The sequence below is a fragment of the Streptomyces sp. Tu6071 genome (assembly GCF_000213055.1).
Lineage (GTDB): Bacteria > Actinomycetota > Actinomycetes > Streptomycetales > Streptomycetaceae > Streptomyces > Streptomyces evansiae.
Genome location: NZ_CM001165.1, coordinates 6608677 through 6663339, shown reverse-complemented (window position 1 = coordinate 6663339; position 54663 = coordinate 6608677). Strand labels below are relative to the sequence as shown.

General features: G+C 74.4%; 53 protein-coding genes, 5 tRNA genes and 1 pseudogene (2 of these 59 cut by a window edge). 23 read left to right on the top strand and 36 right to left on the bottom strand.

Going from position 1 to position 54663, the window contains the following annotated elements; genetic code table 11:
- Together STTU_RS28265 and STTU_RS28260 are read right to left on the bottom strand one after the other, a co-directional pair.
- Positions 1-293: the beginning of an aminotransferase class IV gene (locus STTU_RS28265; RefSeq protein ID WP_010263594.1), read on the bottom strand. Its footprint begins 541 nt before the window's first position; the window shows 293 of its 834 coding nt (coding positions 1-293); its start codon is at positions 291-293; its stop codon lies beyond the left edge, outside the window.
- Entirely contained in the window at positions 290-1414 is a 1125-nt protein-coding gene (locus STTU_RS28260) for a chorismate-binding protein (protein WP_007829203.1), read from the bottom strand. The genes STTU_RS28265 and STTU_RS28260 overlap by 4 nt, the downstream gene beginning before the upstream one ends.
- A 180-nt stretch (positions 1415-1594) precedes the next feature.
- Here STTU_RS28260 and STTU_RS28255 point away from each other — a divergent pair.
- From STTU_RS28255 to STTU_RS28235, 5 genes are all read left to right on the top strand, one after another.
- Positions 1595-1667, top strand: a tRNA-Gly gene (locus STTU_RS28255).
- Between the two features lie 35 nt (positions 1668-1702).
- Positions 1703-1776, top strand: a tRNA-Cys gene (locus STTU_RS28250).
- 1 nt (position 1777) lies between these two features.
- A tRNA-Val gene (locus tag STTU_RS28245) sits at positions 1778-1849 on the top strand.
- A 35-nt stretch (positions 1850-1884) separates the two neighbouring features.
- A tRNA-Val gene (locus STTU_RS28240) sits at positions 1885-1956 on the top strand.
- A gap of 44 nt (positions 1957-2000) precedes the next feature.
- Positions 2001-2072 (top strand) — tRNA-Val (locus STTU_RS28235).
- Positions 2073-2208: 136 nt separating this feature from the next.
- Here STTU_RS28235 and STTU_RS28230 read toward each other — a convergent pair.
- The 3 genes from STTU_RS28230 to STTU_RS35085 form a co-directional block, all read right to left on the bottom strand.
- Positions 2209-2481: a zf-TFIIB domain-containing protein gene (locus STTU_RS28230; protein ID WP_010263596.1), complete on the bottom strand. Its 273-nt coding sequence runs from the start codon at positions 2479-2481 to the stop codon at positions 2209-2211.
- A gap of 85 nt (positions 2482-2566) precedes the next feature.
- Positions 2567-3520 carry a phosphotransferase family protein gene (locus STTU_RS28225; protein WP_420713576.1) on the bottom strand — a complete coding sequence of 318 codons (954 nt, stop codon included), beginning with the start codon at positions 3518-3520 and terminating at the stop codon, positions 2567-2569.
- A 1080-nt stretch (positions 3521-4600) separates the two neighbouring features.
- On the bottom strand, positions 4601-4768 hold the full coding sequence (locus STTU_RS35085; RefSeq protein WP_010263598.1) for a hypothetical protein: 168 nt from the start codon (positions 4766-4768) through the stop codon (positions 4601-4603).
- Positions 4769-5297: 529 nt separating this feature from the next.
- Between STTU_RS35085 and STTU_RS28220 the strand changes: the two genes are divergently transcribed.
- Positions 5298-6638, top strand: coding sequence for a serine/threonine protein kinase (locus STTU_RS28220; RefSeq protein ID WP_007829196.1), 1341 nt, complete (start codon positions 5298-5300; stop codon positions 6636-6638).
- A gap of 116 nt (positions 6639-6754) precedes the next feature.
- Here the strand turns inward: STTU_RS28220 and STTU_RS28215 are convergent, their stop codons facing one another.
- The 9 genes from STTU_RS28215 to STTU_RS28175 all read right to left on the bottom strand — a co-directional run bounded on the left by STTU_RS28215 (position 6755) and on the right by STTU_RS28175 (position 19085).
- On the bottom strand, positions 6755-7576 hold the full coding sequence (locus tag STTU_RS28215) for a TrmH family RNA methyltransferase (RefSeq protein ID WP_007829194.1): 822 nt from the start codon (positions 7574-7576) through the stop codon (positions 6755-6757).
- A gap of 47 nt (positions 7577-7623) precedes the next feature.
- Positions 7624-8856 carry a uroporphyrinogen-III C-methyltransferase gene (gene cobA / locus STTU_RS28210; RefSeq protein WP_007829192.1) on the bottom strand — a complete coding sequence of 411 codons (1233 nt, stop codon included), beginning with the start codon at positions 8854-8856 and terminating at the stop codon, positions 7624-7626.
- A gap of 126 nt (positions 8857-8982) precedes the next feature.
- Positions 8983-12630 (bottom strand): nicotinate-nucleotide--dimethylbenzimidazole phosphoribosyltransferase, encoded by a 3648-nt coding sequence (gene cobT / locus STTU_RS28205; RefSeq protein ID WP_007829190.1) that lies wholly within the window; start codon positions 12628-12630, stop codon positions 8983-8985.
- 393 nt (positions 12631-13023) lie between these two features.
- Positions 13024-14241, bottom strand: a complete 1218-nt coding sequence (gene cbiE, locus STTU_RS28200; protein WP_007829185.1) for a precorrin-6y C5,15-methyltransferase (decarboxylating) subunit CbiE — start codon at positions 14239-14241, stop codon at positions 13024-13026.
- 173 nt (positions 14242-14414) lie between these two features.
- A complete protein-coding gene (locus STTU_RS28195; RefSeq protein ID WP_007829175.1) occupies positions 14415-15074 on the bottom strand; it encodes a GNAT family N-acetyltransferase in 660 nt (219 codons plus the stop codon).
- 185 nt (positions 15075-15259) lie between these two features.
- Positions 15260-16111 (bottom strand): MetQ/NlpA family ABC transporter substrate-binding protein, encoded by an 852-nt coding sequence (locus tag STTU_RS28190; protein ID WP_007829174.1) that lies wholly within the window; start codon positions 16109-16111, stop codon positions 15260-15262.
- A gap of 88 nt (positions 16112-16199) precedes the next feature.
- Positions 16200-16949, bottom strand: a complete 750-nt coding sequence (locus STTU_RS28185) for a methionine ABC transporter permease (protein ID WP_043256560.1) — start codon at positions 16947-16949, stop codon at positions 16200-16202.
- Positions 16946-18028, bottom strand: coding sequence for a methionine ABC transporter ATP-binding protein (locus tag STTU_RS28180; protein WP_007829172.1), 1083 nt, complete (start codon positions 18026-18028; stop codon positions 16946-16948). The genes STTU_RS28185 and STTU_RS28180 overlap by 4 nt, the downstream gene beginning before the upstream one ends.
- 412 nt (positions 18029-18440) lie before the next feature.
- Complete coding sequence (locus STTU_RS28175) at positions 18441-19085, bottom strand: HAD family hydrolase (RefSeq protein ID WP_007829171.1); 645 nt, start codon at positions 19083-19085, stop codon at positions 18441-18443.
- A 276-nt stretch (positions 19086-19361) separates the two neighbouring features.
- Here STTU_RS28175 and STTU_RS28170 point away from each other — a divergent pair, with 276 nt between their 5' ends.
- The 3 genes from STTU_RS28170 (at position 19362) to STTU_RS28160 (ending at position 21310) form a co-directional block, all read left to right on the top strand.
- A complete protein-coding gene (locus tag STTU_RS28170; protein WP_007829170.1) occupies positions 19362-19721 on the top strand; it encodes a hypothetical protein in 360 nt (119 codons plus the stop codon).
- A gap of 3 nt (positions 19722-19724) precedes the next feature.
- Positions 19725-20189, top strand: coding sequence for a hypothetical protein (locus STTU_RS28165; protein ID WP_007829169.1), 465 nt, complete (start codon positions 19725-19727; stop codon positions 20187-20189).
- A 374-nt stretch (positions 20190-20563) separates the two neighbouring features.
- Positions 20564-21310: an SAM-dependent methyltransferase gene (locus STTU_RS28160; RefSeq protein ID WP_043257807.1), complete on the top strand. Its 747-nt coding sequence runs from the start codon at positions 20564-20566 to the stop codon at positions 21308-21310.
- Between the two features lie 86 nt (positions 21311-21396).
- Here STTU_RS28160 and STTU_RS28155 read toward each other — a convergent pair whose 3' ends face one another.
- The 3 genes from STTU_RS28155 to STTU_RS28145 all read right to left on the bottom strand — a co-directional run bounded on the left by STTU_RS28155 (position 21397) and on the right by STTU_RS28145 (position 23786).
- On the bottom strand, positions 21397-21894 hold the full coding sequence (locus STTU_RS28155) for a GNAT family N-acetyltransferase (RefSeq protein ID WP_007829167.1): 498 nt from the start codon (positions 21892-21894) through the stop codon (positions 21397-21399).
- A gap of 25 nt (positions 21895-21919) precedes the next feature.
- Entirely contained in the window at positions 21920-22504 is a 585-nt protein-coding gene (locus STTU_RS28150; RefSeq protein WP_007829166.1) for a sigma-70 family RNA polymerase sigma factor, read from the bottom strand.
- A 97-nt stretch (positions 22505-22601) separates the two neighbouring features.
- Positions 22602-23786, bottom strand: a complete 1185-nt coding sequence (locus STTU_RS28145) for a glycerophosphodiester phosphodiesterase (protein ID WP_007829165.1) — start codon at positions 23784-23786, stop codon at positions 22602-22604.
- A gap of 315 nt (positions 23787-24101) precedes the next feature.
- Here STTU_RS28145 and STTU_RS28140 point away from each other — a divergent pair, with 315 nt between their 5' ends.
- Positions 24102-24773, top strand: a complete 672-nt coding sequence (locus STTU_RS28140; protein WP_007829164.1) for a lysophospholipid acyltransferase family protein — start codon at positions 24102-24104, stop codon at positions 24771-24773.
- Between the two features lie 267 nt (positions 24774-25040).
- On the opposite strand, the gene STTU_RS28135 is transcribed toward STTU_RS28140, so the two are convergent.
- Together STTU_RS28135 and STTU_RS28130 are read right to left on the bottom strand one after the other, a co-directional pair.
- Positions 25041-26615, bottom strand: coding sequence for an MFS transporter (locus STTU_RS28135; RefSeq protein WP_007829162.1), 1575 nt, complete (start codon positions 26613-26615; stop codon positions 25041-25043).
- Between the two features lie 2 nt (positions 26616-26617).
- Complete coding sequence (locus STTU_RS28130; protein ID WP_010273074.1) at positions 26618-27166, bottom strand: TetR/AcrR family transcriptional regulator; 549 nt, start codon at positions 27164-27166, stop codon at positions 26618-26620.
- A gap of 188 nt (positions 27167-27354) precedes the next feature.
- Between STTU_RS28130 and STTU_RS28125 the strand changes: the two genes are divergently transcribed.
- Positions 27355-27855: an HAD domain-containing protein gene (locus STTU_RS28125; RefSeq protein ID WP_007829158.1), complete on the top strand. Its 501-nt coding sequence runs from the start codon at positions 27355-27357 to the stop codon at positions 27853-27855.
- Between the two features lie 169 nt (positions 27856-28024).
- Here STTU_RS28125 and STTU_RS28120 read toward each other — a convergent pair whose 3' ends face one another.
- From STTU_RS28120 to STTU_RS28110, 3 genes are all read right to left on the bottom strand, one after another.
- Entirely contained in the window at positions 28025-28996 is a 972-nt protein-coding gene (locus tag STTU_RS28120; RefSeq protein ID WP_007829155.1) for an aldo/keto reductase, read from the bottom strand.
- Between the two features lie 142 nt (positions 28997-29138).
- On the bottom strand, positions 29139-30575 hold the full coding sequence (gene argH, locus STTU_RS28115; protein WP_007829153.1) for an argininosuccinate lyase: 1437 nt from the start codon (positions 30573-30575) through the stop codon (positions 29139-29141).
- 67 nt (positions 30576-30642) lie between these two features.
- Positions 30643-31026 carry a DUF488 domain-containing protein gene (locus STTU_RS28110; RefSeq protein ID WP_043256558.1) on the bottom strand — a complete coding sequence of 128 codons (384 nt, stop codon included), beginning with the start codon at positions 31024-31026 and terminating at the stop codon, positions 30643-30645.
- 131 nt (positions 31027-31157) lie between these two features.
- Here STTU_RS28110 and STTU_RS28105 point away from each other — a divergent pair, with 131 nt between their 5' ends.
- Positions 31158-31748 carry a pyridoxamine 5'-phosphate oxidase family protein gene (locus STTU_RS28105; RefSeq protein WP_007829151.1) on the top strand — a complete coding sequence of 197 codons (591 nt, stop codon included), beginning with the start codon at positions 31158-31160 and terminating at the stop codon, positions 31746-31748.
- Between the two features lie 57 nt (positions 31749-31805).
- Here STTU_RS28105 and STTU_RS28100 read toward each other — a convergent pair whose 3' ends face one another.
- Complete coding sequence (locus STTU_RS28100; RefSeq protein ID WP_007829149.1) at positions 31806-32174, bottom strand: DUF805 domain-containing protein; 369 nt, start codon at positions 32172-32174, stop codon at positions 31806-31808.
- A 420-nt stretch (positions 32175-32594) separates the two neighbouring features.
- Here STTU_RS28100 and STTU_RS28095 point away from each other — a divergent pair, with 420 nt between their 5' ends.
- Both STTU_RS28095 and STTU_RS28090 read left to right on the top strand, forming a co-directional pair.
- Positions 32595-33350: a L,D-transpeptidase family protein gene (locus STTU_RS28095; protein ID WP_007829146.1), complete on the top strand. Its 756-nt coding sequence runs from the start codon at positions 32595-32597 to the stop codon at positions 33348-33350.
- Positions 33351-33439: 89 nt separating this feature from the next.
- Positions 33440-34480: a bile acid:sodium symporter family protein gene (locus STTU_RS28090; protein WP_007829144.1), complete on the top strand. Its 1041-nt coding sequence runs from the start codon at positions 33440-33442 to the stop codon at positions 34478-34480.
- A 61-nt stretch (positions 34481-34541) separates the two neighbouring features.
- Here STTU_RS28090 and STTU_RS28085 read toward each other — a convergent pair whose 3' ends face one another.
- The 7 genes from STTU_RS28085 to argC form a co-directional block, all read right to left on the bottom strand.
- Entirely contained in the window at positions 34542-35264 is a 723-nt protein-coding gene (locus tag STTU_RS28085; RefSeq protein WP_007829141.1) for a restriction endonuclease, read from the bottom strand.
- Positions 35265-35360: 96 nt separating this feature from the next.
- Positions 35361-35906, bottom strand: a complete 546-nt coding sequence (locus tag STTU_RS28080) for an arginine repressor (RefSeq protein ID WP_007829139.1) — start codon at positions 35904-35906, stop codon at positions 35361-35363.
- 16 nt (positions 35907-35922) lie between these two features.
- Entirely contained in the window at positions 35923-37134 is a 1212-nt protein-coding gene (locus STTU_RS28075; RefSeq protein WP_043256557.1) for an acetylornithine transaminase, read from the bottom strand.
- The gene (gene argB / locus STTU_RS28070; RefSeq protein ID WP_052862430.1) at positions 37131-38114 is read right to left on the bottom strand and encodes an acetylglutamate kinase; all 984 of its coding nucleotides are present in this window, start codon (positions 38112-38114) and stop codon (positions 37131-37133) included. The genes STTU_RS28075 and argB overlap by 4 nt, the downstream gene beginning before the upstream one ends.
- Positions 38111-39262 carry a bifunctional glutamate N-acetyltransferase/amino-acid acetyltransferase ArgJ gene (argJ, locus tag STTU_RS28065; RefSeq protein WP_007829133.1) on the bottom strand — a complete coding sequence of 384 codons (1152 nt, stop codon included), beginning with the start codon at positions 39260-39262 and terminating at the stop codon, positions 38111-38113. Before argJ ends, argB begins: the two co-directional genes overlap by 4 nt.
- Before the next feature lie 6 nt (positions 39263-39268).
- Positions 39269-39394 carry a hypothetical protein gene (locus STTU_RS35980; RefSeq protein WP_257790875.1) on the bottom strand — a complete coding sequence of 42 codons (126 nt, stop codon included), beginning with the start codon at positions 39392-39394 and terminating at the stop codon, positions 39269-39271.
- Positions 39391-40419 carry an N-acetyl-gamma-glutamyl-phosphate reductase gene (gene argC, locus STTU_RS28060; RefSeq protein WP_007829131.1) on the bottom strand — a complete coding sequence of 343 codons (1029 nt, stop codon included), beginning with the start codon at positions 40417-40419 and terminating at the stop codon, positions 39391-39393. The genes STTU_RS35980 and argC overlap by 4 nt, the downstream gene beginning before the upstream one ends.
- Before the next feature lie 296 nt (positions 40420-40715).
- On the opposite strand from argC, the gene STTU_RS28055 reads away from it, so the two are divergent.
- Both STTU_RS28055 and STTU_RS28050 read left to right on the top strand, forming a co-directional pair.
- Positions 40716-42089: an SMI1/KNR4 family protein gene (locus tag STTU_RS28055; RefSeq protein ID WP_043256556.1), complete on the top strand. Its 1374-nt coding sequence runs from the start codon at positions 40716-40718 to the stop codon at positions 42087-42089.
- A 404-nt stretch (positions 42090-42493) separates the two neighbouring features.
- Positions 42494-43705 (top strand): alanine--tRNA ligase-related protein, encoded by a 1212-nt coding sequence (locus tag STTU_RS28050; protein ID WP_043256555.1) that lies wholly within the window; start codon positions 42494-42496, stop codon positions 43703-43705.
- Positions 43706-43781: 76 nt separating this feature from the next.
- Here STTU_RS28050 and STTU_RS28045 read toward each other — a convergent pair whose 3' ends face one another.
- Entirely contained in the window at positions 43782-44279 is a 498-nt protein-coding gene (locus tag STTU_RS28045) for a GNAT family N-acetyltransferase (RefSeq protein WP_007829127.1), read from the bottom strand.
- 136 nt (positions 44280-44415) lie between these two features.
- Between STTU_RS28045 and STTU_RS28040 the strand changes: the two are divergent.
- Positions 44416-44935: pseudogene (locus STTU_RS28040) on the top strand (AAA family ATPase).
- Positions 44936-44952: 17 nt separating this feature from the next.
- Here the strand turns inward: STTU_RS28040 and STTU_RS28035 are convergent.
- The gene (locus STTU_RS28035; RefSeq protein WP_043257805.1) at positions 44953-45183 is read right to left on the bottom strand and encodes a hypothetical protein; all 231 of its coding nucleotides are present in this window, start codon (positions 45181-45183) and stop codon (positions 44953-44955) included.
- Positions 45184-45271: 88 nt separating this feature from the next.
- Here STTU_RS28035 and STTU_RS28030 point away from each other — a divergent pair, with 88 nt between their 5' ends.
- Positions 45272-45757 carry a DUF6314 family protein gene (locus STTU_RS28030; protein ID WP_007829123.1) on the top strand — a complete coding sequence of 162 codons (486 nt, stop codon included), beginning with the start codon at positions 45272-45274 and terminating at the stop codon, positions 45755-45757.
- A gap of 43 nt (positions 45758-45800) precedes the next feature.
- Positions 45801-46271, top strand: a complete 471-nt coding sequence (locus STTU_RS28025) for a GNAT family N-acetyltransferase (RefSeq protein ID WP_007829121.1) — start codon at positions 45801-45803, stop codon at positions 46269-46271.
- Positions 46272-46421: 150 nt separating this feature from the next.
- On the opposite strand, the gene STTU_RS28020 is transcribed toward STTU_RS28025, so the two are convergent.
- Positions 46422-47864 carry a PLP-dependent aminotransferase family protein gene (locus tag STTU_RS28020; protein WP_052862429.1) on the bottom strand — a complete coding sequence of 481 codons (1443 nt, stop codon included), beginning with the start codon at positions 47862-47864 and terminating at the stop codon, positions 46422-46424.
- On the opposite strand from STTU_RS28020, the gene STTU_RS28015 reads away from it, so the two are divergent.
- On the top strand, positions 47863-48870 hold the full coding sequence (locus tag STTU_RS28015) for a DMT family transporter (protein WP_007829118.1): 1008 nt from the start codon (positions 47863-47865) through the stop codon (positions 48868-48870). The genes STTU_RS28020 and STTU_RS28015 overlap by 2 nt on opposite strands.
- A 30-nt stretch (positions 48871-48900) precedes the next feature.
- Here the strand turns inward: STTU_RS28015 and STTU_RS28010 are convergent, their stop codons facing one another.
- Complete coding sequence (locus STTU_RS28010; RefSeq protein ID WP_007829116.1) at positions 48901-50157, bottom strand: glycoside hydrolase family 10 protein; 1257 nt, start codon at positions 50155-50157, stop codon at positions 48901-48903.
- A 263-nt stretch (positions 50158-50420) separates the two neighbouring features.
- Between STTU_RS28010 and STTU_RS28005 the strand changes: the two genes are divergently transcribed.
- Positions 50421-51293, top strand: a complete 873-nt coding sequence (locus STTU_RS28005; protein WP_009063581.1) for a 3-hydroxybutyryl-CoA dehydrogenase — start codon at positions 50421-50423, stop codon at positions 51291-51293.
- 176 nt (positions 51294-51469) lie between these two features.
- Entirely contained in the window at positions 51470-52072 is a 603-nt protein-coding gene (locus STTU_RS28000) for a GNAT family N-acetyltransferase (RefSeq protein ID WP_007829112.1), read from the top strand.
- A 99-nt stretch (positions 52073-52171) separates the two neighbouring features.
- Here the strand turns inward: STTU_RS28000 and STTU_RS27995 are convergent, their stop codons facing one another.
- Positions 52172-53131: a PRC and DUF2382 domain-containing protein gene (locus STTU_RS27995; protein WP_007829110.1), complete on the bottom strand. Its 960-nt coding sequence runs from the start codon at positions 53129-53131 to the stop codon at positions 52172-52174.
- Between the two features lie 334 nt (positions 53132-53465).
- On the bottom strand, positions 53466-54044 hold the full coding sequence (locus STTU_RS27990; RefSeq protein ID WP_007829108.1) for a TetR/AcrR family transcriptional regulator: 579 nt from the start codon (positions 54042-54044) through the stop codon (positions 53466-53468).
- A 94-nt stretch (positions 54045-54138) separates the two neighbouring features.
- Here STTU_RS27990 and STTU_RS27985 point away from each other — a divergent pair, with 94 nt between their 5' ends.
- Positions 54139-54663, top strand: partial view of an NAD(P)-dependent alcohol dehydrogenase gene (locus STTU_RS27985; protein WP_007829106.1) — the 5' portion only. The gene runs 540 nt beyond the window's last position; the window shows 525 of its 1065 coding nt (coding positions 1-525); the start codon lies at positions 54139-54141; its stop codon lies off the right edge, out of view.

The window sequence follows — 54663 nt, the reverse complement described above, 5'->3', positions numbered from 1 at the left end:
GAGACCCCGCCCGTGTACGTGATGCGCAGCCGCCCGAGCGCGACGGGCTCGGCCGCGAGCACCTCCGCGCACGCGCGCCGCACCTCGTCGAGGTCGGGCTCGGGGAGGCCGAGTCCGGCGGCGGAACGGGCGAGCCGGTCGAGGTGGCGGCTGAGCGCGAACGGGGCTCCGTCGACGGCCTTGACGGTCTCGAACACGCCGTCGCCCACGGTGATCCCGTGGTCGAGCGCGGAGACGCGCGCGTCCTCGGCGTCACGCAGTCCACCGTTGATCCAGATGGTGCGCACAGTCATCGGAGACTTCCTTCGCTTTCGGCGGGTTCCACGGGGCGGGTCCGGTCGGGGACGGAGCGGGCCGCGCCCGGTACGGGGGCGTGCTCGTCGTCGGGTCCCGACGCTATCGCGAGCAGCCGGGCCGCCTTGAGTTCGGTCTCGCGCCACTCGCGCTCCGGCTCGGAGCCCCACGTGATGCCCGCCCCGGTGCCGAAGCGCACGACGGGCCCGCCCCGCTCCGCGCGGTCGATCCAGAAGGTACGGATGCCCACGGCGAGTTGCCCCGCGCCGCGATCGGCGTCGACCCAGCCGATGCCGCCGCAGTAGGGGCCGCGCGGCGCGGTCTCCAGCGCGGCGATGAGGCGCAGCGCGCTCGACTTCGGCGCGCCCGTGACGGAGCCGGGCGGGAAGCTCGCCGCGAGCAGTCCGGGCCAGCCGACGCCGGGCGCGAGTTCGCCCCGTACGGTCGAGACGAGGTGCACGAGCCCCGGGTGGCGCTCCACGGCGCACAGGGCGGGAACGGTGACGCTGCCCGTCGCGCAGGCGCGGCCGAGGTCGTTGCGGACGAGGTCCACGATCATGACGTTCTCGGCGTGGTCCTTCTCCAGGAGGTCGTCCGGGGTGCGGCCGGTGCCCTTGATGGGGCCCGACTCGACGGTGCGGCCCGCGCGGCGCAGGAAGAGTTCCGGTGAGGCGCTCGCGATCTCGACGCCGTACCCCGGCAGGCGGATCACGGAGGCGTACGGGGCGGGGTTGTCGCGGGCGAGGAGCGCGCCGAGCGCGTCCGGGTCGGCGGCGTCCGGATCGGGCAGCGGGGCGCTCAGGACGCGGCACAGGTTCGCCTGGTAGACCTCGCCGCGCGCGATGCGGGCGCGGATCTCCCGTACCCCCGCCGTGTAGGCGTCGTGGTCGAGCGAGGAGGTCCACGCGTCCGCGCGCGGGCCGCGCCAGGCGCCGGGGCGCACGGGCGGGGCCGGGGCGCGGCGCACGTCGGCGAAGCGGGCGCAGACGAGGGCGCCGTCGAAGTCGGCGGCGACGGCCCAGAAACCGGAGCTGTCGAGCGCGGCCGGGTCGTCCGTGACGTCCCGCAGGCCGGTGGCGAGCAGGTCGCCGAAGCGGGCGAGGGGGGTCGGGGGGTGCACGCGGGGAGTGTAGGCGGGCGCCGGGGAGCGGGCCCCGTGCGGGGCGTGCGCCGTGGCCGTCCGCTCGCTCCCTGTGGCCGCGCACGCGCACGCTGCGCAAACGCGTTTTTGTACTGGCCCGGGAATCCGCTAGAGTTCCACTCGTCGCCGGGACGCGCCAAGCGCCCCGGACACCGACAAGCGGACGTAGCTCAGTTGGTAGAGCGCAACCTTGCCAAGGTTGAGGTCGCCAGTTCGAACCTGGTCGTCCGCTCGATGATGGAGGACTTCCCGAGTTCTTCATTTCGGGGTGGAGTGGCCGAGAGGCGAGGCAACGGCCTGCAAAGCCGTCTACACGGGTTCAAATCCCGTCTCCACCTCCAAGGACGATTAGCTCAGCGGGAGAGCGCTTCCCTGACACGGAAGAGGTCACTGGTTCAATCCCAGTATCGTCCACCGAGACCGGGCCCCCGGGCCGCAGGTCTTGTCCCGCGCGATTAGCTCAGCGGGAGAGCGCTTCCCTGACACGGAAGAGGTCACTGGTTCAATCCCAGTATCGCGCACGTGAGTTCACCTCTCCTGGCCTTCGGGTCGCGGAGGGTCCCGAGGACGATTAGCTCAGCGGGAGAGCGCTTCCCTGACACGGAAGAGGTCACTGGTTCAATCCCAGTATCGTCCACACCTCGAAGCCCCCGGCCCTTGCGGCCGGGGGCTTCTTCGTGCGTGGGGCAGGGGTGGGCGGGGCGGCCCTGCTCACAAGGCCGCCCCGCCCGTGGCTCGGGCCCCGGCCACTCGCCGCCCGGACCCTCGGCCGCTCAGGACGAGAAGAGCATCCGCCCGAAGCCGCGGTGACCGCCCCCGTGGTGCCCGTGGTGGCCGCCGTGGTGCTGGGCGCCCCAGGGCGCGGCGGGGGCCGAGGGGTACTGCTGCGGCGGCGGGGCCGGCTGCGACCACTGCGATTCCATGCGGGTCAGCGACTCCAGCTCGCCGTAGTCCAGGAATATCCCGCGGCAGCCGCTGCACTGCTCGATCTGGACTCCGCTGCGGTTGTACGTGTGCATGGGGGCACCGCACTTCGGACAATGCATCCTGGCTCCAACTCCTCGCCTGACGCGACGGCTTCCCGGGACACCGGGCCGTCCTCGTTCATCCTCTCAGGACGCGCGAGCACGGTCAGGAGTTCCCCCCGGCACCGGCGGGCGGCAGTCCGGCGATGCGGGCGCAGGCGTCGAGGACGGCGGTCTCCGCGTCGTCCAGCGGACGGCCCGCCTCGGTCGCCTTGGCGAGGGCGAGCGCGGCGGTCTGCACCGTGAGCGCGCGGGCCGGGACGTCGAGCCGCACCCAGGGGTCGCCCGCACCCGGCACCGCGGTGCCGCCCGCGGCCCGGTAGGCGCCGAGGAAGGTGGACCAGTCGGCGGCCGAGAGCAGCCCGCAGCCGTGCCAGGCGGCGGGTCTGGCGAGGTCCCAGGCGGGGTCGCCGAGTCCCAGGTCGTCGATGTCGATGAGCCGCCACGCGCCGTGCGGGGCCGGGTGGCGCACGAGCTGCCCCAGGTGGAGGTCCCCGTGGCACAGCGCGCGGGCGGGCCCCGGTACCTCGCCGCGGGCCCAGGGGGGCAGCGTCGCCCAGGCGCGCAGGACGAGGCCGCTGTCGCGCGGGGGCCCCGCCGCGCGCATCCGCGCGACGGCGCGGGCCGCCTTCACCGGGCCGCGCATGGGGGGCAGCGGTCCGGGCAGGGCGAGCGGGTCGACGGTGTGGAGGCGGGCCAGGAGGACGGCGGCGTCCTCCCAGGGGGCCAGTTCGGGTGCGTGCGGGTCCACGGGGGAGCCGTGGGGCCAGCAGCTCATCAGGCGCAGGCCGTGCACGAGAGGGCCGAGCGGGGGCAGCAGGACTCCGGCGAGCGCGGGGTGCGCGGCGACCGCGAGGCGCGCGCCGAGGTCGGCGGGCGGGGTGCCGGGGGCGTGCGCCTTCGCGACGACGTCCCCGTGCCGTACGACGGTGCCGTCCGGGCGGTCGGCGAGCACGGGCTCGGCGACGTCGGGGGAACGCGGGATGCCCGCGCCCGCGCGCCGGGCACAGGAGCAGGGCCGCTCCGCGCGGTGCGCGACGGCACGGGCGTGTCCGCGCAGGGCGGTGACGAGGTCCTCGGCGGTACGGGGAACGGGGGGCGCCCCGGGACCCGGCGGCGCGGGGAACGCGGTGTCCTCGTGCTGCCGCGCGGCGACGACCCCGGCGCGCCCGGCCCCGGGCACGCCCGCTCCGGCCGGGCTCCCCGGCAGGGGCGCACTCCCCTCGCCGCACCGCCCGGCTCCGGCGAGGAGCCCCCCGGCGAGCGGTGTGCCGCCCTCCCCGGTCCCGGCGGCACCGCGCCCCGCGACCGGGGCGGTGTCCGTCCCCGTACCGGCCGCCGGGCCGGCCGACTCGCGGGCGGGCTCCGCCGCTCCTGGAGCGCCCTCACCGACTCGCGCGGAGGCCGGGGCGGGACCTGCGGCGGGTCCCTCGGTCCCCGGCGGCCCGGACTGCCGACCGGGTACCGCCCCGGGGCTCTCGCCCCGCGCGCTCGTGCCGGACGACGAGTCCCCGCGCACCTCTCCGTCGTGCACCGGAGCTGAGAGCGGGCCACTCCGCCGTGCCCGCGTGTCACCGGCCTGGCGCGAGCTCTTGCCGGTGGGCGTCCGCCCGGTCGTCGGCTTCCCCCGCTCGGCGCTCTCGCCGCCCCGGGGCGTCTCCGTACCGGTGCGCTGCCCGCCGTTCCCCGTACGCGGCTCACCCGCGTCGCCGCAGCGTGCGGCCTCCGGGACGTGCGACGTCGTTCCCTCGGCCGATTCCGCTCGCGCGCCGGCCACCTCGCCGCCCTCGCCCGTCTCCTCGGGGTGGGGGCCGTGCGGGGGGCCGGGGGTCGCCGCGTTCCCGGCCTCGCTCTTGCCGTGCGGGACCGGGTGGGCGGGGGGCCGGGGGGCGGTCACGGGGACGGCCGGGTGGTGGTCGGGTACACGTTTGCGAGCCTAGGGACTGTCCGTGGATTCCGCGCGGGCGGGCGGCCGGGGGCACGGGACCACGGGGCAGGGCGCGAAAGAATGATGCCCGCGCGGCTCCCCAGCCGCGCGGGCATCTGTTGCCGTCCGCCGCACCCCCGTCCCCACGGGGTTTCACGGGCATTGATGTCCCCGCCCGGACCGCTCTTCCGGGCCCGTGACGCTAACCGCGCGTCACGGCATCATGCCCACGGACGACGCCTGGAGGACCACTGCTTCCCAGCCGCCGAAGACGACCACGAGCAGGGCTGCCAGGGGAAGGACGATGGCGGCGGCCACCAGGGGGTGGCGGCGCGCGGGGCGCGTGCGTGCACGGGGTGCTTCAGGCACGGTCGTGGCCATCGGTCCTTCTCCTGCCGAAGGTGTCGGTCGAGGGAGCGACGGGCGCGTGACCTCGGGGGGTGGGTGGCGCTCCCGTCGCTGTGCCTCCATCCTCGCCCCCGGGGACAGAGGGGGTCGTCATGCCCTCGTACCGAATGCCTGGCCTCCCCCAGGAGGACGGCGGAGCGGTCCCCTACTCCCCTGGGTGGAGATCCTCTCGGGGACTCCCCTGAGGACCGTGATGTGGGTCACGGACGGAAGGGGTCGTTCCGGAGGGGGCGGGCGGGGCACGGGGCGCTCGCGGGGGCGGGTGGGGCGGCGGTCCCGCAGGGGCGTGCGCCCCTCCCCGTAAGCGGTGAAAAGGCCCGCAGCCTGCGGGAATTGGGCGAAAAGGGGGATGCGGCCGGGCGAGTGAAGGAGTGTCACGCTGAGCGTCTTTCACCACCGCGTCCCGCGAAGACAATCGTTCGGTCACGGAGGGCGCGGCCTCAGCGCGCACCGGCGCGGGGAAACGTAAGCTGTGGCTCGTCAGCAGTAACGGGCAGCGGGGATGGACATGACGATGATGCGGCTCCGGCGCGAGGACCCGCGTGTCGTCGGCTCGTTCAGGCTTCACCGGCGACTCGGCGCGGGCGGGATGGGCGTCGTCTACCTGGGCTCCGATCGCAAGGGCCAGCGCGTCGCGCTGAAGGTCATCCGCCCGGATCTGGCGGAGGACCAGGAGTTCCGCTCGCGTTTCGCCCGTGAGGTCTCGGCGGCCCGGCGTATTCGCGGAGGCTGTACGGCACGGCTCGTGGCGGCGGACCTGGAGGCCGAGCGGCCCTGGTTCGCCACGCAGTACGTACCCGGCCCCTCCTTGCACGACAAGGTGGCCGAGGAGGGCCCGCTGACGGCCGCCGAGGTGGCTTCCGTGGGCGCCGCTCTCTCGGAGGGGCTCGTCGCGGTGCACGAGGCGGGGGTCGTGCACCGCGACCTCAAGCCCTCCAACATCCTGCTCTCGCCCAAGGGCCCCCGCATCATCGACTTCGGGATCGCCTGGGCGACCGGGGCGAGCACCCTCACGCACGTCGGCACGGCGGTCGGCTCGCCCGGCTTCCTCGCGCCCGAGCAGGTACGCGGCGCGGCGGTCACGCCCGCGACGGACGTCTTCGCGCTCGGCGCGACGCTCTCCTACGCGGCCACCGGCGACTCCCCCTTCGGGCACGGCAGCTCGGAGGTCATGCTCTACCGGGTCGTGCACGAGGAGGCCCACCTGCGCGGCGTCCCCGACGCTCTCGCGCCCCTCGTGCGGGCCTGCCTCGCGAAGGACCCCGAGGAGCGCCCGAGCACGCTGCAGCTCTCGCTGCGGCTCAAGGAGATCGCCGCGCGCGAGACGCAGCACCCCGGCAGCACGCGCGGCCCGGGTCAGCGCGAGGTGATCGAGCGGCCCACGGGGCGGCTCGCCGAGCAGTACGCCGAGCAGGCGACGCAGCAGCGCCCGGTGACCCCGGCGCCGCGCGGGCGCCGCAGGCCGGAGACGGCGGCCCCCGCGCAGGCCCAGCCGCGCGGCGAGCGGCCCGCCCCCGCACGGGAGGGACGCCCGCAGCCGGGTGGCACCGGCGCGGGGCGCGGGGCGCGGCGTCCCGGCCCCGGCACGCAGGGCGGCGGCCCCGAGACACGTCCTTCGCAGGGCGCCGAGCGGAGCCCCGTGGCGGGTCGCCCGCCGCGCGCCACGGGCGGGCAGCGGCGACCGGCGGCCTCCCGGACCGGCGGCACCGCTCGGACCGGCGCCCGCACGGGGACGGGGCGGCGGCCCGCCAATCCGCGGCTGCTGCGGCAGCGGATCGTGGTGTTCTGCGTGGTCACGCTGATCGTGGCGCTGGGGATCATGCTCGTTCAGGGGCTGGCGTGAGGAAGCCCCTCACGGGCTGATCCGCGCGGCTTCGTTCCGTGCCCCGCGTCTCGGACGCCGCAGGGGCCGTTCCGCCGCGTCGCTCAGACGCCGCAGGGGTCGTTCTTCCGCGTCGCTCAGACGCCGGAGGGGCCGTTCTTCCGCGTCGCGTAGAAGACCACCGCTGTCGCCGCCGCGACGTTGAGGGAGTCGATGCCCGCCTGCATCGGGATGCGGACGTGCAGGTCGGCGGCGGTGAGCGCGGCCGGGGTGAGTCCCGGGCCCTCGCTGCCGAAGAGGAGCGCGAGGCGGGGGTCCTCGCGGGCGACGAGGGCGTCGAGGGTCAGGGAGCGGTCCGAGAGGCAGAAGGCGGCGAGGGTGAAACCGGCCTGCTTGATCGTGTCCGCGTCCGCCGGCCAGTGCTCCAGGCGCGCGTACGGGAGGGAGAAGACGGCGCCCATCGAGACCTTCACGGCGCGGCGGTAGAGGGGGTCGGCGCAGCGCGGGGTGAGGAGGGCGGCGTCGACGCCGAGGGCCGCCGCGTTGCGGAAGGCGGCGCCGAGGTTCGCGTGGTCGACGAGGTCCTCGAAGACGGCGACGCGGCGCGCCCCCGCGAGGACGTCGGCGGGCGCGGGCAGCGGGGTGCGGTGCAGTGAGGCGAGGGCGCCGCGGTGGACGTGGTAGCCGGTGACCCGCTCGGCCGTCTCGGGGCTCACGAGGTAGACGGGCGCCTCGCTCGCCTCGATCACGTCGGCCATGGCGGGCAGCCACTTCTCCGTGAGCAGCATGGAGCGCATGCCGTGCCCGGAGTCCAGGGCGCGGCGCACGACCTTCTCGCCCTCCGCGATGAAGAGCCCTTCCTCCGGCTCGCGGCGGCGGCGCAACTGGACGTCGGTGAGCGAGGTGTAGTCGCCGAGCCGGGGGTCCGCCGGGTCGTCGACGCGTTCGGGTACTGCCACGGTGTGCCGCCTCGGGTCGTGCGTACGGAGTTCTGCGGGCCCGCCGGTCAGGCGCCCAGGGCGGCGACGGCGCCGACGACGATGACGGCCGGGGGGCGTACGTCGTGCGCGCGGGCGGTCTCGGCCGCGGTTTCGAGGCGTGCGTCGACGCGCCGCTGGGCGGCCGTGGTGCCCTCCTGGATCAGGGCGACGGGGGTCTCGGGGTCGCGGCCGTGGCGGACGAGGGCCTCGGCTATCGCGCCGAGCTTGTCGACCCCCATGAGGATCACGAGCGTGCCGCGCAGCCGGGCGAGCGCGGGCCAGTCGACCAGCGAACGCGGGTCGTCGGGCGCGACGTGGCCGCTGACCACGGTGAACTCGTGCGCGACGCCCCGGTGTGTGACGGGGATGCCCGCGGCGGCGGGGACGCTGACCGAGCTGGAGATGCCGGGGACGACGGTGCAGGGGATGCCGGCCGCCGCGAGGGCCTGGGCCTCCTCCATGCCACGCCCGAAGACGAAGGGGTCGCCGCCCTTGAGCCGCACGACGGTCTTCCCCTCCTTGGCGTGCGTGATGAGCGCCTCGTTGATCGCCTCCTGCGCCATCGCGCGCCCGTACGGGATCTTCGCCGCGTCGATGACCTCGACGTGCGGCGGGAGTTCGGCGAGGAGGTCGCGGGGCCCGAGGCGGTCGGCGATGACGACGTCGGCCTCGGCGAGGAGGCGGCGTCCCCGCACGGTGATGAGGTCGGGGTCCCCGGGTCCGCCGCCGACGAGCGCGACCCTGGGGCTCTCGCCGCCCGCCTGCCGGGGCACCGCGACGCGGCCTTCGTCGAGCGCGCGCAGGAGGGAGTCGCGCACGGCGGCGGTGCGCCGGGGGTCGCGCTCGGCGGGCTCGGTGGTGAGGACGGCGACGGTGACGCCGGCGCTGTGCCCGCTCGCGGGGGTCCAGGCGCTCGCCGCGTCGGCGTCGTCGCTGCGTACGCACCACACGCGGCGCTCCTCGGCCTCGGCGGACGCGGCGTGGTTGGCGTCCGCGTCGTCGGTCGCGACGATCGCGTACCAGGCGCCTTCGAGGTCGCCCGCGCGGTAGGGGCGGCGCTCCCAGCGAAGCTCCCCCGCCGTGGCCATGGCCTCGACGGACGCCGTCGCCGAGGGCGAGACGAGGAGGACGTCGGCACCCGCGGTGAGCAGGGCGGGGAGCCTGCGCTGAGCCACCTGGCCGCCGCCGAGGACGACGACCTTGCGGCCCGCGAGGCGGAGTCCCGCGGGGTAGGCGGGGTGGGTGGCCGGGGAGGGCATGGCGGAGCGGCTCCTTGCGGGGCGGGGGGAGGCGGTGCGGCTTCGCTCCGCAGGGGGCAAGTTTACGGGGTGGACCCGCGCTGTTCCCGGGGGCGGGCGGGTGCCTCCCGCTCCGCCCCCGGAGGGCTACTTCTCGGTGACGCCCGCCGAGTCGAAGGTGGCCACCTCGTGCATCGCGCGGGCCGCGCTCTGGACGAGGGGGAGGGCGAGGAGGGCGCCCGTGCCCTCGCCGAGGCGGAGGTCGAGGTCGACGAGGGGCCGCAGGCCGAGGCTGTTGAGGGCCGCGACGTGGCCCGGTTCGGCGCTGCGGTGGCCCGCGATGCACGCGGCCAGGACCTCGGGGGCGATCGCACGGGCGACGAGGGCCGCCGCTCCCGCGCTCACGCCGTCGAGGATGACCGGGGTGCGCAGCGAGGCGCCGCCGAGGAGGAGCCCCGCCATGGCCGCGTGTTCGAGCCCGCCGACCGCCGCGAGCACCCCGACGGGGTCGGCGGGATCGGGGCGGTGCAGGTCGAGCGCGCGACGGATGACGTCGATCTTGTGGGCGTGCATCTCGTCGTTGATGCCGGTGCCGCGCCCGGTGACCTCGGCCGGGTCGGTGCCGGTGAAGACGGAGATGAGGGCGGCCGACGCGGTCGTGTTGGCGATGCCCATCTCGCCGGTCAGGAGCGCCTTGTTGCCCGCCGCGACGAGGTCGCGGGCGGTCTCGATGCCGACCTCGATCGCGGCGGTGACGTCCTCGCGGCTCAGCGCGGGGCCCGCCGTCATGTCCGCCGTGCCCGCCCGCACCTTGCGCGGCAGCAGTCCCGGGGTGGGCGGGAGTTCGGCCGCGACGCCGACGTCCACGACGCACACCTCGGCGCCGACCTGCTTGGCGAAGGCGTTGCAGACCGCGCCGCCGCCGAGGAAGTTGGCGACCATCTGCGCGGTCACCTCCTGCGGCCACGCGGTGACGCCCTGGGCGTGCACGCCGTGGTCGCCCGCGAAGATCGCGACGGCGGCCGGTTCGGGGATGGGCGGCGGCGAGGTGCGCGAGAGGCCGCTGAGCTGCGCGGAGATGATCTCCAGCATCCCGAGCGCCCCCGGCGGCTTCGTCATCCGCTTCTGCCGTTCCCACGCCTCGCCGAGCGCCTTCGCGTCGAGCGGGCGGATGCGCCGCACCGTCTCGGTGAGCAGGTCGGCCGGTTCGGCGCCCGGCAGCACGCGGCGGCCGTACGTCTCCTCGTGGACGACCCAGGAGAGCGGGCGCCGCTTGGACCACCCGGCCTGCATCAGCTCGGGCTCGTCGGGGAACTCGTCCACGTACCCGACGCACAGGTACGCGACGACCTCCAGGTGCTCGGGCAGGCCGAGCGCGCGCACCATCTCGCGCTCGTCGAAGAAGCTCACCCAGCCGACGCCGAGTCCCTCGGCGCGCGCGGCGAGCCACAGGTTCTCGACGGCGAGCGCGGAGGAGTAGGGGGCCATCTGCGGCTGCGTGTGGCGGCCGAGGGTGTGCCGGCCGCCGCGCGTCGGGTCGGCGGTGACGACGATGTTGACGGGCGTGTCGAGGATCGCCTCGATCTTCAGCTCGCGGAACTGCTTCGCGCGGCCCTTGGGCAGCGAGGCGGCGTACGCGTCACGCTGCTTCTCGGCCAGCTCGTGCATCGCGCGCCGGGTCTCCTCGGAGCGGATGACGACGAAGTCCCAGGGCTGGGAGTGGCCGACGCTCGGCGCGGTGTGCGCGGCCTCCAGGACGCGCAGCAGCACCTCGTGCGGGATCGGGTCGGAGCGGAAGCCGTTGCGGATGTCGCGTCGCTCCCGCATGACGCGCAGCACGGCCTCGCGCTCCGCCTCGTCGTAGCCGGGCGCGGGGGGCCCGGCGGGGGCCTGCGGGGGTACGGGGGCGGAAGCGGCCCCGCTCGGGGCGGGGGAATCGGCCGGGGGCTCGGTCGCGGGGGCGGCCTCGATGGGCGCCGTCCCGTCGGGCGCGGCGGCTTCGGGTGCCGTGGCCTCGGGCGCTGCGGCCTCGGTCGTTCCGGCCTCGGGCGCGGTGGCCCCGTCGGACGGACTCTGCTCGTCCTGGGCGACCTCGGGCACGTCCTCCGGGTCCTGCTCGCCGACGGCTCCGGCGGGGCTCGGCCAGTGCGCGGCTCCCACGGGGGTGCCGGGGAGGTGGGGCAGCGGGGCGGGCGGGGTCATGACGTGCGCGGCGGGAGTCTCCTCGGCGGCGGGCTCCGCCACGGGGGGCTCGGGGAGCGCGACGGACTCCTCCGGGGCGGCGACGGGCTCCGGCTCCGCAGCGGCGGGCTGCTCGGCCGGGGCGGGCTGCTCGGCGGCGGGCCGTTCTGCGGGCGCGGAGGCGTCGGCGGGCGCGGGGGCATCGGGCGCTTCGACGGGCGCGGCGGCCTCGCCCGGCACGGGTGTCCCGGCCGTGACCGGGGCCTCGCCGGAGACGGGAGCCCCGGCGGGCTCCGAGGCCTCCGCAGGGGCGACCGGGCCCGCCTGCTGGGCCGGGATCGTCACGACCGGCTCGGGCTCGGCGGGTGCTTCGGCAGGCGTTTCGGCGACTGGGGGCTCCGCGGCGAGGGGGGCCGGTTCGGCCTCGGGCGTCGGCTCGGCGGCCTGCTCGGCCTCGCCCGCCTCCTCGACCACGGCGTCCGGCCCGGCAGCGGCTGCCGCCGCCTCCGGCACCGGGACCGCTTCGGCCTCGGCGTCCGGCGCCGGTTCCGCGAGGGCATCCGGTTCCGCGACGGCCTCCGGCGCGGCAGCCTGCTCCGCCTCGGCGACCTGCTCCGCCTCGGCCACGGCCGCCGCCTCCGGCGCCTCCGCGGGAACCTCCTGCGGCTCCACGGCCGGAGCGACCCGTACGGCCTCGTCCGTCTCCGGGGCGGGCGCGGTGCCGGCGGCGGGCTGCCACTCCGTCACGTCCGGCGCGACCGGGGCCGGGGCGGGGGGCTGCGCCGGGACGGTCGTCCATCCCGTACCGCTGTGCGTCGTCGCGTACTCCGGGCGCGGCGCGGCGGGGCCGCGGTCGGCGAGGGTGCGGACCGGGCTGTTGCGCGGGTCGGGGAGCGCGGGGCCCATGTGGAGCGGGCGCCGCTGCGGGGTCTGGGCGCGGGCGGGCGTCGCCGTGGCGCGGACGGCCGAGAGGTCGACGGCGCCGCTGTCGCGGCCGTCCGTCTCGTGCGGTTCCGGCGCGTGCGGCTGCGCGGGGGCGTCCGCGACGGCCGGGGTCTCCTGGCCCTCCGCCACCTGGGCCGCGTCGGCCGGGCCTTGGGCGGCCTGGTCCTCGACGGCCGCTTCGGCGGCGGGCACCTCGACGGCCTGAGCCTCGAAAGCGGGTGCGGCGAAGCCCTCGGCGTAGCCCTGTCCGTCCAGCTCCGGCGTCGGCGCGACGGCGTCCTGAAGCGGCTGCTCCAGCGGGGCGACGGGCACGGCGACCGGTACGGGCGGCACCGGCGCGGGCTTCGGCAGCGGGGCCACGGGGACCGTCCGCGCGACCGCCTCCGCCACGGGCGCGGCCTCGGCGTAGCCGCCCGCGACCTCGGCGCCGGGCAGCCCTGCCCCGTAACTCCCCTGCGCGCTCTGCTCGGTGCCCGGCCCCTGGTAGGCGGCCTGCACCGGCTGGGCGAGTACGGGCTGCGCCTCGGTCCAGGCACCCTGCGCGCCCGGCATGAAGAGGAGGTCGTCGTCCTCGGCCGGAGCTGCGGCGTACCCCTGGTACGGGTACGGGCCCGGCTGTGCCGCAGCCTGCGGCTGCCCCTCGGCCGGGCCCTTGCCGGTGTCCGTCATGCGTCCCCTCGCCCACGTGTCAGCTGTTTCGCTTGTCTCCGGTCGTACCGGCTTCCCGTGCCTTCCGGGACCTGCCGACGGCGGCCGGGTCCTTCCGTTGCCCACCGGCAGGCCGTTCGGCCTCCCACGGGGAGCAACGAGCGCACGCGCCCTGCGGCACGATGCGGGCAGAACCCTGCCGTCCCGGGGCATTCTCCCGGTCCCGGCGCGCTTATGACGGCCACTTTCCGCCACAGTCGGCTGTGGACTGCGCCACGTCGGCGCGCGCCCGCCCCGCAGCACCCCGGATCACGGGGCGGACCTGGGGTTTACGGGCCGGTTCGGGGTGCCGGGGGCAGCTCGGAAAGCTGTACGACGATCGGCCAGCCTACCCCGCTGGCTGTGGCCACTGGTTCACGGGGCGCGATCGGGACGGTGGGCGGAAAGGAGAAACACGACGGTACGTTCGGTTTCGGTCCACTCCCCCACATCGAGGGCGACGGACTGGAGCAGCGCGCACTCGACGGCGTAGCCGTGCTCCGCCAGGGTGCGGCCGAGGAGTTCGGCCTCGTCGCGGGTGCCCGCGTGGGTGACGATCGCGGCCGGGCGGCGGTCCGCGACGGCCGAGACGACGGGTTCGCCGCCGCCCCCGACCCGTACGACATCGGGCTCGGGGAGGTCTTCGAGTATGTGCGGGGCGCCGCCGTGCACAACCTGCACCCGCACGCCGAAGCGGCGGGCCGAGGCGGTCGTGCGGGCGCAGGCGTCCGGGTCCGCGTCGACGGCGAGCACGGCGGCCCCGAAGCGCGCGGCCTCGGCGGCGAAGGCGCCGGTCCCCGAGCCGATGTCCCACACGAGGTCGCCGGTACGGGGGCCGAGGCGGGCCAGTTGGGCCGCGCGCAGTTCGCGGGACTCGCCCTCCAGGGGCGTGCCCGCCCCGTACTCGCGAGCGGGGAGCGCCCAGCCGCGTACGGGGCCCGCGGGGTCGCGTCCGGCGATCCAGCCGTTGTCGGTGCCGCCCGCCGTGGCGTTGCCGCCGATGACGATGACGACGTTGGGGTCGCGCCAGGCGTGGTCGGCGGCGCGGTCGGAGGTGACGACGGTGATGCGTTCGCGCGCGGTGCCGAGTTCCTCGCAGATCACGAAGGTGCGGTGCACGCCTTCGAGGAGCAGGCCGAGTTCGGCCGGTCCCGCGCCCGGCGAGGTGAGGACGGCGACCTTGGGGTGGGCGCGGCAGACGTTGACGGCGCGGCGCAGGGTGCGCGGGTGGGCGACGACGATCTCGGCGTCCTCCCAGGGCATCCCGGCGCGTGCGAAGGCCGAGGCGACGGCGGAGACGGCGGGCACGACCTCGACCTCCAGGCCGTGTTCGCCCGCGCGCAGGGCGCGGACGACGCCGAAGAAGCCGGGGTCGCCGTCGGCGAGGACGACGGCGCTGCCCCGGTGCAGGGCGATGCGGCGGGCGGCGAGATGGACGCTGCCGAGCCGGATGCGCTCGGCCTCGTGCGGCACTTCGGGGAGCGCGAGGTGGTGGGCGGCCCCGGCCACGAGCGTCGCCGCGCCGAGCGCGGAGCGGGCCGCCTCGGTCAGCGGAGAGCCGTCCCAGCCGATCACCGTGACCCGGTCGGCCATCTTCGTGAGTCTCCTGTGGGTGTCGCGCGGGGGCGGGGCCCGATGAGCGTGCGGGGGCCGTACGGGCAGGGTGAGCGTACCGGTCGCACGCGTGTCCGGGCAGGGGCGGTTCCGGGGAGGCCGCGCCCGGGGCCCGGCGTGCCCTTCGGGTCCGTACCGCCGTGGCGGCGTTGTCAGTTCCAGTCGGCGTAGGCGCGGACCGGACCGTGCCCGGGGCGGGTCTCCTCGTGCACGGCGGGGGCCTCGACGTCGTCGTCGAGGTCCTCGGGGAGCAGGCTCCAGACGATGAGGTCGGTGCGGCTGCGGCGCAGGACGCCGGTGTGGTCGCGGTGCCTGGCTATCCAGGCGCCGCGCAGGACGCCCTCGCTGACGCAACCGATGCGCTGCGCGACCTGCTGCGCGGCCGTGTTGTCGGCGGCGGTGCGCAGTTCGACGCGGGCGAAGCGCCGCTCGGTGAAGAGCCACTGCGAGACGGCGAGCGCCACCTCGGCCGCGTACCCCTCTCCGCGTGCCCAGGAGGCGGTGACGCAGGAGAGTTCGGTGGCGCGCAGGTCCCAGTCGGTGCGGCCGAGCCGGACGAGGCCGACGAGGCGCTGGGTGAGGAACTCGGTGACGGCGAGGACGAGTCCTTCGCCGCCGAGCCGGGCACCGGGGGCGCGGTGGGCGATCCAGTCGCGGGCGTGGGCGCGGGTGAAGGGGTGCGGGAGCGTGGTCCAGGCGGCGACGGACTCGTCGTTCACCATGTCGGCCAGGGCGGCGGCGTCGTCGGCTTCGAAGGGGCGCAGGACCAACCGCTCGGTGCTGAGGGAGACATCGGGGAAGAGGGAAGTCATGCGCCGCTCCGTGATGGTCGGGCCTGGTCGGTGTCTTCGGCGGCCCGCGGGGCCGCTGTGCCGGGTGGTCCAGCATGCAGCATGGGGCCCGGGGGGCGCACCACCGGGGCACGCGAAGGCCCCGGCGCACCCGGCACGGGGCCGGGCGGCCGGGGCCGTACCCGTGGGGCGAGGGGTCGGCCGGCTCAGAAGGCCGGGATGACCGAGCCCTCGTACTTGTCCTCGATGAACTTCTTGACCTCGGGCGAGTGGAGGAGCTTGGCGAGCTTCTTCACGCGCGGGTCGTTCTCCTTGCCGTCCTTGACGACGAGGAGGTTCGCGTACGGGTTGTCCTTGGCCTTCTCCAGGACGAGGGCGTCCTTCGCGGGCTTGAGGCCGGTCTCGACCGCGTAGTTGCCGTTGACGACGGCGGCGTCGACGTCGTCGAGGGAGCGCGGGACCTGCGCGGCCTCCAGTTCCTTGAAGGAGATGTCCTTCGGGTTCTTCGCGATGTCCGAGGGGGTCGCGTCGTCGCCGGCGCCGGACTTGAGCGCGATGAGCCCGTTGCTCTCCAGGAGCTTGAGGGCGCGGGCCTCGTTGGTCGCGTCGTTGGGGAGCGCGACGGTCGCGCCCTTCTTCAGCGCGCCGAGGCTCTTGACCTTGTGCGAGTAGGCGCCGAGCGGCTCCAGGTGCACGGCGGTCACGGGGACGAGGTCGGTGCCGTTCTTCTTGTTGAAGTCGTCGAGGTACGGCTTGTGCTGGAAGAAGTTGGCGTCGACGGAGCCGTCCTGCGTCGCGGTGTTGGGGGTCACGTAGTCGGTGACCTCCTTGACCTTGAGCGTGAGCCCCTCCTTCGCGGCCAGGTGGTCCTGGACGTACTTCAGGATGTCCGCGTGCGGGGTGGGGCTCGCGGCGACGACGAGCGCCTTGTCGCTGTCGCCCGAGCCGCTCTTGGCGGAGTCGTCGTCGGAGCCGCAGGCGGCGAGGCCGAGGCCGAGGGCCCCCGCGACGGTGACGGCGGTGGCGATACGGGTGGTACGGCGGGTGTGGTTACGCACGAAAAGTGCCTTTCTCGGTGGTGCTGCTCCCGGCGGGTGCGGGGAGGTGGTGCGGTGGTGGTCGGTGGCCCGGGGGTCCCGGGTGCGCTCAGGCGGCGTCGGCGGTGTCGCGTACCTCGGCCGCTTGCGCGGGGGCACGGGACCGCAGAAGGCGGAGCACGGGGGCGGGGCCGCGGCGCTTGCCCCGGTCGTGGAGCGCGCGGGCCGCGAAGTCGCCGAGGAACTGGATGACGGAGATGACGACGGCGAGGATCGCGACGGTCACCCACATCAGCCCGGTCTCGAAGCGCTGGAAGCCCTCGCGGATCGCGATGTCGCCGAGGCCGCCCGCGCCGACGGTGCCCGCCATCGCGGAGTAGCCGATGAGCGTGACGATCGTGGTGGTGGCGCTGGAGACGAGCGAGGGCAGCGACTCGGGCACGAGGACCTTGCGGACGACGGCCCACGTCGTGCCGCCCATCGACTGCACGGCCTCGACGAGTCCGTGGTCGACCTCGCGCACCGCCGTCTCGACGAGGCGCGCGTAGAAGGGGATGGCGCCGATGGCGAGCGGCACGATCGCGGCCTCGCGGCCGATCGTGGTGCCGGTGAGCCAGCGGGTGAAGCCCATGAGGGCGACCATGAGGATGATGAACGGCATCGAGCGGGCGATGTTGACGAGCTGCCCCAGCACCTTCGCGAGCACGGCGTTCCGGAGCAGCCCGCCGCGCGCGGTCAGGACGAGCAGGACGCCGATGGGCAGCCCGAGGGCGACGGCGATGAGCGTCGACCAGCCGACCATGTAGAGGGTGTCCCAGCTCGCCTGGCTGAGCAGCGGTCGCATCTCGGACCAGGTCATCGGCCCGCCTCCTGCTTCTCGGTCTTCCCGGACGTCGCGGGCGGCGCGCTCTTCCCGAACGACGCGTCCCCGGCTTCGGGGCGCACGGTCTCGACCTGGAGTCCCTGCTCGCGCAGGAAGCCGATGGGCACGACGTTCTCCTCGTACCGTCCGGGCAGTTCGATGCGCATCCGGCCGACCTGACGGCCCGCGACCGTGTCCATCGCGGCGCCGAGTATCGAGATGTCGATGTTGTAGGTACGGGAGAGCTGCGAGATCACCGGGCGGCTCGCCGAGTCGCCGTGGAAGGTGACGTCGATGACGGTGCGCGCGGGGCCGCTGCGCTCGCCGCTCACCGGGAAGAGCGCGGCGGCGAGGGCGGAGTGCGGTGTCGCGAGGAGTTCGTCGAGCGTCCCCGACTCGGTGATGCGCCCCTTCTCCATGAGCGCGGCCGAGTCGCAGACGGTCTTGACCACGTCCATCTCGTGCGTGATGAGCAGGACGGTGAGGCCGAGTTCGCGGTTGAGGGAGCGCAGGAGTTCCAGGACCGAGCGGGTCGTCTCGGGGTCGAGGGCGCTGGTCGCCTCGTCGGAGAGGAGGACCTTCGGCTCGCCGGCGAGGGCGCGGGCGATGCCGACGCGCTGCTTCTGGCCGCCGGAGAGCTGCGCGGGGTAGGCGTTCGCCTTGTCGCCGAGGCCGACGCGTTCGAGCAGCTCGCCCGCCTTCGTGGCCCGCGCGCGGCGGCTGTGGCCGAGGATTTCCAGCGGCAGCTCGACGTTGTCCCGCACCGTGCGCGAGGACAGCAGGTTGAAGTGCTGGAAGACCATGCCGATGCGGCTGCGCGCGGCGCGCAGTTCGCGGCCCGCGCGGCTGCCGCGGCCCTGGAGCGCGGTGAGGTCCTGGCCGTCGACGAGGACGGTGCCGGACGTGGGGCGCTCCAGCATGTTGACGCAGCGGATGAGGGAGGATTTCCCGGCGCCGCTCTGGCCGATGACGCCGAAGACCTCCCCCTGGCGCACGTGCAGGTCGACGCCGTCGAGCGCGGTGAGGTCACGGCCGCCCGACCGGTAGACCTTGGTGAGGTCCTGGGTGGTGATCACGGGGGTGTCCCTGGGATGTCGAGTGCGCGGCGGTGTTCGCCGGCACGGGAAGTGCCGTGCGCGGGGCACGGTGCTGAGGGGGGCGGAACCTGTCGCCGTTTCCGGGTCCGGGCAGGCCGGGGCCGTGGGGCGGCGGGGGGGTTCAGGTCCGGGGCAGGCGCGGCACGCGGCCGGTCAGGCGGGCGCGGCTTCGCGGTACTGCAGGTCTCGCTTCGGGGCGCGAGGCGGGGACCCTCAGAAGGCACACATTCGACACATACGGCGAGCACCGGGCGTCAGGTTCGCCTCGGTCGCTGGGATGCGTGCGCTCGTCGTGGTCATGGCCTCAGTTAACCAGACGAGCGGACGGCGCCCCTCCGCTCGTCCGCATCACGGACCCCTACCGTCCAGTACCCGGACGGGCCCGTGTGGCTCAGTCCTCGGTCACGATCTCCAGGAAATCGCCGCTGACCTGCACGGACACCGCCGAGAGGTCGGGCACGAGGGCGTCCGCGGTCAGCTCCGCGCGGGGGTACGTTGTGGTCAATGCCACGGTCCGCATCCCGGCCGCCTGGGCGGAGCGCAGCCCCACGGGGGCGTCCTCGAAGACGACGCAGTCCCCGGGCGCGAAGCCGAGCTTCGCGGCCCCGAGCAGATACGGCTCGGGGTCCGGCTTGCCGCGCGTGATGTCGTCGGCGGCGACGAGCGTACGGGGGTGCAGCCCGAGCCCGGAGAGGCGGGCGCGGGCGAGCCTGCGGGTCGCCGAGGTGACGACGGCCCAGCGCTCGGCCGGGAGCCCGGCGAGCAGGGCGACGGTGCCGGGCAGCGCCTCGGTGCCCTCGGCGTCGGCGACCTCCAGGTCCTCGATCCGCCGGGCGGCCTCCGCCACCTTCTCCGGGGGCAGCAGGTCCGCGACGATCTCGGCCGAGGGGCGCCCGTGCAGCTCGATCCGCGCGAAGTCGGCCTCGGTGACCCCGTACTCGACGGCCCACCGGGTCCAGCAGCGGCGCACGGAGCGGAGCGAAAACATGAGGGTGCCGTCGTTGTCGAAGAGGAGGGCGCGGGCCTGGAGCTTCATGACGGCGAGCCTAATCGCGGCGGCGGGGGTCGGCGCGGGGTGGGGCGGCGGGACGGGGGCCGTCCGCGTACGCGGGGCGCGGCGCAGGCGGGGCAGCGGGCGCGAGGCAGGGGGCGCGGACGGGAGCCGCGGATGCGGACGGGAGCCGCGGACGTGGGACCGGGCGCGAGGTGCCCGGGTGTGCCCGGTACGGGCCCTTCGTGCGGTCGGTCGAGACCCCTGTTTCGGGGCGGGCCGCTTTTCGGGCGGAATGGGGGCCGTAATAGGGTCTGCCGCATGTTTGATGCCCTGACGATCGCGACCGCCGTCGCCGCGCTCGCGCTCGCCGCGTGGTGCGGGCACGCCTTCGCCAAGGACCAGTCGACGAAGGACTGGCACTTCATCGGGATGGCGGTCGTCTCGCTGCTCGCGCTCGCGCAGCTCGTCATCGGCATCGTCCAGCTCACGCGCGGCGAGAACCCGGACCAGGGCACGGTGATCTTCGTGGCCTACCTCGTGGGCGCCGCGCTGTGCGTCCCGCTGGCCGGGTTCATGTCGCTCACCGAGCGCAGTAAGTGGGGCTCGATGACGGTGCTGGCCGGCGGCGTCGTCCTCGCGGTTCTCGAAGTCCGGCTCTACGACATCTGGGGTGGCTGAGCGATGGCGCGCGAAACGACGGCGGAGCCGGGGACGGCGGGGCGGACCAGGCTCATCAGCGGTCCGGGCATCCTGCTCCTGTGGGTCTACGGGGTCATGGTGGTCGGCGCGCTCTCGCGCTCCGTCTACCAGCTGAGCACCGAGTTCGACCGGGCCCCGCTCGCCTACGTGCTCTCCGCCGTAGCGGGCGTCGTGTACTGCTTCATCACGTGGAGCCTCGTCCGGGGCGGCGAGGGCGCGCGCACGGCGGCGCGGATCTGCTGCGCGATCGAGCTCCTCGGCGTACTCGTCGTGGGCACGTGGACGCTCGTCGACAGCGACTCGTTCCCGGACTCGACGGTGTGGTCCGACTACGGCATGGGCTACCTCTTCATCCCGGTGATCCTGCCCGTCAGCGCCCTCCTGTGGCTGCGGCGCTCGCGCGTGGAGGCACTGGACGCGAAGACGGCGGCGGGGACGGCCGCCTGAGCGGTCGGCACGAGGTACCGGCTTCCTCGCCGGGCCACCGGTCGCCGACCGGCACGGGCAGCCGGTCGGTCCCGGGCTCGGCCCGCCGGCCTGCTCGCCATCCCGGCCCGCCGGTTTGTTCCCCGTCCCGGCGGCCCGCCGGTTTGGTCGCCGTCCTGGCGGCCCGCGTCCTGGCGGCCCGCTGGTTTATTCGCTGGCCCGGCGTCGGCGCCGCCGCCTAGGCTCGGCGAGTTACCCCACGACGACCAGGTACAAGGGTGAGTTGATGACGCTGCGGGAGCGCGCGGCCGGACGGCTGCGCACGGACGAGCGGTCGCGCGAGGCGACCCGTATCCCCGTCACATCTCCCCTGAGGACCTTCACCCGTGGATTCCCTGGATCTCCCACGTAGTTTCACCATCCGCGAGAGCGGACACCGCGTCCACAACCCGTTCACCGAGGAACAGCTCGCGCTGCTCGGCCGGGCGATCGGGCTGCGGCCCGGTATGCGGGTGCTCGATCTCGCCTGCGGTTCGGGCGAGATGCTCTGCACCTGGTCGCGCGCGCACGGCGTCGGCGGCACGGGCGTGGACATCTCCACCGTCTTCCTCGCCGCCGCACGCGCCCGCGCGGACGAACTCGGCGTCGCCGACGACGTGCGCTTCGTGCACGCCGACGCCTCCGGCTTCGTCGCCGAGGAACCGGTCGACGTCGCCGCCTGTATCGGCGCCACCTGGATCGGCGACGGCGTGCCCGGCACACTCGGCCTGCTCCGCCGCTCCCTCCGGCCCGGCGGCCTCCTCCTCGTCGGGGAGCCCTACTGGGCGGAGCTGCCGCCCGACGAGGAGACCGCGCGGGCCTGCGACGTCCCCACTCGGGACACGTACCCACCGCTCGACGGGCTCCTGGAGTCCTTCGGCCCGCTCGGCTACGACGTCGTCGAGATGGTCCTCGCCGAGCCCGCGGGCTGGGACCGGTACATCGCGGCGCAGTGGCTCACGACGCGGCGCTGGCTCGACGCGAACCCCCGGGACCCGATGGCGCCCGAGCTGCGCGCCGAACTCGACACGGCTCCGGTGCGGCACGCGCGGTACCGGCGCCGGTACCTGGGCTGGGGCGTGTTCGCACTGATGGCGCGCTGAGGTCCGCCGTCCGCCTGACGGCGCGCTGAGGCCCGCAGCGGGCTGAGCACGCGGGGCGGGTCGCGTCATGCGGCCCGCCCCGTCCCTCACACCCCCGCCGGGTGCCTGCCCGCGACCGTCTCCTTGGTGAGCGTCACCATGCTGAGGCGCTCGCTGACCTGTTCGGTGCCGATGGGCGCGTACCCGTACTTGCGGTACAGGCGCACATTGCTGCGGTGCCCCGTGAAGAGCTGGAAGCGGCGGGCGCGGCCCTCGGCGCGCAGCGCGTTCTCCACGGCGACCAGGAGCCGGCCGCCGAGCCCGTGCCGCTGCATCCGGGGATGCACGACGAGCTTGCCGATGTGGGCGATCCCGCCCTCGTCGACCGCGCCCCGTACCGAGCCCACGACCTCGTCGCCGAGCCGCGCGACGAGCACGTGCCCGGAGCGCAGCTCGGCACGCAGGCTCTCCAGGCTCTGGGTCAGGGGCTCGATGCCCCAGTCCCCGTACCGCTCCGCCTCGCTCTGGAAGCAGAGGTACTGGAGCTTCAGGATCTGCTCGGCGTCCTCTTCGGCCGCCGCAGAGATGGTCACGCTCGCGCCCATGTGTGCACGCCTCCCGCTCACCTGTTCACCGGTGTGTCTCCCGCAGGATTCCCCATCCCGTACCCCGTGCGAAACCTGCCGGACGGCTTCGAGGACCGGAACGGGCCTGTACCGCGGCCGGCCCGAGCAGTCTTCCCAGGCAGTTCAGGCAGTGCGAGCGCCTCGGACCGAGGCTTCCCTGTGAGATTCCCAACTCCGCCGCGATCTCCCGGTAGGTGGGATCGCGGGGCGAGAGCAGCGCCCGGACGAGGACCCGGCAGCGACCCGGGAGACGGCCGACCGCCTCGCGCACGGAGTGCAGGAGTTCGGCGTCGATGTGCTGCTGCTCGGGTCCGGGGCGCGGGTCGGCGGGTTCGGCGGCGCGCGCGTGCTCCCGTACGGAGCCGGTCTCGTCCCGTACGGTCCCCGCCGCCCGCGCCTCGGCCCGTGCCGCCGTACGGAGCCAGGCGGCCGGGTCGGCGGGGGGCGGCGCGCCCCGCAGCCGCTCCAGGAGCCTGACCCACAGGGACTGTTCGAGGTCGGCCGGATCGAGCCCGTGCGCGAGCGCCTCGGCGCGTGCCGCGGTGCGCACGAGGGGGTGCCAGCGGTCGTAGGGCGGTGTGGTCGTCATGTCTGGCGGGACCGCGCGGGCGCGCGGAAGGTTCCGCGAGCGGCGGCGGCTCACCCGGAGGTATGCCGCCGCGCTCCCGTGCTGACGCCCCCTCCGGTCAGCGGCCCTTCTTCGCGAGGTAGCTCTCGCGTGCGAGGAGCGCGGTGTCGCCGTTGTCCGAGAAGAGGCCGTCGATCCCGGTCGCGTAGTACGTCTCGAAGAGCCGGAACGCGTCCCCGTAGGCGTTCGGGTCGCTGCCGATCCGGTAGTCCACCGGCAGGAAGGTGTTCTCGTTGCGGACGGTGTACGGGTGCAGCCGCAGCCCCTTCGCGTGGGCGTCGCGCACGAGGTTCGTGGGTGTGCCGAGGGTGCCGTCCGCCTTGCGGGGGATGACCAGGCTCAGGTCGGGGCCGATGCCGTCGGCGAAGGACGCGATCCACTTCAGGCCCGCCGGGGTGACGAGGTCGTCGGTGGTGCGCGGGTCGCCCGTGGCCTCGAAGTCGTACGGCTTGGTGCCCGCCGTCGAGAGCAGCACGATGCCCGGGGTCCGCACGAGCTTCCTGAGGCGCTGGATGCTCGTCGGCTCGAAGGACTGGAGGATGAGCGCGGAGGAGTCGCGGCTGTCGCGCCCGTACCGGCGCAGCAGGCGTGCGAGGCGCTCTTCGAGGCCGAGCCCGATGCCGCGGAAGTAGGTGGGGTGCTTCGTCTCGACGTACAGCCAGATCTTCCGGCCGCGCGCACGGCCCTCGCGCTCGGCCCATTCCAGGACCTCCTCGAAGGTCGGCACCTCCCAGCGGCCGTTGTAGAGGGTGTTGTGCTGGCGGTTGGCGGGGATGCGCTCGACGGCGCGGAGCGTCTTCAGCTCGGCGAGCGTGAAGTCCTCGGTGAACCAGCCGGTGAGCTTCGCGCCGTCGACGGTCTTCGTCGTCCTGCGCGCGGCGAACTCGGGGTGCTGGGCGACGTCGGTGGTCTGCGTGATGTCGTTCTCGTGCCGGCAGACGAGGTGGCCGTCCTTCGTGGGGACGAGGTCCTGCTCGATGATGTGGACGCCCATGTCGAGCGCGAGCTGGTAGGAGCCGAAGGTGTGCTCGGGGCGGTAGCCGGAGGTGCCGCGGTGGCCGATGACCGTCACCTCGGGCAGATCGCGCAGCGCGCCGCCGCCGCGCCCCCTGCCCTCGCTCGCGACCGCCGCGCCCGGCAGTCCCACGACCGCCGCGCCCGCGCCGAGGGCGGCGGCGCCGAGCAGGGCGCGGCGTGCGGTGCCCGTGCGGGGAGCGGGCTCCTTGGCTGCCTGGTCCGTCATGGGGGTCCTCCTGCGCTCGTGGACGTGCGGGTACGGGTACGGGGGCCCGCCGCCACGAGGGGTCCGTCCCGTGACGGGCGGGGCGCCCGGTGAAGCGGTGCCGATGCTAGGCGCGGGGCCTCGCGCCAGGGGAGAACCCGTGCCGAACAGCGGGTGAAAACCGGCCCCCCGGCGCAGGGTCCCGCTCGCGGCCGGGTCAACTCCTCGTGTCACCGCGGTGAACCCCGGTGTGCGCCACCGGGCGACGCGCGAGTATCGTCCTCACCTGCGGGCCCCGCAGGTCCGCTGTCGTCCCTGACTGCTCCGGAGGGTCAGTTGTCCCGCTTCGCGTTCCTGAAGGCCGTCCTGGGTCCTGTCATGCGCCTGTGGTTCAGGCCGCAGCTGGAAGGCGTCGAGCGCATCCCCGGCGAGGGCCCGGTGATCCTGGCCGGGAACCACCTCACCTTCATCGACTCGCTGATCCTCCCGGTCGTCTGCGACCGGCAGGTGATGTTCATCGGCAAGGACGAGTACGTCACGGGCAAGGGCATCAAGGGCCGGGCCATGGCCTGGTTCTTCACGGGCGTCGGGATGATCCCGGTGGACCGCGACGGGGCCAACGGCGGGGTCGCCGCGCTCATGACGGGGCGCCGCATCCTGGAGGAGGGCCGGATCTTCGGCATCTACCCGGAGGGCACCCGCTCCCCCGACGGCCGCCTGTACCGGGGCCGTACCGGCATCGCGCGTCTGACCCTCATGACGGGCGCGCCCGTCGTCCCCTTCGCGATGATCGGCACCGACAAGCTCCAGCCGGGCGGCAAGGGCCTGCCCCGCCCCGGCAAGGTGACGGTCCGCTTCGGCGAGCCCATGGAGTTCTCGCGCTACGAGGGCATGGACCGCGACCGCTACGTGCTCCGCGCGGTGACGGACTCGGTCATGACCGAGGTCATGCGGCTCTCGGGCCAGGAGTACGTGGACATGTACGCGACCAAGGCGAAGGCGGCCTGAGGCCGCACGACCGCCGGGGTCCGTACGCCCCGGAGCCGTACCCCCGGGCCGTCCCCGGCCGGCCGCCGTCAACCTCACCCGCGCCGCGTCACCCCGTATACGAAGGACCGCTGTCAGGGGGATGACACCCGGGCCGACAGGCCCGGTCCCCTCGGGCGAGTTCGGCGGTCCGTCGCGCCGCGGGCTCCTCTCGGCGACGGTCCGCGCACCGGTCCCCCGCGCCTGCCACTTCCCGCGCGGCACCGCGCCCCCGGACATATCGGCTCCCTACCGCGCCGTCCTGGACGACACCGCGCTCTCCCGTATCTCCCCCTCGCCCTCCTCGTCCGTCACGTCGAGCCGCTGGCCCTTGAGCAGGAACCAGGCCGCGACGGCAGTGCCGAGCAGGACGACCGCGCCGCCGACCGCGGCGTAGTGGAGTCCCGTCACGAAGGAGTCGCTCGCCGCGTCGAACATGCGCGCGGCGAGGGGCGCGGGGAGCCGGTGGGCCGCTTCGGCCGCCCCGCCGAGTGACTCGTGGGCGGCGGCGGAGACCGGGCCCGGGACGCCGGGCGGGGTGGCGAAGTCCCGGTAGACGCCGTTGACCACGGAGCCGAGCAGGGCGATGCCGAGGGCCGTCCCCAGCTCGTACGCGGTCTCCGAGACGGCCGACGCGGACCCGGCCTTCTCCTTCGGGACGGCGGAGAGGATGACGTCGGCCGTGACCGTGAAGGAGAAACCGGCACCGAGGCCGACGACGAGGAGCACGCCGCCGAGCAGGGGATAGCTCGTGTGCTCGCCGATGAACACGACGGCGGCGAGCGCGACCCCGATCGCCGCGAGCCCGCCCGAGACGACGGCCCGCACCGAGAAGCGGCGCGCGACGAGTCCGGCGACGAGCCCGGCGCCCACCGCGCCCATCGCCGAGGGCAGTTCGGCGAGTCCGGCCGCCAACGGGGTCCGTCCCTGGACCAGTTGCAGGAACTGCGAGAGGAAGAAGACGAGCCCGGAGAGGCCGAGCACGGTGAGCAGGTCGGCGACGACGGCGGCGCTGAAGCCGCGGTTGCGGAAGAGCCGCATGTTCAGGAGCGGCTTGGGCAGCGTGAGCTGACGCCGCACGAACCACACGAGGAGCAGCAGCCCGCCGAGTCCCGCGCCGAGCGTGAGCCCGGTGACCTCGCCCGCGGCCAGTTCCTTCACCGCGTACACGAGGCCGAACATCCCGGCGAGCGAGAGCGCCACGCTGGGCAGGTCCCAGGGGCCGGGAGCGGGGTCCTTCGACTCGGGCAGGAGCTTGGCGCCGACGAGGACGAGGAGCGCCATGACGGGCAGGTTGATGAGGAAGACCGAGCCCCACCAGAAGTGTTCGAGGAGGAAGCCGCCGACGATCGGGCCGAGCGCCATCCCGGCCGACGAGGCCGCGCCCCAGGCGCCGATCGCGAAGCTGCGTTCGCGCGGGTCGGGGAAGATGTTGCGGATCAGCGCGAGCGTGGACGGCATGAGGGTCGCCCCGGCGACGCCGAGCAGGGCGCGCGCGAGGATGAGGATCTCGGGCGAACCGGCGTAGGCGTTGAGGACCGAGATCCCGCCGAAGGCGATCGCGCCGAGGAGCAGCAGGCGCTTGCGGCCGATGCGGTCGCCGAGCCCGCCCATCGAGACGAGCAGCCCGGCGATGACGAAGGAGTAGACGTCGCCGATCCACAGGAGCTGGGTGCCCGAGGGGCGCAGATCCTCGCTGATGTACGGGGTCGCGAGGCCGAGCACGGTCGCGTCGACCGCGATGAGCAGCACCGCGAGGACGAGGACGCCGAGGGCGAGCCAGCGCGCGAGGGGGCGCTGCGCGGGGGCGGGGGACGTGGTCATGGTCACGGGGTCCTCCTCAGTACCCCGCCGAGCAGCAGCTCGGACACATTGCGCGGGAAGTCCTGGGCCGCGACGCGGCCGTCGACGACGCACCAGCCGCAGGACCCTATGAGGGCGTAGAGCGCCTCGGTGAGCCAGGTCGGGCTGAGGTCGATGCGGAACTCGCCGGTGCGCTGGCCGCGTGCGAACAGCGCGGTGAAGCGGCCGTCGAGCCGGGCCCAGCCCTCGTCGATCTCCTCGCCCTCGAAGAGCTGTGCCTCGGTGATCAGGAAGGAGAGCAGCGGGGCGGGGCCCTGGAGACCGGCGACGAGCCGGCGCAGCGCGTCCACGGCGGGTCCCTCGTCGGTCCGCGCGGCGGCCACGGCGGCCTCGCACTCGCGGATGCCCAGCTCCTCCAGGGCCCGTACGAGTGCTTCGCGCCCGGCGAAGAGCCGGTGCAGCGTGGCCCGGCTGACCCCGGCGGCGCGCGCCACCTCGTCCATCGTGGAGCCGGAGCGGCGCACGAGGAGCGTGGCGGCGGAGCGCAGCACCTGATCACGGTCGACAGTCATGTGTTCGACCTTAACAAAATGAGACATCAATGTCTCATAAGGATCGGAGACGTCTCACTCGAACCGGTGACGTCTCGCAATGCGGACACACATCCGCACCACGGAAGGCGCCAGGCCACGCGTACGAGCCCCCGCGCGCCCCCGCGCGCTCCGGTCACAATGGACCCCACCGACCCCCGGGACGCCTCATGAAACCGTTCCTCTTCCTCGACGTCGACGGCCCCCTCAACCCCTTCGCCGCGGCTCGCCGCCGCCTGCCCGGCTACCTCACCCGCGCGGTCCGCCCGGCGGGCTGGGCCTGGACCGAGCCACTGGAGCTGCGCCTCAACCCGGCGCACGGGGAGCGGCTGCGCGCCCTCGCCGGGCGGTACGAGCTGGTGTGGGCCTCGACGTGGGAGGCCGAGGCGAACACGTACGTGGCCCCCGAGCTGGGGCTGCCCGCGCTCCCGTACGTGCACTGGCCGACGCGGACGGCCGGCCCGGACGGCACCTTCTGGAAGCTGCGCGAGGTGGTGGCCCACGCCGCGGGCCGCCCCTTCGCGTGGGTCGACGACGAAGTGGGCCCCAGCGACCGCGCGTGGGTGGACGGCCACTACCCGGCCCCGGCGGCGCTCCTGCGCATCGACCCGGCGCGCGGGCTCGTCGAGGAGGACTTCCTCGCCCTGGAGGAGTGGGCGGAAAGCCTGTGACCCCGGCCCCGAGCCGACAGCAGTGCCCAGGCCCGCACGCCCCCGACGGCCCCGCACCGCGCTCCCCCCACGGCCCTGCACCGCGTTCCCTCCACGGTCCCGCACCGCGCTCCCCCGGCGCTCCGGCCCCGCGCTCCCCCGCCCCGGTGCCGCGCTCCCCCGCCCGCCCCTACCCCCACGGCATCCCCGCCCGCGTCCGCCAGTACTCCCCCGCGTCCTCCCCCAGCGCGTCGAGGCGTTCGAGCCGTTCCTCGTCGAGCGGGAGCGCGAGCGCCCGCAGGTTGGTGTCCAGCTGAGCGACGGTCGCGGCGCCGGAGAGGGCGACCTGGACCCAGGGGGCGCGCAGGACGAAGGCGAGGGCGACGGCGTCCGGGGTCGTGGACAGCTCCCCGGCGATCCCGCGCACGGCGGGCGGTGCCGCCTCGCCCGCGAGCCGCCCGTTGGCGAGCGCCTCCTTGACCAGCACGCAGCGCCCGGCGCCGTGCGCGGCCTCCAGCGCGGGCCCCGCGCTGTGCTCGTACACGTTGTACGTGGCCTGGATCGTCCGGAAGAGGGGCTGGCCCGCGACCTCGACGGCGAGTGCCGCGTGGATCGCCGCGGCCTGGTCCGGGCCGCTCACCGAGCAGCCGATCGTGACGCCCTCGGCGCCGAGGACGGCGAGGCGTTCGTGCAGGGCGCGGTCGGTGAGCGCGGGGCTCTCGGGGGTGAGGGAGTGGATCTGGTAGAGGTCGAGACGGTCGCCGAGCAGGTCCCTGGTCTCGGTGATCTGCCGCTCGTAGGTGGCGAGCGCGTGATTTTTGACCTCGTGCGAGTCGGCTTGTGTGCGCCAGCCGGCCGTGTAGGTGTAGCCCCACTTGCTGCCGACGACGAGGTCGGTGGCCTGCGGGTGCGCGGCGAGCCACCCGGCGAGGAACTCCTCGGCGCGCCCGTAGGAACGGGCGGTGTCCACGTACCGCACGCCCTGTTCGTAGGCGGCGTCGAGCAGGTCGTGCGCGCGGGTGCGCAGTTCCTCGACGCTCCGCCCCGGCGGCAGGTCGCGGTCCCGGCCGAGGTTGAGGTAGCCGGGCCGGCCGACAGCGGCGAGACCGAGGCCGACGCGGGAGACGGGGGTGGGGGCGGCGGCGAGGCGGGCGAACGGCATGGGGGGCTCCTTCGCGAGGGTACGGCGACGGGGGCGCCGCTCCGGGCGGTGTGCCCGGGGGGCGGCGCCCCCGTCAACGTAACGCCGTGCGCGGGCCCGTCGCGCACCGACCCGGCGCGTGGTCGCCCTCCGCGCCGCGGCCTCAGACCAGCGGCTGCTTGGCCTCCGCCCAGGCGTGCTGCACTGCCAGGTCCGACTTGACCTCGGCGAGCTGGATCGCGACGGCCGAGGGGGCCGTGCCGCCGCGTCCGTCGCGGGCCGCGAGGGCGCCGGGGACGTTGAGGACCTCGCGGACCTCGGGGGTCAGGTGCGGGGAGATCTTCGCGAACTGCTCGTCGCTGAGCTGGTCCAGCTCGATGGCGTGCGCCTCGCACTCCTTGACGCACGCGCCCGCGACCTCGTGCGCGACGCGGAAGGGCACGCCGCGCTTGACGAGCCACTCGGCGATGTCGGTCGCGAGCGAGAAACCGGCCGGGGCCAGCTCCTCCAGGCGCTCGCGGTGCACGGTGAGGGTCGCGACCATGCCGGTGAAGGCGGGCAGCAGGACTTCAAGCTGGTCGCAGGAGTCGAAGACGGGCTCCTTGTCCTCCTGGAGGTCGCGGTTGTACGCGAGCGGGAGCGCCTTGAGCGTGGCGAGGAGGCCGGTGAGGTTGCCGATGAGGCGCCCCGACTTGCCGCGCGCCAGCTCGGCGATGTCCGGGTTCTTCTTCTGCGGCATGATCGACGAACCGGTCGAGAAGGCGTCGTGGAGGGTCACGAAGGAGAACTCCTTCGTGTTCCACAGGATGATCTCCTCGGCGACGCGCGACAGGTTGACGCCGATCATCGCGGTAACGAAGGCGAACTCGGCGACGAAGTCGCGGGAGGCCGTGCCGTCGATCGAGTTGGCGACCGAGCCGTGCTCGAAACCCAGGTCGGCCGCGACGGCCTCCGGGTCGAGACCGAGCGAGGAGCCCGCGAGCGCGCCGGAGCCGTACGGGGACACGGCGGTCCGCTCGTCCCACTGCCGCAGCCGCTCCGCGTCCCTGGCCAGGGGCTGGACGTGGGCGAGGACGTGGTGCGCGAAGAGGACGGGCTGGGCGTGCTGGAGGTGGGTGCGGCCCGGCATCGCGACGTCCGGGTGCGCCTCGGCGAGCCCGACGAGGGCGTCCTGCAGCTCGGCGATCAGACCGCCGATGATCCGCGCGTGGTCGCGCAGGTACATGCGGAAGAGCGTGGCGATCTGGTCGTTGCGCGAGCGCCCGGCACGCAGCTTGCCGCCGAGGTCGGGACCGACGCGCTCCAGCAGGCCGCGCTCCAGCGCGGTGTGCACGTCCTCGTCCGCGACGGTCCCGGTGAAGCTGCCGTCGGCGACGTCGGCGGCGAGCTTGTCGAGCCCCTCGTGCATCCGCGTCAGCTCGTCCGCGGTGAGCAGACCGGCAGCGTGCAGCACCCGGGCGTGGGCGCGCGAGCCCGCGATGTCGTACGGGGCGAGGCGCCAGTCGAAGTGCACGGAGGCGGAGAGTTTCGCCAGGGCCTCGGCGGGCCCGTCGGCGAAGCGTCCGCCCCAGAGCCGGACGTCACCGTTGTTGCTGCTCACTGCTGTGCTCCTCGCGCGGCATGATCGGACTTCGTATGCATGAGTATGCAGACTCATGCATGCTTCGTCAATCAGCCTCGGGGGTGGCGCCGAGTTCCCGGGCGAGTACGCGGGTGTGCGCATGGCCCAGGTCCTTGGTCGCGGTGACCAGCGTCAGCGGGCCCCTGGCGGAGAGGGTACGCAGCCGGGCGAGCGCTTCCGCGCGTGCCGGGTCGGCGAGTTCGGCGCGGTAGCGGTCGGCGAACTCCCCGAACTTGGCGGGGTCGTGCCCGTACCACTGGCGCAGCGCGGCGCTCGGCGCGACGGACTTCAGCCACTCGTCCACGTGCGCGCGCTCCTTGGAGAGCCCGCGCGGCCACAGCCGGTCGACGAGGACGCGGTGTCCGTCCACCGCCTCCGGGGGGTCGTAGGCGCGCCGTACCCGCACCTCGGTCGCCGCCTCGCGCACCATGCCGCACTCCCTTCGCTCCCGCACACCATGCTGGGACACCTCTCGCCGCCTCGCACGGCGAAACCCGCCTCGTGTCCGATCGCGGTGAAAACCCCTGCCCGCGCGGGCGCACGCGATGAAGAATCGGGACCATGGGAAAGACCTACGAACGCATCGACGGCCGTCTGCGCACGTTCATCGAGGAACAGCCCGTGTTCTTCACGGCGACGGCACCGCTCTCCGAGCAGGGCACGGTCAACCTCTCCCCCAAGGGTGTGCGCGGCTCGTTCGCCGTGCTCGACGCGCACACCGTCGCGTACCTCGACTTCGCGGGCAGCAACGCGGAGACGATCGCCCACCTGCGCGAGAACGGGCGCATCACGCTGATGTGGTGCGCCTTCCAGGGCCCGCCGAACATCGTGCGGGTCCACGGGCACGGCGAGGCAGTCTTCCGCGACGACCCGCGCTTCCCCGGCCTCGTGGAGCGCTTCGAGGCCGTGGACCCGGACCCGCACGGGCTGCGTGCCGTGATCGTCGTGCACGCCGAGCTGATCAGGGACACGTGCGGCTACGCGGTGCCCTTCATGGCGTACGAGGAGGAGCGCGACCTGCACGCGCGGCGCTTCGCGCGCGAGGACGACGCCTCGCTCGACGCGTACTTCGGCAAGAAGGACCACATCGCGAAGAGCATCGACGGGCTGCCGGGACTGCCGCTCCCGCTGCCGCCGACGCCCGCGCGCTGACACGGGAACGGGCCCGGCCCCTCGAAGGGGTCGGGCCCGTGTGCGCGTGCGCGCGGCTCAGTACTGGGGGACGCCCGCGGGGGCCTTCGGGTCGGGCCCGTACATGTTGGCCTGCCGGTCGCCTTCGAGGATGGTGAGGACGAGCAGCCAGATGCCGCCGATGAAGGGCACGAAGCTGATGAAGAACCAGCCGCCGGAGCGGCCCGTGTCGTGCAGTCGGCGCCACGTGAGGGCGAGCGACGGGACAATGAGGGCGAGCGCGTACAGGCCGTACAGGACGAAGAAGACCTTCGTGACGGCGACCCCGAGGATGAACAGGATCGCCATCGCGATGATGTTGAACAGCTGGAACATCCAGTACTCGGCCCTGCGCGCGCGCCCGCTGAACTGGGCGTACTTCTTGAAGGCGTCGAGGTAGTAGTGCATGTGTGGAAACCCCCCGGGGCGCGGTGGCCCCTTGCGTGAGCGCGTGGCGGACACGCGCGTCGTGAACGGTGAGCGGGACGCGGCAGCGACCGCCGGTGCCACCGGCCGGGGACAGGCCGGACGACGGGCGGTTGCGGGGGTGCGTTCCGACGCGGCGGAGCGGCCCGGGGCCCACGGAGTGGACACGGGTGGCATGCCTGCGGCAAGGAAGACGGAACCCCCGACACGTGCGCGCGAATGCGGCGCCCACGTGCTGATCACGTAGGGGGAGAGTAAAGGTGTGAGCCCGGACACGTCAAACAAACTTTCGACTTCTCACTGTTGTCCGGAATACCCCCTCCCGGTGGCCGATACGCGCCCCCCACCCGCACGGACCGCGCCGCGCTGCCGAGCCCCCGCGCCCCGCCTACGTTCTGCCGCATGAGACCCGTCCTCCGCCTCCGCACGACCACCGCCCTCTCCCTCCTGCCCGCGCTGCTCCTCGGCCCCCTCACCGCCCCCGCCCTCGCGGCCCCGCAGCGAGCCGCCGCACCCCGCGCCGAGGCGCAGGCCCCTCCGCTCCCCGCCCGCCTCGCCGACACGGGTGGCGCGCGCCAGCTCCTCATCGCCACCGCCCCGGACACCCGCTCCACGCACGGCACGCTGACCTGGTGGGAGCGGCGCGCGGACGGCGAGTGGCGGGAGCGCGGGCGGGCCGCCGCGCGGTTCGGCGCCGGCGGCCTCGTCGAGGGCACGCGCCGCGAGCAGGGCACGAACACGACCCCGACCGGCCTCTTCGGCCTCCCCTTCGCCTTCGGCAACGAGGCCGCCCCGAAGGGCACCCGGCTCGCGTACCGCCCGGTGACCCCGGACTCCTGGTGGTGCGAGGACAACGCCTCGCGCGCGTACAACCGCTGGAGCGAGCCCCGCGCGGCCGACTGCCGCGCCGAGGAGTCCGAGCGCCTGGCCGACTACCCGGTCCAGTACGCGCACGCCTTCGTCACCGACTTCAACTACAGGCACCCGGTGCGCGGTCGCGGCGCGGGCATCTTCCTCCACGTCAACGGCAAGGGCGCGACAGCGGGTTGTCTCTCGGTCCCGGCCGCGACGATGCGGACGCTGCTGCGGTGGGCGCGGCCGGGGGCGAAGCTGGTGGTGGGGACGGAGGACAGGGGAACGGCGGTGACCCGGTACTGAAGCGCGGGGGGCGGGACCACCGCGCCGCCGGATGTCCACATCGTGAGACATGCTTGCGAGCATATGAGACGCGGCAGTTGCATTGGCAAATGCGATCCCGCGTCCCCACCGCACAGACTCCGCCCGAAGCCGCCGCTCCCTCCCCCGGCGCCGGCGCCGACCGTGCGGCCAAGCTCGCCGTCACCGTTTTCCCCGTGCTCGTCCTGCTCGCGGGCGCGGCGGGGCTGCTCACCCCGGGCACCTTCGACGGGTGGTCGGCGAACGTGCCGTACCTGCTCGGCGTCGTCATGTTCTGCATGGGCCTGACGATGACGCCGCTCGACTTCAAGGGTGTCGCGCGGCGCCCCTGGGCGGTCCTGATCGGGCTCGTGGCGCACTACGTGATCATGCCGGGGCTCGGCTGGCTGGTGGCCCATCTCCTGGACCTGTCACCGCAGTTGGCGGCCGGGGTGATCCTCGTGGGCTGCGCGCCGAGCGGGACGGCCTCGAACGTGGTGACCTTCCTCGCGCGCGGCGACGTGGCGCTCTCCGTCTCGGTGGCGACCGTCTCGACCGTGCTCGCTCCGCTCATCACGCCGCCGCTGACGCTGCTCCTCGCCGGCACGTACCTGCCCGTGGACGCGGGCGCCATGATGGGCGACATCCTGAAGACGGTGCTGCTCCCCGTGCTCGGCGGACTGCTCGTACGGCTGGTCGCGGGGCGGATCGTGACGCGCGTCCTCGGCGTCATGCCGTGGCTCTCCTCGGTCGCGATCGCGGCGATCGTCGCGGCCGTCGTCGCGGCGAGCGCCGACAGCATCAAGTCCGCGGCGGCGACCGTCCTGCTCGCCGTCGTCCTCCACAACGGCCTGGGCCTCGCGCTCGGTTACGGGGCGGGCAAGCTGACCCGCCTCGGCCCATCCGCGAGCCGCGCGATGGCCTTCGAGGTCGGCATGCAGAACTCCGGGCTCGCCGCCTCGCTGGCGACAGCCCACTTCAGCCCGCTCGCCGCCCTGCCCGCCGCCGTCTTCTCGGTCTGGCACAACATCTCGGGCGCGCTCGTCGCCGCCGTCATGGCCCACCGCTCCCGCCGCCGGGACCGCGAGGACGCGGAGCCGGTCGCCCCGCCCGTACCGGAACCCACTCCCTGATCCCCTTTCGGCGCACCACGAGCCGCCCGTCGGCCCTCTCCCCCGGTGGGACGCCGACCCGCTACGAAACCCGCGCCGGTCCCCACGGTGCCGGTGTCTCCCCGGTGGTCCAGGCCTGCAGGGCCGGGCCGTCGATCAGGCGGATGCCGCAGGTGTCGGCGTAGTCCCTGGCCGGGTCGGTGAAGGTGCTCGTGGTGACCATGAGGGCGAGCTGGGCGCCGTGGACCGTCCAGCAGGTGCCGCCGAAGCGCTGGAGGTCCTGGGAGCCGGACTTGTGGGTGGGGGCGTAGCGCTTGCACTGGATGACGACGCGGCGGCCGTCGGGGGCCGTGGCCAGGACGTCGGCGCCGAGGTCGCCCGCGCCGCCCACCACCCCGACGTCCGTGCAGCCGTCGCGGCGGCACAGGTCCGCCACCGCCTCCTCGAAGCCGTCCGGGGTGAGGTCCACCGAGGGCTCGGGGAGCGGGACGGTGAGGCCGTCGCGCGGGTCGTTCGGTGGCAGGACCACGGTGGGCTCCGCCGCCACCGACTCCGCGTCCGCCTCCGCCATTCCCGCCAGGGCCGCGCGGCGCAGTTCGCGGCCGCGCGGCATGCCCCGTACGAGCGCGTAGAGGAGGGGGAGGGAGAGGGCGGTCAGGAGCGTGGCGGGGACGGGGTGTGTCCCCGCCCAGTGGGCGAGGCGGAGGAAGAGGAGGGCCACCGCTCCGACGAAGGCGGTGGCGAGGCCGAGGGCCAGGAGGGTCGCCCGCGTCTGTACTCCCGTCGGCTGCCTGCCGTATGCCATGAAACCCGCCCCTCGTCACACGTTCTTTGTGAGGGTCGTGTGCCCGCGAGGGCGGGTTTCATGATCATGTGGCCGCGGGCCGCGCGGTCCGGCGGCTCAGCCGACGCGGGCCGCCAGCCGCAGCAGGTGGTCCGCGAGCTGCTGGCCGCCCGCCGGGTCGCGGCTGATCAGGAGCAGGGTGTCGTCGCCCGCGATCGTGCCGAGGATGTCGTGGAGTTCGGCCTGGTCGATCGCGGAGGCGAGGAACTGGGCCGCGCCCGGCGGCGTGCGCAGGACGACGAGGTTGGCGCTGGCCTCGGCGGAGATGAGGAGTTCCGAGGAGAGCCTGCGCATCCGCTCCTCCTTGGCGGACTCGCCGAGCGGGGCGCGCGGGGTGCGGAATCCGCCCTCGCTCGGCACGGCGTAGATGAGGTCGCCGTCGTTGTTGCGGATCTTCACCGCGTTGAGTTCGTCCAGGTCCCTGGAGAGGGTGGCCTGGGTGACGGTGAGTCCGTCGTCGGCGAGCAGTTTCGCCAGCATGCTCTGGGAGCGCACCGGTTGCCGGTTGAGGATGTCCACGATCCTGCGGTGCCGCGCGGTGCGCGTCTGCGGCACCGCGGGCCCGCCCTGCTCGTTCTCCTGCGCCTGACTCGCCTGACTCATCGTCGTCGTCCCACTCTCATCGGCCCGCGTGCGTCCCTTCTCCCGCCGCCGCGTCCAGCACCCCAGGGAGCGCGGCCAGGAAGGCGTCCGCCTCGGCCTCGCCGAGGTTCAGCGGCGGCATGAGCCGTACGACGTCGGGGGCCGGGGCGTTGACAAGGAGTCCGGCGTCCTGGGCGGCCTGCTGCACCTGGGGGGCGCGCGGCTCGGTGAGCACGATACCCAGCAGGAGCCCGGCGCCGCGGACGTGGCCGACGAGGGGGTGCCCGAGTTGCTCGATTCCCTCGCGCAGCCGCTCCCCCGTGCGCTTGGCGCGGTCGAGGAGGTGCTCGTCCTCGATGGTGTCGAGGACGGCGAGCCCGGCGGCGCAGGCGACGGGGTTGCCCGCGAAGGTCGAGCCGTGGCGGCCGGGGGTGAGGAGGTCGCCCGCCTCGCCGAAGGCGAGGACCGCGCCGAGCGGGAGGCCGCCGCCGAGTGCCTTGGCGAGCGTGACGACGTCGGGGTCGATGCCCTCCTCGGCCTGGTACGCGTACCAGTGGCCCGTCCGCCCGATGCCGGTCTGCACCTCGTCGAGGACGAGGAGGGTGCCGGTGGCGCGGGTGATCTCGCGCGCGGCCCGCAGGTAGCCGGGGGGCGGGACGACGACGCCGTTCTCGCCCTGGAGGGGCTCGACGATGACGAGGGCGGTCTCCTCGGTGACGGCCGCGCGCAGGGCCTCGGCGTCTCCGTACGGGACGAAGGTGACGTCGCCGGGGAGCGGACCGAAGCCGTCCTGCTTGCCGGGCTGGCCGGTGAGCGAGAGGGCGCCCATGGTGCGGCCGTGGAAGCCGCCCGTGGTGGAGACCATGTGGCGGCGCCCCGTGAGGCGGCCGATCTTGAAGGCGGCCTCGTTGGCCTCGGCGCCGGAGTTGCAGAACAGGACGCGGGCGGGGCGGCCCGCGTGGCCCACGAGGCGTTCGGCGAGGGCGACGGTCGGCTCGGCCATGAAGAAGTTGGAGATGTGGCCGAGCGAGGCGATCTGCCGGGAGACGGCCTCGACGACGGCGGGGTGCGCGTGCCCGAGGGCGTTGACCGCGATGCCTCCGACGAGGTCGAGGTAGGCGCGGCCCCCGGTGTCGTACACGGTGGCGCCCTCGCCGCGCGCGAGTTCGAGGCGGGGGGTGCCGTAGTTGTTCATCAGGGTGTGCTGCCAGCGCCCGGTCAGGGGGTGCGGCTGCTCGGTGGCGGTCACGGTTTCTGCCTTTCCGTGGCGGGCTCGGCGGCGGCCCGCGGGTCGTCGTCCACGACCATCGTGCCGATGCCCTCGTCGGTGAAGATCTCCAGGAGGATGGAGTGCTGGACGCGTCCGTCGATGACGCGGGCGGTGCGGACGCCGTTGCGGACGGCGTGCAGGCAGCCCTCCATCTTCGGGACCATGCCGCTCGCCAGCTCGGGCAGCAGTTTCTCCAGCTCGCTCGCGGTGAGGCGGCTGATGACCTCGTCGCTGTGCGGCCAGTCCTCGTAGAGGCCCTCGACGTCGGTGAGGACCATGAGGGTCTCGGCACCGAGCGCGGCGGCGAGCGCGGCGGCGGCGGTGTCGGCGTTGACGTTGTAGACGTGGTCGTCGTCGGCGCTGCGGGCGATCGAGGAGACGACGGGGATACGGCCGTCGTCGAGCAGCGTCTCGATGGCGCCCGTGTCGATCGCGGTGATCTCGCCGACGCGCCCGATGTCGATGAACTCGCCCTCGATGCGGGGGAAGTGCTTGGTCGCGGTGATGGTGTGCGCGTCCTCGCCCGTGAGGCCGACGGCGAGCGGGCCGTGCCGGTTGAGCAGGCCGACCAGCTCGCGCTGGACCTGCCCGGCGAGGACCATCCGTACGACGTCCATCGCCTCGGGCGTCGTGACGCGCAGGCCCGCGCGGAACTCGCTGACCAGGCCCTCCTTGTCGAGCTGGGCGCTGATCTGCGGGCCGCCGCCGTGCACGACGACGGGGCGGAGCCCGGCGTGCCGCAGGAAGACGACGTCCTGCGCGAAGGCGGCCTTCAGCTCCTCGTCGACCATGGCGTTGCCGCCGAACTTGATGACGACGGTCTTGCCCTGGTGGCGGGTGATCCAGGGGAGGGCCTCGATCAAGGTCTGGGCCTTGGGGAGGGCGGTGTGCTTGCGGGTCGCAGCGGGGGCCGGCTGGGGCACAACACTCGTCTCGCTCTCGTCGCTGGGCTCGCTCATGAGGAGTACGCGCTGTTCTCGTGGACGTAGTCGGCGGTGAGGTCGTTGGTCCAGATCTCGGCCGAGGCGTCCCCGGCGGCGAGGTCGGCGGTGATGACCACCTCGCGGTACCGCATGTCGACGAGGGTGCGGTCCTCACCGACGGAGCCGTTCTTGCAGACCCACACGCCGTTGATGGCGACATTGAGGCGGTCGGGCTCGAAGGCGGCGTCGGTGGTGCCGATCGCGGAGAGGACACGGCCCCAGTTGGGGTCCTCGCCGTGCACGGCGCACTTGAGGAGGTTGTTGCGGGCGATGACGCGGCCCACCGTGACGGCCTCGTCCTCGCTCGCCGCGTTCACGACCTCGATACGGATGTCCTTGCTCGCGCCCTCGGCGTCGCCGATGAGCTGGCGGGCGAGGTCGGCGCACACCTCCCGTACGGCCGCGGTGAACTCGTCCTCGGCGGGCGTCGTGCCGCTCGCGCCCGAGGCGAGGAGGAGGACGGTGTCGTTGGTGGACATGCAGCCGTCGGAGTCGACGCGGTCGAAGGTGACGCGGGTCGCGGCGCGCAGGGCGCGGTCGAGCGCGCCGCTGTCGAGGTCGGCGTCGGTGGTGAGGACGACGAGCATCGTGGCGAGGCCGGGGGCGAGCATGCCCGCGCCCTTGGCCATGCCGCCGACGCTCCAGCCGTCCCGCTGGGCGACGGCCGTCTTGTGGACGGTGTCGGTGGTCTTGATGGCGAGGGCGGCCTTCTCGCCGCCGTGCTCGCTGAGCGCGGCGACGGCGGTGTCGACGCCGGGGAGCAGCTTGTCCATGGGGAGGAGTTCGCCGATGAGGCCGGTCGAGGCGACGGCGATCTCGCCCGCGTTGTGGCCGAGGGCCTCGGCGGCGCGCTCAGCGGTCGCGTGGGTGTCCTGGAAGCCCCGCGGGCCCGTACAGGCGTTGGCGCCGCCGGAGTTGAGGACGACGGCGGAGACCTGGCCGCCCTTGAGGACCTGCTCGGACCACTGGACGGGGGCGGCCTTGACGCGGTTGGACGTGAAGACCCCGGCGGCGGCGAGGCGCGGCCCCTGGTTGACGACGAGGGCGAGGTCGGGCTGGCCCGACGACTTGATCCCGGCGGCGATGCCCGCCGCCGTGAATCCCTGGGGTGCGGTGACGCTCACGGTGTCTCAGGTCTCCTTGGGCTTGTTCCGCGCCGCGGTGCGGAGGGCGGCGCGCAGCCGGTTCGTCAGAAGGGTGATCAGGGGGGCGCCGGACGCGTGCGCGGTCCGGGGCGCGGGAGGGGTACGGGTCACGGCGCGATCCCGGCGGCGGGCAGGCCGGTGGTCTCGGGGAGGCCGAGGGCGAGGTTCATGCTCTGGATCGCGCCGCCCGCGGTGCCCTTGGCGAGGTTGTCGATCGCGGCGAGCACGAGGACGCGTCCGGCGGCGGGGTCGTGGGCGACCTGGAGCTGTACGTGGTTGGAGCCGAGCACGGCGCCGGTGTTCGGCCACTGGCCCTCGGGCAGCAGGTGCGCGTACGGCTCGTCGGCGTACGCCTTCTCGTAGGTCTCGCGCAGGCGCGCCGCGTCCACCCCCGGCTTCGCCCTGGCGCTGCACGTGGCGAGGATGCCGCGCGGCATGGGGGCGAGGGTGGGGGTGAAGGAGACGGTGACGCGGTGGCCCGCGACGGCGCTGAGGTTCTGGATCATCTCGGGCGTGTGCCGGTGGCCGCCGCCGACGCCGTACGGGGACATCGCGCCCATGACCTCGCTGCCGAGCAGGTGCGGTTTGGCCGCCTTGCCCGCGCCGGAGGTGCCGGAGGCGGCGACGATCACGGCGTCGTCCTCGACGATCCCGGCCGCGTAGGCGGGGACGAGGGCGAGCGAGACGGCGGTCGGGTAGCAGCCCGGCACGGCGATGCGGCGGGTGCCGGCGAGCGCGGCGCGGGCGCCGGGCAGCTCGGGGAGGCCGTAGGGCCAGGTGCCGGCGTGGGGGGTGCCGTAGAAGGTCTCCCAGTCGGCGGCGTCCTTGAGCCGGAAGTCGGCGCCCATGTCGATGACGAGGACGTCGTCGCCGAGCTGTTCGGCGACGGCGGCGGACTGGCCGTGCGGGAGGCCGAGGAAGACGACGTCGTGCCCGGCGAGGCTCTCGGCGCTCGTCGCTTCGAGCACGCGGTCGGCGAGCGGCGCCAGGTGCGGCTGGAGCACGCCGAGGCGCTGACCGGCGTTGGAGTTCGCCGTGACCGCGCCGATCTCCACCTCGGGGTGGGCGAGAAGCAGGCGCAGCACCTCTCCGCCCGCGTATCCACTCGCTCCGGCGACTGCCGCTCGTACCGTCATGGGTGACCTCCTCCTGAGAGCATGACTATACATTCACCTGCAGAACTATGCAATAAAAGGGCGCATGGGTGGGCGCACGGGAACACGACCCCGACGGAGCCCCCCTCCGGCCGCACAAGCTTAGGTGAGGCTAACCTTCCTGGCGAGGGTGTCTGGATCGGCGGCCGGACACGGCGACGCGGCGGCGCCTCCGCACAGCCAGCGCTCCGCACCGCCCCTCGCTGTCCGCTCGCCGTCGCCCTGGTTCGTCCGCCGACCCGCCCGCCGCTGTCGGTGCGCCCCGCTAGCCTCCGGCCATGACTCCTCCCGCCGCGCACGCGACGCCGCTGACCGACTTCGCCACCTGGGAACCCCTCTCCTGGCTCCTGTGGGAGCAGTGCGCCGACAAGGGCGGCGCGGGGCCCTTCGAGCTGTCGGGGCAGCTCAGCCGGGGCGCGTGGAGCCTGCCGCGGCTCGGCCGTGACTTCCCGCGGGAGCAGCGGGCGGTGGAGCCCGTCCTGGCGGCGCTCGCGGCGAGCGGGACCGCCGAGGTGGCCTTCGTCGCGCGGCTCACGGCCGACGGCTCCGTCACCCTGCGCCTGTTCCCCTCCTCCCCCGCCGTCGAACCAGGCATCGCCTCCGCGCATCCGGGCGCGCTGGTCCTGGTCGAGGGGGCGGTCCCGGAGCCGTGGCGGCGCCTGCCGGAGCCGGTGCCCGGGGCCGTCGCCGCGCCCTCGGCGGACCCCGCCCTCCTCGCCCGTTCGCTGCGTGCCCGCCTCCCCGGCGCGACCGGCGCGGACCCGGCCGCGCTCGCCGCCGCCGAGGCCCGGCTGGGCAGGCCGCTACCGCCCGAACTGCGGGCGCTCTACACGGTCGTACGCGGCGAGTGGCGCGACCACGCGGACGCCCCGGAGGCCGGTGAACGCGTCTACGAGGCGCTGTCCTGCGAGCTGCTGCCGCTCTCCCAGGTGTACGTGGCGGACGCCGCCTCGCGCCCGTGCCCCTGGGTGTTCGGCGCGATGGAGGCCGTGCGGACCCCGCCGGGCGCGGCGGTGCAAGGGCTGCCGGGCTCGCCGGGCTGGCTCGTCTTCGGCGACAACGGCGGCGGCGACCGCCTCGCCGTGGACCTGACCCCCGGGCCCGGCGGGCACCTCGGGCAGGTCGTCCTGATCGGCCACGAGGAGAGCGTGGGCGCGGAACTCCTCGCCGACTCGCTCACCTCGCTCGTGCTGCGCGCGGGCGAGGAGGAAGAGGAGGACGAGGCCCCGCGCGCCCGGCACACGGAGTCCCCGGAGGTCGCGTACGTCAACGCGCGGGGCATACCGAGCGTCGCCGCGGCGGCGCACCCGGCACTGGAGGTGCTCTCGCTCGGCCGCTGGGAGAGCCCGCCGACGAGCCTCGCGCCCGTTCTGGGGCTCCCCCGGCTGCGGTCGCTCTCGGCGGGGCCCGGCACGCTCGCGGAGCCGCTGGAGATCGGGCGGCTCGACGGCCTGGAGTTCCTGCGGCTGCCGCCCGCCGAGTGGCGGGCGCTCCTCGCGGCGGACGCCGTGCCGCGCGGTCTGCTCGCGGCGGCGATCGAGCCCGGCCGCGCGGACAGCCCTCTCACGACCGTCGCCCTCGCCAACGAGATCCTGGGCCGCTGGGGACGCCCGCCGATCGCGGAACAGGTGGTGTCGGGGACGCTCGGGTGAGCCGCACCGGGCGTCCGGCGGGGACGAGGGAGCGAGGCCCGCGGGACGGGGGAGCCGGGAGACGAGGGAGACGGGGAGACGAGGGAGCCGGGGCGGCCCGTCCGGCTCCGCGCCCCGCGCCCGCGCGCCGGACGACCGGCCGCGAGCGCGCCCCGCTCCGTACCCCGCCGAAAACCACCCGCCCCTCCGCCCGCCCCCGCGTTATCCTCGACCGCATGAACGTCACCGGCCGATGCACCACCGCGACCGCGCGAGCGCCCCGCTCCCCGGTCGCCGCCGCCTGACGTACCCCCCTCATTCCACCGGCGACCGGAACACGGTCCCCGGTGGTTCCTCGCGCTCGCGAGGCGTGCGTAGTCTCCCGTGGTCCGTGCTCCGGCGCCCGTACCGCGAAGGAGCCCGCCATGACGAAGCTCACCACCGACCAGGTCAGCCGCCGCTTCACCGAGTTCTACGAGGACCGCGGCCACGCCCGGATCACCGGCTCGACGCTGCTGCCGCCGCCCGGTGACGACTCCGTGCTCTTCACCACCTCCGGGATGCACCCGCTCACCCCGTACCTCGAAGGCCGCCCGCACCCGCTCGGGCGGCGGCTCGTGAACGTGCAGCGGTGCCTGCGCACGACGGACCTGGAGGAGGTCGGCGACCCGACCCACCTCACCGTCTTCGAGATGCTCGGCACCTGGTCGCTCGGCGACTACGAGGGGCCGCGCAGCCTGGAGTGGGGGTACGAACTCCTCACGGACGGGCTCGGGATCGACCCGCGGCTCCTGCACACCACCGTCTTCGGCGGGGACGGACGGGTGGGCCCCGACCTCGCCTCGCTGGAGGTGTGGGAGCGCCTCGGGGTGCCCGTCGAGCGGACGGTCGAGGACAACTGGTGGTCGAACGGGCCGACGGGGCCCTGCGGTCCCGACTCGGAGATCTTCCTGTGGACCGGGGACGGGCCGCCGGAGTCGACGCCGACGGGTGACGAGCGCTGGGTCGAGGTGTGGAACCACGTGATGATGCGCCACCGCCGCCTCGCCGACGGCTCCCTCGTCCCGCTGCCGCAGCGCAATGTCGACACCGGGCTCGGGCTCGAACGGCTCGCCTCGCTGCTCCAGGGAGAACGTTCCGTCTTCGACGGCGACGTCTTCGAGCCGTGGCGGCGGCTGCTCCCGCCGCTGTGGGGGCTCGACGAGACCTCGGTGCGGCTCGTGAGCGACCACCTGCGCTCGGCCGTCGTCGTCCTCGGCGACGGGGTACGGCCCGCCGCCACGGGGCGCGGGTACGTGCTGCGGCGCCTCGTGCGGCGCGTGCTGACGACGCTGTGGCGGACCGATTCCTCGTACGGGCTCGGGGAGTTGCCCCGCGAGCTGGTGACGGGGACGCTCGGCCACTTCGGGCAGGGCGGCGAGGACCCGGAGACGGTACGGAGGGTGCTCGGGACCCTCGCCGAGGAGGAGACCCGCTTCCGTTCGCTGCTCGACCGGGGCCGCCGGGTCCTCGCCGGGCCGCGCTTCCGCGGGCCGCTCGACGAGGCCGATCTGCACTACCTGCACGACACGCACGGGCTGCCGCGCGACCTCGTCGAGAGCCTGCGGGAGGAGAGCGCGGGCGTGCGGGGCGAGTGAGGCGCGGGCGTGCGCGGCGACTGAGGCGCGGTCCGGCGGTGCTCGCGGCGCGCGAGCACCGCCGGGGCCCGCCCGCTCAGCAGTCCCGCGCGTACTCGACCTGGGTCAGCGGCCGTCCGTCGCCGAAGTCGTACGGCCGCTCGGCCCCGGTCGGGGCGTATCCGCTCTTCTCGTAGAAGCGGCGCGAGCGCGGCGTCCCGCGCAGCGTCCAGAGGTGGACGCGGGTGTGCCCGGCGGCGCGGAGGTGGTCGAGGGTGCGGGTCATGAGGGCTCCGGCCACGCCGCTCCCCCAGCCGTCCGGGTGCCCGTAGAAGCCGAACACCTCGGCCCAGCCGGGGCGGTGCGGCGAGGGGCCCGCCCAGGAGAGCGCGAGCGGGCGGCCTCCGACGCGGGCCAGCAGGATCGCGCCCTCGCCGTTCGTGATCCTGGCGTGCCAGCGGGTACGGCGGTCGCGCACCCCGGCGGCGGCGAACTCCGGTGCGAAGAAGGGCGCGTACGCGGCCTCCCACCCCGCCGCGTGCACCTCGCCGAGCGCGTCCCCGTCGACGGGCCGGGCGAGCTGGATGTCGATCATGGGGGCAGGGTAGCGGCGCGGACGGCTCCCGGGGAGCCCCCGCGCGGGGCCCGTCCGGGGCGGGGCCGTGCGCGAGCGGGGGCGGTACGCGATCAGGGGTCCGTGCGCGAGCGGGGGCCCGTAGAGTCCGCGCACGATCGTATGGCTGGGCGGGACCTACGGGGCCGGGAAGACCACGACGGCACGGGAGTTGGCGGAGATCCCGCCCGGGGCGCGGGTCTTCGACTCCGAGGAGGTCGGGGGGCTGCTGCGGGGGATGCCGCGGGACGAGTGGCCCGGGAACTTCCAGCACTGGCCCATGTGGCGCGGACTCGTCGTCGAGACCGCGCGGCAGGTGCTCGCGTCACGGGCGGGACGCTCGTCGTACCGCAGACGGTGCTGAGCGAGGCGTACTGGGACGAGATCGAGGGCGGGTTCCGGGCGGCCGGGATTCCCGTGCGGCACGTCTGCTGCACGCCGACGAGGAGAGGCTGCGCGCGCGGATCGCGGGCGACGTCGAGCCGGAGAGCGCGGCGGCGGGGCCGTGGCGGCTCGCGCACCTCGACGTGTACGCGCGGGCGCTGGAATGGCTGTGCGCCCGCGCGACCGTCGTCGACACGGCGGGCCTGACGCCCGCCGGGGTCGCGGCCCGTATCGCCCGTACCGTCTCCGCCTGACCCCCGCCGCCCCGGGCTCAGGCGCCGGGGACCGGGTGTCCGCCGTCTCCCTCCACGACGTGGCGCCGCTCCTCCGCGCCGTCCTCCTCGGTCACGGTGACGTCCACCGTGCCGTCGCCCGTGGTGTCGAACTGGTAGAGGTCGGCCTTGCCGTCGCCCGTGGTGTCCGTCATCCACACATCGGGCTTGCCGTCGCCGTTGGTGTCCGCGCTGAGCAGGACGTGGTCCTGTGTGTTCTCGGTGTCCATGCGGAGCGGATACCCCGTGAAGAGCCGGGAACGCGGGGGCGGGTGCGCGGGGTGGCACGGGTTCGTGTCCCTGGAGTAGGAAGGGGGCATGCCCGACGCCCGGCCCGAGACGCCCGCCCCCGCCACCACCCCCGTGCCCGACCTGCTCGCCTTCCTCGCGGGGCGCTGGCACGTCGCGCGCACGGCCGAGGACCGGCACACCGGGACGCGCGGGCACTTCACGGGCACGGCGGACTTCACGGCGCTCCCCGGCGGCGGGCTGCGGCACCACGAGGAGGGCACCTTCACGTGGGACGGCGTCGCGCGTCCCGCGTACCGGACCCTGCGCTGGCTGCCGGACCCGGCGGGCAAGGGCTCCGCGCGTGTCACCTTCGACGACGGGCGCTTCTTCCACGACGTCGACCTGCGCACGGGCCACGCGATCGCCGACCACCCCTGCTCCCTCGACCTCTACCGGGGCGAGTTCACCGTGAGCGGCCCGGACCTGTGGAGCGTGGTGTGGCGCGTCGCGGGGCCCGCGAAGGACCTCGTGCTGCGCACGGAGCACACCCGCGAGGCCCCGTCCACGGGCTGAAACCGGCTGGGCGGCGCCGCGCGCGCATTGCGAGACTGCCCGCATGACCACGTACACGGACCTGCCCGCCGTCCCCCTCCCGCCCGGCCACTTCGTCTCGGACGCGCCGGACCTCGTCGATGTCGGACGCGTCCACCACTGGCTCTCCACCGACGCCTACTGGGCGCTCGGCCGCAGCCTGGAGAAGCAGCGCGCCGCCGTCGCCGCCTCGCTGAACTTCGGTGTGTACGAGGAGGTGCCGGACGCCGATGGCACGGTGCGCCGCGAGCAGCGCGCCTACGCGCGGGTCGTCACCGACCGCGCCACCTTCGCCTGGCTCTGCGACGTCTACGTGCCGCACGAGGCCAGGGGCCGGGGCCTCGCGAAGGCGCTGCTCGCGGCCGTCCGGGCGCGGATGGAGGAGTACGGGGTGCGGCGCGTGCTGCTCGTCACCAGCAGCGCGCAGGAGCTGTACCGCTCGGTGGGGTACGCCGAGGTGGAGCCGGGGAAGTGGATGATCCTGCCGCTGGAGTGAGGGGTTCGGAGCGAGCGGCGTCGGGGGGAGCGGGCTCGGCGTGAGCGGGCGGGCGCGCATGGCGTGCGGAAGGTGCACGCCCGCCCGACGCGGTACGGGGGCGCGGCGACCCGCCCCGGGTTGCGCCCGCGTCCCCGTCCGGGCCGCCCCTCATCCCCGTACCGCCGCGAACGCCTCCGCCAGTCTCCGTACCCCCTCCTCCAGTTCGTCCCTGTCCGCCACTCCCCCGTAGCTGATCCTGAGGTGCGGGCGGTCGGGTTCGGCCGGGTGGTACGGGCGGCCCGGGGCGACCGCGACGCCCCGGCGCAGCGCCTCGGCGGCGAGCGCGGACTCGTCGGTGCCCTCGGGGAGCGGGAGCCAGAGGTGGTAGCCCCCGGTGGGCACGCGCGCGGGCGCCGCCTCGGGGAGCCGACGGGCGAGGGCCGCCGCGAGGGCGGCCCTTCGCGCGCCCAACTCGCCTGCCACCGCGCGGAGATGGCGGGGCCAGGACGGGGAGCCGACGAGTTCGAGCGCGGCCTCCTGGAGCGGGCGCGGCACGAAGAAGTGGTCGACGACCTGCACGGCGCGCAGCCGTTCCAGGACGGGGCCGCGCGCGAGGACGGCGGCGACGCGCAGGCTCGGCGCGGTGACCTTGGTGAGCGAGCGGATGTGCACGACGATGCCGTCCGGGTCCTCGGCGGCGAGCGGCGGCGGTGGCGGGCCCGCGTCGGCGTGGCCGAGGCGGCGCGCGAAGTCGTCCTCGACGACGAAGGCGCCGGCGGCGCGCGCGGCGGCGAGGAGCCCGGGGCGGCGGGCGGGCGCGAGGACGGTCCCTGTCGGGTTCTGGTGGAGCGGCTGGCAGACGAGGATGCGCGCGCCGCTCGCGCGGAACGCCTCGGGGAGCAGGTCGGTACGGAGCCCGTCGGCGTCCACGGGGACGGGGACGGGCCGCTGTCCGGCGGCGCGGAGCACGGCGAGCAGGCCCGGGTAGGTGGGGGACTCGACGAGGACGGGGGCGCCCGGCGGGGCGAGGGCGCGCAGGACGCCGCTGAGCGCGGACTGCCCGCCGGGACTGACGAGCGCGCCCCCGGGGCCGGGGCCGCCTCCGCCGTCCGCGGCGAGGTCGCGCGCGAACCAGGCGCGCAGTTCGGGCAGTCCCTCGGCGGGCGGGCGGCCCCACGCGCCCGGCCGGCGCCCGGCGCGGGCGAGCGCGGCGGCGAGGGCGCGTTCGGGGCGCAGGTCCGGGTGGAGGTAGCCGCCGTTGAACTCGACGACTCCTGCGGGTGGTTCGGCGAGCGTGGCGAGAACGCCGCTCGCGTCCACGGCACGCGGAAGGCCCTCGGCAGACTCGGCGCTGAGTGCGAGGTGCTGCCAGGAGGTGTCGCCCTCGGCGGCGGGCGCGGCCCGCCCCGCCCGGTAGGCACCCGCGCCGGGGCGGGTCACGAGCAGCCCCTCGGCGGCGAGCCGCGCGAGGGCGCGCGAGACGGTGACGGGCCCGACGCGGTGCCGCGCGACGAGTTCCCGGCTCGACGGCAGCTTTCCACCTGGCGGATAGCGGTCGAACTCGGCACGGAGGAGATCCGCCAATGCCCCCACGCTGCTACGCTCTTGCATGAGACGTGACAATAGCGCTATCACCGATTCCACGATAGCGGTCGACGCGGAAACCGCCCCTCGGTCCCGCTCCGGCCTTTTCCTCGCCGCGCTCGGCGTGCTGTGCTTCTCGCTCACCTTCCCCTCGACCGCGTGGGGCCTCGAAAGCTTCGGCCCGTGGTCGCTCGTGTGCCTGCGCTGCCTCCTCGCGACCGCCGTCGCCGCCGGCTTCCTGCGGGCGGTGCGGGCGCGGGTCCCGGTACGGGCGCACTGGGCCGGGATCGCGGTCGTGGCCGGGGGCGGGGTGCTCGGCTTCCCGCTCCTGACGACGCTCGCGCTCCAGACGTCCACGACGGCCCACTCGGCGGTCGTGGTGGGCCTGTTGCCGCTCACGACGGCGCTCGTGGCCGCCGCGCGCTCGGGCGTGTGGCCGCCGCGCGCCTTCTGGCCCGCGGCGGGGGCGGGCGCGGCGATCGTCCTGGCGTTCACGCTGGGGCAGGGCGGGGGCGGGTTCACGCGCGGGGACGTGCTGCTCTTCGCGGCGCTCCTGGTGTGCGCGGCGAGTTACGCGGAGGGCGGGCGGCTCGCCGCGGTCATGCCGGGCTGGCAGGTGAGCGCGTGGGCGCTCGTGGCGTGCCTGCCGCTGACGGGCGTGGGCGCGGTGGTGGCGCTGTGTCTGGAGCACCCCGTGCGGTGGAGCGGGCACGGGATCGCGGGGCTCGTGTGGGTCTCGGTGGGGTCCACCTTCGTCGGGCTCTTCGTGTGGTACCGGGGCATGGCCGAGACCGGCGTCGCCCGCGCGAGCCAACTCCAGCTCGCACAGCCCCTGTTGACCCTGGTGTGGTCGGTGACGCTGCTGGGCGAGTCGCTCCCGGCCGCCGCTCCGCTCGCGGCGGTGGGGGTGGTGCTGTGCATCGCGGGGACGCAATGGGCGACGCGGACTTCTCGTACGGCACGCCCGGCCCCGTACGAGAAGTCCCGGTACGAGGAGCCCCCGTACGAGAAGTCCCCGGACACCGCCCCCTGACCCCGGCCGCGGCCTCCGCGGCGGCTCCTCCTAGCCGCGCGGTGCCGCCCGCTCGCGGTAGTGGTCCCGCACGACGCGGCTCATCGCGCCGAGCGGGTCGGCCGCGACCTCCTTCGCCGCGAAGAAGGCGTGGCCGTGCACCTCGGGGATGCGCGCGGTCAGGTCGAGGTGCTTGGACAGCTCGGCGGGGTCCGCCCAGGCGGCGGGCTGCGCGGGGTCGCCCACCTTGTAGAGGGCCTCGCCGATGTAGAGGTCCACTCCGGTGCCGCGCACGGCCTTCGCCCACCAGCGGGCGAGAGTCGCGTAGTCGGCGGCGGGGAAGCCGATGTTCCAGTAGAGCTGCGGCACGATGTGGTCGATCCAGCCCTCGCGCACCCAGCGCAGGGTGTCCGCGTACAGGTCGTCGTAGCTCTGCACACCGGCGGTGGTGTCGGAGCCGCGCGGGTCGGTGCTCGCGTTGCGCCACACGCCGAAGGGGCTGATGCCGAAGCGGACGCGCGGCTTGAGGCGGCGGATGCGGGCGCTCGTCTCGCGCACGAGCTGGTCGGTGTTGTGGCGGCGCCAGGCGGCCCGGTCGGGGAAGTCGCCGCCGTACAGGGCGAAGGCGCGGTCGTCGTCGAAGGGCTGCCCGGCCACCGGGTACGGGTAGAAGTAGTCGTCCCAGTGCACGGCGTCGATGTCGTAGCGCGCGACCGCGTCGAGCATCGCGTCCTCGACGTACCGGCGCACCTCGGGCAGCCCGGGGTTGTAGTACATCTGCCCCTGATAGGTGACGACCCAGTCCGGATTGACCCTGGCCGGGTGGGTGGGCACGAGGCGGGCCGGGTCGTCGTGGACGGCGATGCGGTACGGGTTGAACCAGGCGTGCAGCTCCAGCCCCCGCTTGTGGGCCTCCCGCACCGCGAAGCCGAGCGGGTCGTAGCCGGGGTCCCTGCCCTGCTCCCCCGAGAGGTACGCCGACCAGGGCTCGTAGGGCGAGGGCCACAGCGCGTCCGCCGAGGGGCGCACCTGGAGGATGACGGTGTCGAGACGGCGCTCGACGGCCGTGTCGAGGTGGCCGAGCAGCTCGTTCTGCTGGACCGGGGCGGGCAGCCCCGGCGCCGAGGGCCAGTCGCGGTTGGTGACGCTCGCCACCCACTCCCCGCGCATCCGCCGCCCGCGCGGCGGGTGGCCGCCGCCGTGTCCGGTTCCGCTCGGGAGGGCGGCGCCCGTGGTGCCGAGAGCCGCCACGACCCCTGCGGCGAGGGCGGTGAAGCCTCTGCGGCTGAGCGTTCCCCTGTTGTCCATCCGGTGCCTCCACGGGCTCGGTTGTCACACATGTCACACGCGCACCCCCCTCTCATGCCCTCCCCGGGGGAGCCGCCACACATTGACCGCGCGGTAACGTTCACGCCTGGGCGGCGGCGCCCGGTGCGTCACACGCGATGCCGGAAAGCGTCGTGCGCGGCGCCGAGGTGCGTCGTGACGCGGCGCGGGATGGTGTCGCGGCGCGACGCGGAGCGCGTCGTGGGCCGCCCGACACTTCATCCCCGGACGGCGAGAGGCACGAGGTGACGGACTTCAAGGCCGATGTAGCACGCGTCGGAGTGGTCGGCTGCGGACAGATGGGCGCGGGAATCGCGGAGGTCTGCGCACGCGCCGGTCTCGACGTGAAGGTCGCCGAGACCACCGGCGACGCGCTGGAGTACGGCCGCACCCGGCTCAGCAACTCGCTCGCCAAGGCCGCCGAGCGCGGCAAGCTCACGGCGGACGAACTGGCCGCGACGCAGTCCAGGCTCAGCTTCACCACCGACCTCGGCGAGTTCGCCGACCGCGACCTCGTGATCGAGGCCGTCGTCGAGAACGAGCAGGTCAAGACGGAGATCTTCCAGGTACTGGACCAGGTCGTGACCCGCAAGGACGCGATCCTCGCCTCCAACACCTCCTCGATCCCGATCGTGAAGCTCGCGGTGGCCACCTCGCGCCCCGACCACGTCATCGGCATCCACTTCTTCAATCCGGCCCCCGTGCAGAAGCTCGTCGAGCTGATCCCCGCGCTCACCACCTCCGAGGGCACCATCAGCCGCGCCCACGTGTGGGCCGAGAAGGTCCTCGGCAAGCACGCGATCCGCGCGCAGGACCGCTCGGGCTTCGTCGTCAACGCGCTTCTCGTCCCGTACCTGCTCTCCTCGATCCGCATGTTCGAGCAGGGCATCGCGAGCCGCGAGGACATCGACAGCGGCATGGAACTGGGCTGCGCGCACCCGATGGGTCCGCTCAAGCTCGCCGACCTCATCGGCCTCGACACGATCGTCTCGATCTCCGAGGGCATGTACGCGGAGTACGCGGAGCCGCTGTACGCGGCCCCGCCGCTGCTGCGCCGCATGGTCGAGGCGGGTCGCCTCGGGCGGAAGTCGGGCTCCGGGTTCTACGCGTACCAGTAGGCCGGGGCAGGACCGGACGGGACGGAGGGGCCGGACAGGAGTCGGCAGGGCAGGACGGGGCGCGGGCCCGAGGCTCCGCGCCCCCGCTTTTTATCCTCCGCACGCGACCCCCTCCCCTTGCTAGCCTCCCCGCCACCAGGGGAGACGCCCGCTGGTGACGAGGTGGGGAGCGTGGCATGGGTACGTGGACGGAAGACGTCTTCGCCGAGACGGAGCTGGTCTCCGGGAATCTGCGGCTGCGCGCCTTCGACGCGGGGGACGTCGAGGATGTCCGGCTTGGGTGTTCCGACGAGGAGACCCAGCGCTGGCTGCCGCTGCCCCGTCCGTACGACGCGGAGGTGGCCCGGAGCTGGTGCACGGACCTCAGCCACCACCTGCGGACCTCGGGCGAGGGCATCCAGTGGGCGATCACCGATCGCGAGAGCGGCCGTCTCCTCGGCGCGACCGGGCTCAACCGCACCGACTGGCGCGGCCTCGTCAGCGAAGTCGGGTACTGGGTCGCGCCCTGGGCCCGGCGGCGGGGCGTCGCGGTCGCGGCGACACGGGCGGTGGCCGGGTGGCTGCTCGGCGAGCGCGGTTTCGAGCGCCTGGAGCTGCGGGCCGCGACGGGGAACCACGCCTCGCGAGCCGTCGCGGAGCGGGCCGGTTTCGTGCGGGAGGGCGTGCTGCGCAACGCGGGGCACGTGCACGAGGGCCGCGTCGACACCGTGCTGTACTCCCTGATCCCCTCGGACGGGGTCGTTCTCCCGAAGGTGGAGGCGCGGACGATCACGGACTGAGCGCCCGGAAGGCCCCCGGCGCCCTTGAAAGGACATCCGGGGGCCTTCCGCGCTACCGGGGTCTCAGCCCTCTTGCGGGGCTACGACCGTGGCGCGCGGTCAGCTCTCCTCGGGCGGCGCGCCGCGTCCGGGGCCCGCCCCGCCGTCGTCGTACTCGACGCGCTCCTTGCGGACGGAGTCGCTGACCTCCTGTTCCTCGGTGACGCGCTCCGTCTCCAGGTGGACCCTCTCGACGGCGACGGCCTCCTTGCGGATGACCGGGCGCTCCGCGTGCAGGGTGACCTCGGCGTTCTCCTCACCGATGGAGGCGTCCACCGCATCGCCGTCGCGGATCGGTTCGCGCACGAGCCTGGCCTCTTCGTGACTGACCGGGATCGTCGTCGTGACGTTCTCCGTCACCACGACCTTGTGCAGCCGGGCCCGGCCGGATTCCTCCTCCTGCGTACCGACCCGCAGGCGCTCCTCCGAGCGGATCATCTCCTCGCCGGGTTCCCCGTCCCAGGAGCTACGGGCACCGGCACCCGCGAGTTCACGCTCGGTGCTCTCACCCGTCGCCTCGTTCGGGTTGGCCGGGCCGAGACCGGAGCCGGCCCCGCTCATCCCCGCCTGGTCCGCGGAGGTGGTGCCCGCCTTGTCCCGCTGGCCGGTACCGGCGAGGGACTCGTCCTCCGTGTCCATCCCGCCGGGTGCGGCGGCCCCCTGCTTGCCCTCGCCCCCGCCGGACATGCCGCTGCCGGTCGCCGTCATCCCGTAGTGGGCGTACAGCTCCTCCTCACCGGCCGCGTCCAGGTGCTGCCCGGCGTCGAGACGGGGGGCGTCCTTGATCGCGTTCTTGTCGTGTTCCAGGTGCAGACCCTCGGCGTCCGAGCGCGCACCTTCCAGCGGGACGAAGCTCTCCTTCATCCCGAACAGACCGGTCTTCACCGTCACCCACTCCGGGCGGCCGGTGCGGTCGTCGCGATAGACCTGCTCGACGCTGCCGACCTTGGCCCCGTCCCGGTCGTACGCGGTCAGGCCCACGAGCTGGTCCACGCTGAGGAAGCCCTCGTCTGAAGTCATGAGTGCCCTCTTCCTGCGAGAGCGCGCGGCGGAGGGGCCGGGGTCCCCTCCACGAGAGACGCGCGCCACTCCTTCCATGCGGCGCGCATCGGCGCGTTCCGGCAACCGAGGGAGGGCGTATCGGGGCCAAATACTCCATTGGTCCCAAATAGCCCAAACGGGGTTTACCTCGCGAGACGCTTGCGGCGACTGGGAAGCGGGGCGGAGCGAGCAGTCCCCGGGCGGGAGCGGGGCGGGACGCGGACTGGCAGTCGGGAGCGGGCCGGGACGCGGCCCCGGCCGTCACCTCGACCGAGCCGACCGAGCCGTCCGCCCTCACAGTGGCACTACGGGGCTACGGTGCCACCGCCCGCGCCACGGCCTCGCGCAGGAACGCCTTCCGTCGCTCGTGCTCGCCCTCCGGCTCGTCCCCCGTCGCCGCCCACACGTTGCTCACCGGCGACCAGGCGCAGGCCATCGCGATGACGAGGGCGAGGATGTCATAGGGCTCCCCCGCCCGCAGCCGCCCCTCCTCCTGGGCGCGCGCGAGGGCGGCGAGCTTCGTGCCGTGCTCCGGGTCGTCGAGCAACAGGCCGCCGGAGCGCCGTTCCAGACGGGTCCAGGCGATGAGCCGGACGAGATCGGGGCGCAACAGGTTCTGCTCGTAGATCCCGACCGCCCAGCCCGGCAGGTCGTCGGCGTCGAACGGGATGCTCGCGGTGATGTCGCTCGTACGGTCGGCGATCACTGCGGCGAAGAGCCCGTCCTTGTTGCCGAAGTACCCGTAGAGCTGCGCCTTGTTGGTGTGCGCGGCGGAGATGATCCGCTCGATCCTGGCCCCGGCGATGCCGCGCAGGGCGAATTCCTCGGTCGCCGCGTCGAGGATGCGGCGCCTGGTGGCGGCGCCGCGCGGCGTACTGGGCAGCTCGGGCATGGGGTCACGGTAGCAAACAGAACAGTTGGTTTGCTTTTGCCGCCGGAGCGCCTACGCTGAAACAGACCGAACAGTCTGTCTCTGGAGTTGCCCCATGCGTTCCACCCCTGCCTGGCAGCACCCCCTCGGCGCCCCCGCCCTGGAGCGCGTCACGATCGAGCGGCGCGAGCTGCGCGCCGACGACCTCGCCGTGCGCGTCGAGTACTGCGGGGTCTGCCACAGCGACCTGCACCAGATCAACGACGTCGCCGGGCGGCGCACGGGCCCGCTCGTCCCCGGTCACGAGTTCGTCGGCACGGTCACCGAAACCGGCGCGGACGTGACCGGCTTCGCCCCCGGCGACAAGGTCGCGATCGGCACGATCGTCGACTCCTGCGGGACCTGCCCGATGTGCCTGGCCGGACGCGAGAACTACTGCGCGGAGTTCCCGACCGTCACGTACGGCGCGGTCGACCGCGTGGACGGCCTGCCGACGCACGGCGGGTACAGCCGCGAGTACGTGCTGCGCGAGAAGTTCGCCCACCATCTCCCGGCCGGGCTCGACCCGGCTGCGGCGGCGCCGCTGATGTGCGCGGGGATCACGGTGTGGGAGCCGCTGCGCGCGGCCGGCATCGGCCCG

Bases quoted from the DNA above. Each gene is read 5' to 3' on its own strand.
- STTU_RS28230 (WP_010263596.1), bottom strand. From the start codon at position 2,481: ATGCATTGTCCGAAGTGCGGTGCCCCCATGCACACGTACAACCGCAGC.
- STTU_RS35085 (WP_010263598.1), bottom strand. From the start codon at position 4,768: ATGGCCACGACCGTGCCTGAAGCACCCCGTGCACGCACGCGCCCCGCG.
- STTU_RS28220 (WP_007829196.1), top strand. From the start codon at position 5,298: ATGGACATGACGATGATGCGGCTCCGGCGCGAGGACCCGCGTGTCGTC.
- cobA (WP_007829192.1), bottom strand. From the start codon at position 8,856: ATGCCCTCCCCGGCCACCCACCCCGCCTACCCCGCGGGACTCCGCCTC.
- cobT (WP_007829190.1), bottom strand. From the start codon at position 12,630: ATGACGGACACCGGCAAGGGCCCGGCCGAGGGGCAGCCGCAGGCTGCG.
- cbiE (WP_007829185.1), bottom strand. From the start codon at position 14,241: ATGGCCGACCGGGTCACGGTGATCGGCTGGGACGGCTCTCCGCTGACC.
- STTU_RS28195 (WP_007829175.1), bottom strand. From the start codon at position 15,074: ATGACTTCCCTCTTCCCCGATGTCTCCCTCAGCACCGAGCGGTTGGTC.
- STTU_RS28185 (WP_043256560.1), bottom strand. From the start codon at position 16,949: ATGACCTGGTCCGAGATGCGACCGCTGCTCAGCCAGGCGAGCTGGGAC.
- STTU_RS28175 (WP_007829171.1), bottom strand. From the start codon at position 19,085: ATGAAGCTCCAGGCCCGCGCCCTCCTCTTCGACAACGACGGCACCCTC.
- STTU_RS28170 (WP_007829170.1), top strand. From the start codon at position 19,362: ATGTTTGATGCCCTGACGATCGCGACCGCCGTCGCCGCGCTCGCGCTC.
- STTU_RS28165 (WP_007829169.1), top strand. From the start codon at position 19,725: ATGGCGCGCGAAACGACGGCGGAGCCGGGGACGGCGGGGCGGACCAGG.
- STTU_RS28155 (WP_007829167.1), bottom strand. From the start codon at position 21,894: ATGGGCGCGAGCGTGACCATCTCTGCGGCGGCCGAAGAGGACGCCGAG.
- STTU_RS28150 (WP_007829166.1), bottom strand. From the start codon at position 22,504: ATGACGACCACACCGCCCTACGACCGCTGGCACCCCCTCGTGCGCACC.
- STTU_RS28145 (WP_007829165.1), bottom strand. From the start codon at position 23,786: ATGACGGACCAGGCAGCCAAGGAGCCCGCTCCCCGCACGGGCACCGCA.
- STTU_RS28135 (WP_007829162.1), bottom strand. From the start codon at position 26,615: ATGACCACGTCCCCCGCCCCCGCGCAGCGCCCCCTCGCGCGCTGGCTC.
- STTU_RS28130 (WP_010273074.1), bottom strand. From the start codon at position 27,166: ATGACTGTCGACCGTGATCAGGTGCTGCGCTCCGCCGCCACGCTCCTC.
- STTU_RS28125 (WP_007829158.1), top strand. From the start codon at position 27,355: ATGAAACCGTTCCTCTTCCTCGACGTCGACGGCCCCCTCAACCCCTTC.
- STTU_RS28120 (WP_007829155.1), bottom strand. From the start codon at position 28,996: ATGCCGTTCGCCCGCCTCGCCGCCGCCCCCACCCCCGTCTCCCGCGTC.
- STTU_RS28110 (WP_043256558.1), bottom strand. From the start codon at position 31,026: ATGGTGCGCGAGGCGGCGACCGAGGTGCGGGTACGGCGCGCCTACGAC.
- STTU_RS28105 (WP_007829151.1), top strand. From the start codon at position 31,158: ATGGGAAAGACCTACGAACGCATCGACGGCCGTCTGCGCACGTTCATC.
- STTU_RS28100 (WP_007829149.1), bottom strand. From the start codon at position 32,174: ATGCACTACTACCTCGACGCCTTCAAGAAGTACGCCCAGTTCAGCGGG.
- STTU_RS28095 (WP_007829146.1), top strand. From the start codon at position 32,595: ATGAGACCCGTCCTCCGCCTCCGCACGACCACCGCCCTCTCCCTCCTG.
- STTU_RS28090 (WP_007829144.1), top strand. From the start codon at position 33,440: ATGCGATCCCGCGTCCCCACCGCACAGACTCCGCCCGAAGCCGCCGCT.
- STTU_RS28085 (WP_007829141.1), bottom strand. From the start codon at position 35,264: ATGGCATACGGCAGGCAGCCGACGGGAGTACAGACGCGGGCGACCCTC.
- STTU_RS28080 (WP_007829139.1), bottom strand. From the start codon at position 35,906: ATGAGTCAGGCGAGTCAGGCGCAGGAGAACGAGCAGGGCGGGCCCGCG.
- argB (WP_052862430.1), bottom strand. From the start codon at position 38,114: ATGAGCGAGCCCAGCGACGAGAGCGAGACGAGTGTTGTGCCCCAGCCG.
- argC (WP_007829131.1), bottom strand. From the start codon at position 40,419: ATGACGGTACGAGCGGCAGTCGCCGGAGCGAGTGGATACGCGGGCGGA.
- STTU_RS28055 (WP_043256556.1), top strand. From the start codon at position 40,716: ATGACTCCTCCCGCCGCGCACGCGACGCCGCTGACCGACTTCGCCACC.
- STTU_RS28050 (WP_043256555.1), top strand. From the start codon at position 42,494: ATGACGAAGCTCACCACCGACCAGGTCAGCCGCCGCTTCACCGAGTTC.
- STTU_RS28045 (WP_007829127.1), bottom strand. From the start codon at position 44,279: ATGATCGACATCCAGCTCGCCCGGCCCGTCGACGGGGACGCGCTCGGC.
- STTU_RS28035 (WP_043257805.1), bottom strand. From the start codon at position 45,183: ATGGACACCGAGAACACACAGGACCACGTCCTGCTCAGCGCGGACACC.
- STTU_RS28030 (WP_007829123.1), top strand. From the start codon at position 45,272: ATGCCCGACGCCCGGCCCGAGACGCCCGCCCCCGCCACCACCCCCGTG.
- STTU_RS28025 (WP_007829121.1), top strand. From the start codon at position 45,801: ATGACCACGTACACGGACCTGCCCGCCGTCCCCCTCCCGCCCGGCCAC.
- STTU_RS28015 (WP_007829118.1), top strand. From the start codon at position 47,863: ATGAGACGTGACAATAGCGCTATCACCGATTCCACGATAGCGGTCGAC.
- STTU_RS28020 (WP_052862429.1), bottom strand. From the start codon at position 47,864: ATGCAAGAGCGTAGCAGCGTGGGGGCATTGGCGGATCTCCTCCGTGCC.
- STTU_RS28010 (WP_007829116.1), bottom strand. From the start codon at position 50,157: ATGGACAACAGGGGAACGCTCAGCCGCAGAGGCTTCACCGCCCTCGCC.
- STTU_RS28000 (WP_007829112.1), top strand. From the start codon at position 51,470: ATGGGTACGTGGACGGAAGACGTCTTCGCCGAGACGGAGCTGGTCTCC.
- STTU_RS27995 (WP_007829110.1), bottom strand. From the start codon at position 53,131: ATGACTTCAGACGAGGGCTTCCTCAGCGTGGACCAGCTCGTGGGCCTG.
- STTU_RS27990 (WP_007829108.1), bottom strand. From the start codon at position 54,044: ATGCCCGAGCTGCCCAGTACGCCGCGCGGCGCCGCCACCAGGCGCCGC.